Raw genomic sequence first — 54,686 nt, 5'->3', positions numbered from 1 at the left:
TCGGTCTGCACCGTGTACAGCGTCAGCTCATAGATGGTGCTGACGTTGAACGCCGACAGCGTCGGCATTTCCCCGGCATCCCGCACGATGCGCAACTGGTCGCCGATGCGGATGCGCTCCACCGCCGGTGGCAGTTGCGCAAGCTGGTCGAGGGCGCGTTTGCCGTCTTCAACGGTCTGGTCGTCTGGCGGGACGATGCGTGCGGGCGTATTGCAGGCGGCCAACGCCATCATGGCCAGGACGAGTAAGGTTCGTTTCATCAAGGGGGACTTCCTGTAGGTCATGATGCTCACCTCCAATAACCGGGGAACATGCTGATGCGCCGCTTGAGGGCGAGGGGGAGCCGACGTTCCAGATGGCCCAGCCGGTAGCCGAGCAACTTGAACGCGCTGCGCACCAGTACTTCGGGCACGCGGTGCAATGCACCGGCTGCGCGCAATGCCGCGAGCTCAGCCAGTACATAGCGTTTACCTTCACCGCCGGCATCGCCGAACGCCTGGCGGATCCACGGCTCGCGACCGTAGAACACGCCAATGTCGAAGTAGCGGTGAAACTCATCCATGAGTCGGTAATCGTGGGAGTGGTACACCCGCGCCGTGGCGGCGTAACGCACGGTGTAGCCTTCGAGCAGCAGGCGCGCGGCAACGTAGGCGTCTTCGCTGCCGATCACATCGGCGGGGAAGCCGCCGACGGCCTGCAGGGCGCTGCGTCGGTACACGCAAAACGAGTCGGAACTGAAGCAGGTTTTGATCCCGAGCGTGGGCGCGTCGGCCATGCGCTTGGTGCGGCTTTGGTCCGGGTAATTGAAGTGCCGCGACTGTGCGCCCAGCACGCCGGCGCCGGGGTGCGGCAACTGGCGCCCGTAGGCCACGCCGGTGAGCGGGTCTTGCTGCAATTCATCGAGCAGGTTGGCGAAGGTTTCGGCATCAGCGGGGATCGCGTCCTGGGTCATCACGATCAGTGCCTCACCGCTCACCTGCTCACTGGCCCAGCGGCGTGTGCCGCCGTGGTTGAAATCACGTGCGTCGATCACCTCGACCCGAGCGCCGAATTCGCGAAAGCGCGCCACGGTGTCATCGCTGGACGCGCTGTCGACCACCAGCATCTCGTCCGGTTGCAGCGTCTGCATGTGCAGCGCAGGCAGCAGTCGCGCCAGGTGACTGGACGCGTTGCGGGTCGGGATGATCAACGAGGTGCGCATGTCACTTCTTCACTTCTGCCGGTGCACGCCCATAGATGTCGTCAAAGCGCACGATGTCGTCCTCGCCCAGGTACTCGCCGCTCTGCACTTCGATCATCACCAGGTCGATGATGCCGGGGTTGGTCAGGCGGTGCTTGTGCCCGGCCGGTATGTAGGTGGATTCATTGGCATTGATCAAAAACTCACGCTCGCCATTGGTGATCTGCGCGGCGCCACTGACCACCACCCAGTGCTCGCTGCGGTGATGGTGCATCTGCAACGACAGCGAAGCCTGGGGCTTGACCACGATGCGCTTGATCTTGAAGCGGCTGCTTTCCTCCAGCACCGTGTAGGTGCCCCACGGCCGCGTAACGGTGCGGTGCAGGCTGAACGCCGGGTGGTTCTGGCGCTTGAGTTCGGCGACGATGTAGCGCACATCCTGGCTGCGGTTGGCGTCGGCGATCAGCAACGCATCGGGGGTGTCGACGATGATCAGGTCGCGCACGCCGACGGCGCCGAGGACGCGCTTGGGCGAGTCGATATAGCAGTTGTGCACGTCATGCAAAATCGCTTCGCCATTGACCTGGTTGCCATGCGCATCGCTGGGCGTGAGCTGGCGCAGCGCTTCCCAGGAGCCGATGTCGCTCCAGCCGATGTCGCAGGGCACCACGGCGACTTGCTTGGACTTCTCCATCAAGGCCACGTCGATGGAAATGTCCGGCGCGCTGCCGAATGCATCCGCATCGAGTTCGCGCTGGCGTGAGGTTTTGTTTTGCAGGCCATGGCTGTGCTCCAAAGCGGCTCTGGCAGCGGTCAGCACCTCGGGAGCATGGGCGGCGAGTTCGTCCACCAGGGTGCCGGCCTTGAAGCAGAACATGCCGGCGTTCCACAGGTGCTTGCCGCCGTCGAGGTAGGCTTGCGCGGTGGCAAGATCAGGTTTCTCGACAAAGCGTTTGACACGGTTGCCGGTGCCCAGCGTGTCACCTTTTTCGATATAGCCAAAACCGGTTTCCGGGTGATCGGGCTGGATGCCGAAGGTCACCAGGTAGCCGGCTTCAGCCAGGTCGCGGGCCTGGGTCACCGCCTCGGCAAACGCGACTTCATTGAGGATCAGATGGTCGGCGGGCATCACCAGCAGCTGTGCGCTGTCACCGAAATGCTCCTGCACATGCAAGGCCGCCACGGCGATGGCCGCTGCGGTGTTGCGCCCGAAGGGTTCGAGCAGCAGGTCCAGGGGCAGGTGGGCCTTGTTGACCCCACGGTAGTCGTCCAGGGTACGAAACAGCAGGTCGCGGTTGGTCACGGTGAGCACGCTTTCCACGCCGGGCAACTTGGCCGCGCGCTGGAAAGTCTTTTGCAACAGGCTCTGGCCGTCACGCATGCGCATGAAGGGCTTGGGCATGTTCTGCCGCGAAACCGGCCACAGCCGCGTACCCGAACCACCGGAAATGATGCAGGGAATTAATCCGTTGAGGGTGTTCATCAATAGACTTCCTTGGTGGAGAGGACGGCCGGGACCGTCATGAAGACGATGTACAAGTCAAACCACACCGACCACTTGGAGATGTACTCCAGGTCGTACTCGACACGTTTCTGGATTTTGAACAGGGTATCGGTCTCGCCCCGATAGCCGTTGATCTGCGCCCAGCCGGTGATGCCTGGCTTGACGCGATGGCGCGAACTGTACTCGCTCACCGCCACTTCGAACGGAATGCCTGCGGCTTTGGTGGCCGTGGCATGCGGGCGCGGGCCGACCATGGACATATTGCCCAGCAGCACGTTGAACAGCTGCGGCAGCTCATCGATGCTGGTTTTGCGAATGATGCGGCCCACGCGGGTGATGCGCGGGTCTTTGCGGGTGGTCTGTTGTTCGGCGGTGAAGTCGCTCTGGTCGGTGAACATCGAGCGGAACTTGAACACGCGAATTTCGTTGTCGTTGTAGCCATAGCGGTTCTGGCGAAACAGCACCGGGCCTTTGGAGTCGAGCTTGATGGCGATGGCTGTGAGCAGCATCACCGGCGACAACGCCACCAGGGCCAGGCTGGCCAGCAGTAAATCTTCACAGCGCTTGATAAAGGGCGACCAGCCGCGCAACGGTAACTGCGAGGTATTGAACATCAGGATGCCGCCCACGTCGGTGATGCGGCTGTGGCCGTAGCGCAGGGCGGCCATGTCGGGCACCAGCATCACATTCACCGACATCTGCCGCAGGCGGTTGACCAGCCCGTGAATACGCTGCTCGGCGGCCCACGGCAGGCAGATCATCACCTGGTTGACCTGCTCGGCACGGATCAGTTTTTCCAGGTCACGGGTATTGCCCAGCAAGGGCAGGTTGCTCAATTCCTTGGGAATGCGCTCGGTGCGGTCGTCAATAAAACCGATCAGGCCGGAGCGGATATCGCCATTGCGTTGCAGGTGGTCGGCCACATGCACGGCGGTGTCGGTAAAGCCCAGGATCACTGTGCGTTGCAGGTACTTGCCCTTGCGCATCAGGTTGCGATACAGGCGCAGCATCAACAGGCGTTCAGCGCAGAACAAACCGAGGCTGGCGATGTACCAGACCACCAGATTGCGCGGGGTTAATTGCGGGAAAAACTGCAGGATCTGGTACATGAACAGCAAGATGCAGAACGCCGCTGACCAGGCGACGATGCTGGTACGCAGGCGCAGGCGATTGCTGAACAGCTCTTCGGAGTAAATCCCCAGGGCCTGAAACAGAATAATGCTCAGGACTGCGAAAAACAGCAGCAGACCGAGAAAGTGGGAACGCATCTCGGAGGCCAGCGGGTCAAGGAACAACACCAGCACCAGCGGCGGCAAAATCGCAGTCAGGCCATGTACCAACTTGACGAAAACAACAAAAAATTCAACAAATCCAGCACGGGTCAGAAACAGGCTATCGACTGACGACTTTTCTCGCATAACAACATCCCTCATTGCACTCCAGACTCTCTGTTCGACTACTTCCCCCTGCTTGATAAGAGGGCAAATCGAACGACGGCTATGCTGGGTAAAACGCAACTATTTCATCCACGTGCAACCGTCCAAATGGAGGAAATTGGCAGGGGCGGTGACTAAAGGAGTGTTCCTTTTATTGGCTTAGTCAGAAAATTGACTGTGGAGCGAAGGTGGTATTCCAGACACGTTGGTAGGTGTTTTTATATGTCATGTTCTTGACCTTCCTTGTTCATGCACTCGGTCATGGGGAGTGATTTTGAGTGTAGGAACAAATATGGGAATTTTCCTGCCCGATGAGTAAACCTTTTTTGAAAGGGGCAGAAAAAGGGGACAAAGACGGCACGGCACTGCCAGCAAACAAGGCCTTGGAGGCGAATATTTTTTACAGAGGGTAGAAATGTATCCAGCACAATTTTTTGTTTGCGCAGGGTTCAACGATTAACCTGCGGGCTTTCTCTGGCGGACGGTTTGAGCATGATCGACCTGGCAACCCTCGCGGTTTTTTCCGGCGCTGTTTTGCTGTTGCTGCTGTCACCGGGGCCGAACATGGCATTTGTCATCAGCCACGGCGTGAGTTATGGCTGGCGTGGTGGCGTGGCGTCGAGCCTGGGGATCTGCGTGGCGGACGTGTTGCTGACCGCCTTGACGGCCAGCGGGGTCACCGCCTTGGCCGCCAGTTGGCCGCCGGCGTTTGATTTGATTCGTTACGCCGGAGTGATCTATCTGTTGTGGCTGGTGTTCAAGACCTTGCAAAAAAGCACCGGCCTGGACATGACCCAGGTCCGTCGCGTGCATTTGCGGCACGTGTTTGTGCAGGCCATGCTCAACAGTTTGCTCAACCCTAAGGCGTTGCTGTTTTTCATGGTGTTCCTGCCCCAATTCGTCAGGCCCGAGGCGGGCTCCATCGCCATGCAGCTGTGGGTGCTGGGCGGCGTTCTGACCCTGATCGCCGGAGTTTTTCATGCCTTGCTGGGCATTTTTGGCGGGGCGATCAGCCGAGTGTTTGCGGGCAGTCGCCACAGCGCCAGCCTACAGAAATGGGGCCTGGCGACCGTGCTGATGCTATTGGCGGCGCGGTTGGCGCTGATGTCCCGGCCAGCCTGACCCACCGCCTTCGCAGCCTCGCTAAAGCTCGACAGCTCCCACAGGGGATCGGCTGTGTTGGTCAGGTTTCGGTTCGCAGGGCCATCGCGGCAAGCGCAAATCCCGCCAGCGCAGCAGTTCAACTGTGGGAGCTGTCGAGCCCCGGCGAGGCTGCGAAGGCGGCGGCACGGGCGAAGTATAAGTTGCCTGACCCACCACCTAGCCCAGCCGCGCGGCCGCACGCGCCGCAATTTCACCGCGCACCCGACGTGATTCCGTCGTGCGCTTGTTGGCTTCCTCCAGCACATGTTTGGGCGCGGTGTCCGGGCTGCCCGCGTCAAACGGCGGTGCCGGCGCGTATTCGATCTGCAACTGCACCAGCTGTGCGGCGGCTTCGCTGTACAGCTCGGCGGCCAGTGTCAGTGCAAAGTCGATCCCCGCTGTAATCCCGCCACCGGTGAACAGGTTGCCGTCACGCACCACGCGCGCCTGGATCGGGATGGCGCCCAGTGGCGCGAGCAGGTCGTGGTAGGCCCAGTGGGTGGTGGCTTTGCGGCCGCGCAGCAAACCGGCCGCGCCGAGCACCAGTGAACCGGTGCATACCGAGGTCACGTAGCGGGCGGTCTGTGCCTGGGCTTTGAGGAAGTCGAGTGTTTGCGGGTCTTCCATCAAGGCGCCGACGCCGGAACCGCCGGGCACGCATATCACATCCAGGCGCGGGCAGTCGGCATACGTCATGGTCGGAGTGAACACCAAACCGGTGCTGGAAGTGACCGGTGCGAGGTCTTTCCACACCAGGTGCAGCTTCACATCCGGCAGCGAACCCAGCACGTCATAGGGGCCAGTAAGGTCCAGTTGCTGGATGCCGGGAAACAACAAAAAGCCGATCTGCAAGGTCATGAATCAAGCTCCGATAAAGGGGTGGACGGCTTCACTGTAGAGGCCTAGGCTTTGGCGAATACGCCATTGAACCCACAAATCACGCCAATCATGACCCGGATCATTCACGTTCTCGCTTTCGATAATGCCCAGGTGCTCGACGTGACCGGGCCGTTGCAGGTGTTCGCCTCGACCAATGACCTGGCGCGCCAGCGCGGCCTGGCGTTGCCTTACGCGGTCTCGGTGGTCGCCGCGCAAGACGCGCCGGTGATGACCTCCGCCGGCCTGGCGCTGGTGGCCGAGCCGCTGCCCGCGGCGGATACACCCTGCGACACGCTGGTGATCGCCGGCGGCTGGGGCGTGTACGGCGCCGCCGAAGACCCCGCGTTGGTGCAGTGGGTGCGCGAAAAGGCCAGGCACACACGGCGCATGACGTCGGTGTGCACCGGGGCTTTTTTGCTCGCCGCCAGCGGCCTGCTCGACGGCTGCCGTGTGGCCACCCACTGGACCCGCTGTGAAGAACTGGCGCGCAAGTTTCCCGCACTGACGGTGGAGTCCAACCCGATCTTTATCCAGCAAGGTGCGGTGTGGACCTCCGCCGGCGTCACCGCCGGCATCGACCTGTGCCTGGCCCTGGTGGAAGAAGACCTGGGCCGCGCCGTCGCCCTGGAAGTGGCGCGGCATTTGGTGGTGTTCCTTAAACGCCCGGGCGGGCAATCACAATTCAGCGCAACCTTGTCGCTGCAAAAGGGTGACAGCCGCTTTGCCGACTTGCATGCCTGGATGGCCGACAACCTCACCCTGGACCTGAGCATCGCCACCCTGGCAGCCCAGGCCGGCATGAGCGAGCGCAGTTTTGTGCGCCACTACCGCACCGAAACCGGCCAGACCCCGGCCCGCGCCGTCGACTTGATTCGCGTGGAAACGGCGCGGCGGCAGTTGGCCGACAGCACGGCATCGATCAAACGCATTGCGGTGCAATGCGGTTTTGGCTGTGAGGAAACCCTGCGGCGCAGCTTTCTGCGGGCCCTGGATGTCACGCCTCAGGCCTACCGGGAGCGCTTCTGCCAACCGGTTTGAATGAAAACGTACAGCGTTGAACCAAGGTGCTATTTTGGCGGCAGTACCCTGTGCAGCGACTTGCGCCCCTCTTCCCTCCGCCCCCGGCGTGACCTGCCCCATGAAGCCATTGCCTGCGATCAACGCCAATCCCCTGCGGGACGATTGCGCGAGCGAGCCCATTCACATTCCAGGGACCATCCAACCCCATGGGTTGTTGTTAACGCTGAGCGAACCGGCGTTGGTGGTGCTGCAAGCCAGTACTAACCTCAATGCAGCCTTGGGGCTGGGGCCTGGACCCTTGACCGGGAAGGCCTTGGCCAGCCTCGTTGGCGATGCGGCGTTGGCTGGCATTCGGTTGGCGCTGGCAGACCTGGATGCGGATGAAGATGAACTGCATCAGGTGACGCTCAATGGCGAGTTGTTTGATGCGTTATTGCACCGCCATCAAGGCCTGTTATTGCTCGAGTTGGAGCGCTCCGTGACGCCCCGGCATGCGGCCCAGATGCACGTGGCTCGAACCTTGCGCCGCCTGCAGTCGGCCAAGAGCCTCGATGAGCTCTACCAGACCTGCGTCACCGAGATTCGCGCCCTGACCGGCTATGACCGGGTCACCCTGTATCGCTTCGAGCAGGAGGGCCACGGCAAAGTCATCGGCGAATCCCTCAGCGACGGTATGCAGCCGTATCTGGGCCTGTGTTTCCCTGCCTCGGACATCCCGCCCCAAGCCCGCGAACTCTACCGGCTGAACTGGATTCGGGTGATTCCCGACGCCGAGTACCTGCCGGTGCCGATCCTGCCGGCCCTGCGCCCGGACACCGGCCAAGCCCTGGACCTCAGCTTTGCGGTGCTGCGCAGCGTCTCGCCGGTTCACTGTCGCTATCTGAAAAATATGGGCGTGCGCTCGTCGATGAGCATTTCCCTGCTCAAGGACGATCAGCTCTGGGGGCTGATTACCTGCGGTCACCGTGAACCCTTGCGCGTGCCCCATGAGTTACGCACCGCCTGTATCAGCATCGGCCAGCTGTTGTCGATGCAGATCACGTTGCTCCAGGAACAGGAGGCGCGTCGTCAGCAGCAGGAAAAAACCGGCATGATCGACAGGTTGGTCGCCGCCATGGCGGCGCAAACGTGCGATGTACTGGAGAGCCTGTTGCCGCACGCCGACACCTTGCTGAGCCTGACAGCCGCCGAGGGGCTGGCCATTCTGGTGGAGGAGCGCCTGCATCGGTTTGGCGTTTGCCCCAGCGAGGCTGACATTCGCGCGCTGTACCCGTGGATTCAGCAGCAGGGTAAAGGCGTGGTCGCCAGCCACCAATTGTCCGCCGACTTCCCGCCGGCTGCCGCCTGCCAGGCCTTGGCCAGCGGCTTATTAGCCTTGCGACTGCCCAAGCCTACGGACAACGCAGTGATGTGGTTCCGCCCTGAGGTCAAAACCACCGTGCAGTGGAGCGGCGAACCGATCAAACACGGCGAAGCGGGGGCGGCGGCGTTAAGCCCGCGCCAGTCATTTGCCCTATGGAGGCAGCAGGTGGACGGCAAGGCGCTGCAATGGTCGGCCTCGGAGTTACAGGCCGTGGAGAGCCTGCGCCGTAACGCCCTGGAGCATGACCTGGCGCGCCAGGTACAGCGCGAGCATGCGGCCGTGCGGGCGCGGGATGAACTGGTGGCGGTGGTTTCCCATGACCTGCGCAGCCCGCTGACGATCCTGCTGATGCAATGCGGCATGATGCGCAAGATGATGCCCGCCGACGACACCGAAGCCACCCTTCGCTTGAACACCGCGATTCATACCATGCAAACCGCGACCGCGCGTATGAACACGTTGCTGACGGACTTGATCGACCTTTCCCGCATTGAAGCGGGGCGCTACCAGGTCGCCTTGCAAGCGGTGGACGTGGCGCCCACGCTCGAGCAGCTCGGGTTGATGTGGCACCCGCTGGCAGCGGCCAAGGGCGTCAACCTCACGTGGCGGACCCAGCCAGGGCTGTGCGTGCAGGCCGACCCTGAGCGTCTGTTCCAAGTGTTTTCAAACCTGCTGAGTAATGCCCTGAAGTTCACTGGCCTGGGCGGGGCGATCGAGGTGATTGCTCAGGCAGCAGGCGACGATGTGCTGTTTCGCGTGTGTGACAATGGCGCCGGTATCGGCGCGGCGCAGTTGCCCTGCATCTTCGAGCGCTACTGGACGTCCCGCGAGGGCAACCCCAATGGCAGCGGCCTGGGCTTGTATATCTGCCATGGCATCGTCCAAGCCCACGGCGGCTCGCTTTGGGCAGAAAGCGTGGTGGGGCAGGGCAGTGTCTTCAGCTTCAGGATCGCGGCGGCGCTCTCACGTTCTGTCGAGTAGTTCAAACAGCGCCTCAAGGGTCTCCTGCGGCGCTTCCTGGAACACATTGTGGCCAACCCCCGGCAACACCTGGCGCCGATACACGCCGCTGAAGCACGCCACATCGTCGTCCTCGACCGGGGCCGGGCCGACGCCATCATCGGCGCCGCACAGCGAGATGCTCGGCACCGAAATCGGCGGCTGCAGCGCCAGTGCCTGCTCGATGGCTTCCAGCGCCGGGTCGCCGGGGGCGTACATGAAGCGATGGCGATAGGAGTGAATGACCACCTCGACAAAATCCGGGTTATCAAACGACGGCGCGGTCTTGGCGTAGAGGCTCGGCCCTGCGGCCCAGGTCGGCGACCACAGCGTCCACAGCAGTTCGCACAGCTCGCGGCGATTGGCGGTCAAACCGTCCACGCCACGCTGGGTGTGAAAGTAGAACTGATACCACAGGCGGTGCTCTGTGTCGGGCGCACGCGGCTTGAGTGAATGGGCGATGTCCTGAATGTTGTAGCCATCTCCCGTCACTAACCCACGTACGCGCTCGGGCCACAGCGCGGCGACGATACACGCGGCGCGGCCACCCCAGTCATAACCCGCCAACGTGGCTTGCGGGATGTGCAGGGCATCCATGAAATCCAGCAGATCCTTGGCCAACGCCGCCTGTTGGCCGGAGCGCATGACCTGCGCATTGATAAACCGCGTCGGGCCATAGCCGCGCAGGTAGGGCACCAGCACACGGTAGCCACGCTCGGCCAGCACCGGCGCGATGTCATCGTAGCCACGCGGGTCATAGGGGAAACCGTGCAGCAGGATAATCGGCGCACCGCCTTCGGGGCCGTGAGCTTCATAGGCCACGTCGAGCATGGAGGTGCGCACGTAGAGCAGTGGGGAGAGTGGGGTCATGACGGTCTTCTCGTAGCTGGCCAAAAGTGAAAAACTTTAGTCGAACGCTGTGACGGGAGATCGAACGATCGAAGTCAATGTTCTGACTTGTCTGGACACTCGCGCACCAATAATCCCAGTGCTGTCAGGTCATGCCGCTGGCCATTCCAGAATCCGGCCTCTCGCAATGTGCCTTCGGTTTTAAAACCCAGGCGTTTCAATAGCGCTAGCGAAGCAGAGTTTTGCGGATGCACCATCGCTTCTACCCGATGCAACTGCATATGCTCAAAGCCCCAATCAAGCATGGCCTGCAAGGCTTCGCGCATCAAACCTTGCCCGCGAGCAGCAGGCGCCAGTTCGCAGGACAAAGCGCAGCTGTTCCAGGCGCGGTTCCACCTGAACAGGCCACAACTGCCGATCAATGTGCCTTGGTGTTCAAGGCCCCAGCGGGTGCCTGGGTTGGGGTGAGTGCGCCACTGGCCGAAGGTGTCGATAAGGGCTTCGGCCTGGGCGAGGTCAGTCATGGGGTCGGCGCCGAACCAGCGCATGCTCGCGGCATCGGCGTGGATGGCGAACAGCGCGGGGGCGTCGGTGACTTGCAGTTCACGCAGGCGCAGGCGTGGGGTTGCGAGGGTAGGAAATCTGCTCATGGCGCCAGTGTCGCGACAACCGGATCGCGATCAACGATTTTGACTAAAGGATGCCGCTCCACCTCTACCTCCATGTTTTGCGCACAACCCAACGACGGGTCTGGCCATTGTGCCCAGCCCGCCTCAGGGTTGCCACACGGTCTTTACCCCACTGAGCTTGCGGTCCAGAAAAGTCGCCGCGCTGATCAGCGCCAAGTGGCTCAGCGCCTGGGGCGTATTGCCCAAGTGACGGGCCTGGCTGTCGAATTCTTCGGCGTACAGGCCCAGCGGGTTGGCGTAGCGCAGCAGTTGTTCGAATTCCAGGTGGGCTTTCTCCACCTGGCCGGCGCGGGCCAGGCATTCGACGTACCAGAACGAGCAGGCCGTAAAGGCGCCTTCGGTACCTTGCAGGCCGTCGATCTGGCTGTCGTCGTTGCGGTAGCGATAGACCATGCCGTCACGCACCAGGCTTTTCTGGATCGCTTCCAGGGTCGACAGCCAGCGCGGGTCGGTGGCCGCGACGAAGCGCACCAGCGGCATCAGCAGCATCGAACCATCCAGCGCGGTGCTGCCGATATGTTGCACAAAGTGCCCGCGCTCTTCGTTCCAGAAGTTGCTCCAAATATCGGCGTAGATGGCCTGGCGGGTCTGGTCCCAGCGTGCATATGGGGCCGGCAGGGAGCGTTTGGAGGCCAGGCGGATCGCGCGGTCCAGCGCCACCCAGCACATCAGCCGCGAATGCAGGAAGTGATGCTGTTCGCCGCGCATCTCCCAGATGCCCACGTCTTTCTGGTTCCAGATTTCGCAGACTTGGTCGGCCACTTCCACCGTGTGTTTCCAGCCTTCGTGGGAAATCGCCTCGCCGTATTTGTTGACCAGGTACACCGCGTCCATCAGTTCGCCGTAGATATCCAACTGGATCTGGTCGAACGCCTCATTGCCGACGCGCACCGGCTTGGCATCGCCATGCCCGCTCAAGTGGTCGAGTGTGGTTTCCGGCAACTGCTGACGCCCATCGATCCCATAGAGGATATTGATTTTGGTCGGCTGCCCGCAGCAGTCGCTGACCCGGCCTTTGAGCCAGCGCATGTAGCTGTTGGCTTCCTCGACAAAGCCCAGGCGCATAAACGCGTAGACGGTGAACGAGGCGTCGCGGATCCAGGTGTAACGGTAGTCCCAGTTGCGTTCGCCGCCGGGAGACTCGGGCAGGCCGAAGGTGGCGGCGGCGATGATCGCGCCGTGTTTGCGCGAGGTCAAAAGCTTCAAGGCCAGCGCCGAGCGGTTGACCATTTCGCGCCAGCGCCCACGGTAATTGGATTGCGCGATCCAGCCGCGCCAGAACTTCAGGGTGCGTTCCAGGTACAGGTCGGTGCAGTCGTTGGTGACGCGCGGGTCGTCGGCGCCACCGAGGACAAACTCGGCGCCTTCGTCCTGGCTCAGGCTAAAGCGTGCGACTGCTGCCTGGTCTTCGAGGTTCAGCGGATGGCTGCCGACCAGGCGCAGGCCGGGCTGGCCGTCAGCCGTAAACAGCACGCCACCGTTATCGGCCTTCGCCTGGGTCGCCGCGCGCGCATAGTCATGGCGCACGGCGCAGCGCAGGTGAAGGGTGGCTTCGCCGCTGACCACACGCACGCGGCGAATCAGCAGCGGCAGTTCGTCGACGTCTTCGCTGAGGGTCAGCAGGTCAGTGATTTCCACCACCGCTTCATCACTCAGCCAGCGGGTTTGCAGCACATTGGTGTCGGGCAGGTAGATTTGCTCGCGGCGCGCGTTGGGCAGGTCGGGAGTGAGCTGGAAAACACCGGCCTCGGGCGTGTCCAGCAGCGAGCAGAAAACCGACGGGCTGTCGAATTCCGGCCAGCAGAAAAAATCGATGCTGCCTTTATCGTTCACCAGCGCGGCGCTGCGCATATCGCCGATGATGCCGTGGGCATCGATGGCGCTTTGGGGTTCGTTCTTGAAATCAACCATTGCCACGAAACTCCGGATAAAGGCTCATGCCGCCATCAATAAACAAGGTGCTGCCCACCACGTAGTCGGAGGCATCACTGGCCAGCCAGACCACCGCATTGGCCACGTCTTCCACGTCGCCTACGCGGCCGTAGGGAATCAACTTGAGCAATTCTTTTTCAGCCGCGCCTTCCGTGGCCGCACGGTTGATTGCCGTGCGAATCGCCCCTGGCGCGATGCCATTGATGCGGATGCGCTGTTCACTGACTTCCTGGGCGAGGGTGCGCATCAGCATCTCCACGCCGCCCTTGGAGGCTGCGTAATTCACATGCCCGGCCCAGGGAATGACCTGGTGCACCGAACTCATATGGATGATTTTTCCGGCCGCCCGCGAGACGCCGTCGCGGATGCCTTGGCGGTTGAAGATCCGTACGGCGGCGCGGGCGCACAGGAACTGGCCGGTGAGGTTGACGCCGATCACGGTGTTCCAGTCATCGAGGGTCATGTCGACCAGATTGGCGTCTTTTTGCAGGCCCGAGTTGGCCACCAGAATGTCCAGGTGGCCGAAGGCCTCGAGGGTCTGGGCAAACAAACGCTCCACGTCGGCCTCTTTGGACACGTCGCCACCGATGGCAATCGCTCGCCCGCCGCCTGCGTTGATCTGAGCGGCAAGGGCTTGCGCCGGCGCCGCCTGAGAATTGTAGTTAAGCACCACGGCCGCCCCGGCCTCGGCCAACGCCTTGGCCGCACCTGCGCCGATGCCGGAGCTGGCGCCGGTGACCAGGGCCACTTGTTGCTGCAAGGAGATCTGCATTGCCCGCCCACCGTTTTATGAGAGTCCTTTGTGCTGACTGACACGCGTCGGTAGAAGTTCAGCTAGCTCAAATGGGTTTCCCCATGGTGGCGTCGCCTTTAGCGGAATAAAAAACACATTATAAATAATTAAAAGTAATTAATAATCCACTAAAAATCGTTTGACAGGTTATTGCTCTGAGGGTCTTATAGGCACTCATCAATGTGCTCCGCTGGTAGTTCAGAAGTCATCGCGGATATACCTATAAGAGATGCCTATGCACCCATTGGCCTTTATAGGGGAACTACCAGTTCAGGAGGCAGCGCCTGTCCGCGTGGGCGTGCCTAAGTTAGTGATCTTCGATTGCGACGGTGTATTAGTGCAAAGCGAAGAAATCACCCTGTCTGTATTGATTTCCCTGCTGAATGAACAAGCACGTCGTGACGCGCCAGAGGCTAAGGGGCTTGACTCAGTAGAATTCATTGAGCGCTTTCGTGGGCGCAAGATTGCCGACTGCTTACGTGAAGCAGAACAGCGCTTGAATATTTGCCTGGACAGTCAATTCGAACAAACTTTTCGTCAGCATGCACGCGTCGCTTTGACTGCGCAGTTAAAACCTACCGATGGAATCCATGAAGTGCTGGAAAGTCTGACGCTGCCTTTTTGCGTAGCCTCCAGTGCGCCCCTTAATAAAATAGAACACTGTTTACGCCTCACGGGACTGTTGTCTTATTTTGAGGGGCGCATATTCAGTTGTTACGAACTAGGCCGTTGGAAACCAGACCCTTTGGTGTTTTTAACGGCGTGCGCTGCTTATAACGTCGACCCCCTTGATGCACGGGTTATTGAAGACAGTGTTGCCGGTATTCACGCGGCGGTTGCAGCCAATATAAGTGTGTTGGGTTTTGGGCCAGTGGACCGACATTCAGTGTTGGCCGATGCCGGGGCGTTACCTTTTTCCGATATGCGCGAATTACGTACGTTACTGGCGTGATATGACTACTCAAGGAGGAGGCGCTGTGAAAATTTCAGGTTATACAGAGCGACTAAAGAGTAATGATCAACGTTCGGAGGTGTGGTGGGATTCGTCGCCGGCCGTCTATGTACCTTATAAGAAACACTTGCTTGAGAAATATCCCGCAGCCTTCAGTTCCATCGAACAGTTAATGCCCGACACGTTTGCGCAACCCGGCGGGTTCAGTAATGTAACGACAAACCCTCGTCTGGTAACGGCGGTGATTCTTGAAAAACGTGACTATTGGTTGTCGCGGTTCAATCTCGCCCAGTTGGCGCCCCAAGAGTTGCGCAGGAAGCTGTACGACGAAGTGATCGTGCAGGGCGCTTCGGATCTGAAGCAGCGCTGGGTTCAATCCGGCCAGCGTGAAGGCTGGATTTGCGCGCAAGTCGATCCTGTCGATGTGCGCTGCGCTGAACGCATGACTGCCAGGGGAGTGGCGCTGCGTCAGTTGGCTGCGAATGTGATGGTGAAGGTCCCCGCAAGCCTGGAGGGCCTTGCGACGGTTGAGCATTTAGTGGCGCAAGGCAGCTCAGTGAACATCACCTTCTGCTTCACGGTTGCGCAGTTCCAGGCAGGCATCGAGGCCATAGAACGTGCAAGGGTGACTGCACGCAGCAAGGGTGTCGACACCCGCCACTGCCAGTATGTGATCACATTCATGATCGGGCGCTTTGCCTGTCAGCCCGAGTTTGCGTTACAAGCGGCCGAGCGTGGCTTGGCGTTGAGCCCGGAGGACCTGCGCTGGGCCGAGTTGTTGGTTTATGAGCAGGTACAGGCGCTGGTCTCGGCGTCAGCCGCGCCGGTTAAAACCCTGCTTTCCAGCATAAAAGTCGATGTCGACGAGCGTGGCAACAAGCACTGCTGGCACCTGGAGAAGACCGGCTTGTTGGCGACGTGCTACACGCTGACGCCGGAAGTGGTTGAGTTTTTGGTTGAGCGCGAAAGTCGCGGTAAACCGGTGTTTCCTGCGGGGGAACCCTTGAAGCCGCCGGCTTTGACGCTCGCGAAGTTGTTGCGTATTCCGTATTTCTGCGAAGCCTACTTTCTGGACGGCATCGAGCCTTATGACTTTTGCAACCATGAGGCTTTTATCAACACCTGCAATGAGGCCAACAGTGCGCACCGGCGCCTGGCCGATTTCTGCACTCGACTCTGCCCCCCTGTGCACGCTTTCAGCCGCTCCCTCAGTACGATCATGGCGGCCGAATACGGGGTGCTGGTATGAACAAGATGGTCGGGTTGTGGGCGCACCCCCGCTCCAGGTCCACGGTGTTGGAACGCGTGTTTATCGAGCGCGGAGACTTCGAAGTCTTTCACGAGCCGTTTGCCCATATGGCATTTTCTGCCGATTCTGAAATCCCGTCGGATGAATGGGATCACAGTTTCCCCACCACTTATCAGGGAATAAAAGAGCGACTGGTAAAGACTAGGGAAACGGCCAACGTATTTCATAAAGACATGTGTTATCACTGCCTCGATGACTTGAAAGTTGACGTAGACTTTCTGGCGCAACAAGACAATATCTTTCTTGTTCGCGAGCCCGCCAGCAGCATTCTTTCGCATTATCGGGTACACCCCAACATGCCGCTGCAAGCCATTGGGCATAAAGCCTTGTACGAAATTTTTTGTGTGGTCACCAAACTTACCGGCAAAGTGCCCTATGTGATTAATGCTGATGACCTGGCGGCAGCGCCGGAACGGATGATTGGTAAGCTGTGTGACTATTTGGGTATTGAATTCCTGCCGCAAGCCATGGTGTGGAAGCGCGAGTGCCCACCCCAATGGAAAACCTGGAGAAGTTGGCACGTCGCAGCAGAAAACAGTGAATGCATTATTCCATCGAGTAAGCCTTACGCTACTAAAGAGGAACTCGACACTATACCCGCGTTAAAAGCGATGTATGACTATCACCGGGTTTTTTACGCGCGCATGAACGAGTTCTGTCAATAGGGAGCAGGGCATGAAAAAGTTGGTTATTACCGGTGCCGCCAATGGAATTGGTCGGGCAACCCTGGAACAGGCGATTGTTGAAGGTTACTTTGTCATTGCCGTGGATAAGGACGCGGACGCCCTTAACCGGCTGCAACAGACTTACGGTTCGAGTGTATTGGAGGCTCATGTTGCCGATCTTGCCAATGATGCTGTGATCAAGGGCTTTATTCCAAGCCTGTATGAGCGTCATTCCACGCTCTATGGGTTAGTTAATAATGCAGGGCTGTATCACGGCAAAAGTATTTACGCCTATTCCGATAACGAAGTGGACGAAATGCTTAACGTTAACCTCAAAGCATTACTTTATCTTTCCAAAGACTTCGCCGAACGCGAAATGAAGCACGAAGCGCCGCGCAGCATCGTCAATATCACCTCAGTGGCCGGGGAAGTGGGCAGTTGTGACGCCCTGTACGGCGCGACCAAGGCTGCCGTGATCGGCTTGACCAAGGCCAATGCCTGGAACTTCGCGCCTTTTGTGCGGGTAAACGCTGTATCGCCGGCACTGATTCACGACACCGCCATCTACGACACCATTCCTGAATATCGGCGGGCGGAGTACGCACGCCAGGAAATTCTCAAGGACCCGATCCTGCCCAGTGGTGTGGCCGAGGTCATCCTGCTGTTGGTCGGTAATGGTTTTCGGCATATGACCGGCAAGGTTATTCCGGTTGATAACGGAGCCTACCCACGATGAACCAGTCCATACCGAAGAAAAAGTTGCTGTTGGTGGGCGCCGGTAACTTGTGCCTGCAAATTCTCAAGATTCTGGCGCCCAGGAACAGGTTCGAGTTTGTCGTGCTGGGGCGCAACGAAGAAGCGACCATCAGGCTGTGCAACCTGGTGACGCTGGCGTGCGCACAACTGGAACAATATGTTGCTATCTCGCCGATGATCGCTGACTTGACGGATATCGGCAGCGTTACCCAGGTGCTCCGGGAGCACGCGCCGGACATCATCGTGAACTGCGCCTCGTTGCAGTCATGGCGAGTGATCACCGGGTTGCCCAAACGCTCGTTCGAGCAGCTTGACCAGGCACAGTTCGGTCCCTGGCTACCCATGCACCTGACATTGATGCATGACTTGATGCAAGCCGTGAAGGCCTCCGGTATCGCCACCCTGACCGTCAATGCGGCCTTTCCCGATGCCGTCAATCCGATCCTGGCCAGGGTCGGGCTGGCCCCTGATATCGGCGTGGGCAATGTCGCCAACCTGATTCCGGCCGTGCGTTTTTCCATCGCGCGGTTGCTGAAGTGCTCTCCCGCTGACGTGGAGGTGATGCTGTATGCCCAGCATTATTTCAGCCACTACGTGCCACGCGGCGGCCTGCCCCCGCGTGCCAGCTATCGCTTGTTGTATGAGGTACGCGGCCGGCGTGAGGTCGCTCGTCTGTCTAATGAGGTGATTTTTTCGACGGTGAAATCCGAGTTTCGTCGCTTGGGCGGGGTTGATGGGCAGTTTCTAACCGCGTGTTCTGCGGTCACTGTGATCGAAGGGCTGTTCTCACCGACACCGGTACTGGTGCACGCGCCAGGCCCGCTGGGGCTTCCGGGCGGCTATCCGGTCTGGCTTCAGGATGGACGCATCAAGGTGCAGTTCTCCGACGAGTGCCCCTACGACGACGCGGTGCGCCTCAACAGCATTTGCCAAAGCCATGATGGTATCGACGAAATCCATTGTGACGGCTCGGTCACCTTCAACCCCAGGTGCATGGCAATCATGCAGACGATGCTGGGGTACTCCAAGGACATCATGTCGGTTCGGCAGTCTGCGGACTGTGCTCGGGAGTTGGCGGGAAAGTACCTGTCTTTCAAAAATTCAATCGGCTAGGGGCGGTGTGCCATGAGTCAAATTCTGGGGTATGAACACGAGGAAGTAGCCCATTACTCAACGCAGTATTCGCCGGACTTTGTCGAGCGCTGGGACGCGTTGATTGATTGGGAAAAAAGAAAGGCCGGCGAACAGGGGTTCTTTGAGCAGTTGCTGAAAAGTCACGGAGTGAAATCGGTAATCGATGTATCCACGGGCAGTGGTTTTCATGCCGTGCAACTCAAGCAGGCAGGTTTCGAGGTGGTCGCTACGGACGGTAGCGGCACGATGCTGGACAAAGCCCGACAAAACTTTCTTGAGCGTCAATTGGCAATTGAATCCCACCACAAGGAGTGGCTTGAGCTCGACCCGGACGTGCTGGGCACGTTCGATGCCGTGGTGTGCCTGGGCAGTTCACTGTGCCATGTGTTTGAGGCCGGCGCCCGAATGAGCGTGCTGGGCACGTTCAGGGCCTTGCTCAAACCAGGCGGTGTGTTGATTGTTGATCAGCGTAATTTCCGTGCTATTCGCGCGGGCAAGTTCAAATCCAGCGGCAATTATTATTACTGCGGTGCCAGCGCGTCGGTCAGCCTGGGAAGGGTCGATGCACAGGTGTGCGAGTTCATTTACGACTTTGACGATAAACAACGCTACAGCCTGAAAGTGTATCCGTTATTGCCAGCGGACCTGGCCGACGAGATTCGGGCCAGCGGCTTCTCTGCCCATAAGGAATACGGTGATTTTCAGCCTGTCTTCGACGGGATGGATTGTGATTTTGTCATCCACACCGCCTGCGCCGTGTGAGGGCGTCATGATGAGCACACTCGTGCAGAATAATCCTCGCGTGTTGGACAGCGTGGTGTTGGCAGTCGTACTGACAGGGTTTGTGGCCAGCACCTACGGGTTCGGCGTTTATTTGTTCGCCAACCTGGTCGTTGATATGCGCCGAGATATCGGCTTTGACTACACCACTGTGGGCTTGATCACTGGGGGCGCACAAATAGGTTTCCTGCTGTTTTCTTCGGTCACCAGTTACATCAGCCGTTTTTTCGAAGGTTGGAAAATCAGCCTGGTGTCCACCGTGGTGACGTCTCTGGCCTTGTTGGGCTTGAGCGTCAGCGACACTATTTGGTTGTCGGGTGGGTTGTTGATATTGCTGGGAGGCTGCTCCGCTTCGGTTTACATCCCGCTGGCAGAAATCGTTACCAAGGGTTTTAGCCCAGGTAATCGCTCCCGGGTTATGGGGCTGATCTCCAGTGGCACCAGCTACGGCGTGTTTATCAACGGGTTACTGGTGTCATTTCTCACCTTGCAGGGTGGCTGGCGCTCGATCTGGCTAACGGCCGGCCTTGTGTCATTGGGCCTCTGTGTCGTGGCCTGGTTTCTGTTGCGTAACAGGGGGGCTGACCAGGCGGCTGGTTTTTCAGGTGAGCGCTCGCGGTCGCTCGACGGCCAGACGCCATGGCTGAGCCGTTCGCTGTACCTGATCTGGGGCATCGCCTTTCTCAATGGGATGGCACTGCTGCCGTTTCAGACTTATCTGGCACCTTACCTTCGCGATGAATTAGGCGTTTCGGTACAGGACGCAGGGTTTATCTGGACGACGATCGGCGCTGTGGGAATGGCGTCAGGTTTTTTGGTGGGGTGGGTTGCGGACAAAGTGGGTGCCAGGGCGGCCTTGGCCATGTGCTTTCTAAGCGCGGGCCTGGCAGCCCTGCTGGTGTTCAGTTTTAACGCTATCGCGTTGTTCTATTTGGCGGCTTTTTTGTTTGCGCTGGCGTTCTACCCCATCTTTGGGCTGGTCCCAAGCTATATCGGACAAATCGTTGCGGTCAACCGACTGACGCAGGCATTTGGCATTGCCAATGTGCTGATTGGCCTGGGTGGCGTGTGCGGTAACTTCCTGGGCGGGCTGTCCAAAGACCTGACAGGCTCGTTCTCGACAGTCTATTGGGTGGTTTCGCTGCTTCTGTTTTTGCAATGCGTGATGGTGTTCATGTTGGGCAAACAGCCTGTTTCGCTGGCGGAGGGAGAACGGCCATGAACTATTTTGCGCAAGATCCACAACAGAATTTGCATGGGTTTGCGTTCAATCACGAGCGTGTCGAACAGTCGCGAATCAAGCACAAACCCAGGGTCATTTGGATGACGGGGCTCTCGGCTTCCGGGAAGTCGACCATTGCCAATGCGCTGGATATTGCCTTGCGGGCCCAAGGCCGGTTTACCTGCATCCTTGATGGCGACTCGGTACGCAGGGGGCTGTGTCGTGACTTGGGGTTCACCGACAGCGACCGGGATGAAAACATTCGACGGGTCGCGGAGGTGGCGGGTTTGATGGTGGGGGCGGGACTTATTGTCATTGTCGCGCTGATCCGTCATCGGCCAGTCGGCATTACGCCCGCTCGATTATTGGCAACGAGCATTTTGTAGAAGTTCACGTGGACGCCCCACTGGCAATTGCTGAACAGCGAGACCCTAAAGGGTTGTATAAAAAGGCGCGGTCGGGCCTGCTCAAGAACTTTACGGGGATTGATTCGAACTACGACACTCCGTTGTTTCCTGAAGTGCATTTGCCGACTGACGCGATGTCGGTTGAACAATCGGTCGAGATTATTCTTGACTGGATGGCGCGTGCGGAGGACGCCGTTCAGCCTTTGGTCTTCTAGCCGCGGGGCGGTGACTCCGACTCCAGGAAACGAGGTATTCTCTGCCAGGGCGGGAATGCAGGTTTTTTCGGGAGTTGGAATGACACATTTCACGGGCACTGCAAAATCAATCCGACTGATCGGCGGGGCCCGGGTATTGGACTTCATCAATACCACCAATGGTCGCAGGCCGCATTCCGCACTCAAGGTTCGGGAAGAACGACTCACCAGTTTCAAGTTCTTCATGGAGTGGGCATTACACGCCTCTTTGCTCTCTGAGCAAGAGTACGCTGACTACACCCCTCTGGTGGTTGACTCGGCTATTTCCTTCCAGCCAGACCTGGACGCCATTATTGCCTTCCGAGAGCTTCTGTACGGCGTTTTCCATACGCTGTCATTACGCCAACGTGTCACCGATGAGGCATTACAGCAGATCAATCTGCACTACCGGCAGGGCACGGCGTGGCGAGTGTTGCGCGCCATCGACGGGGTGCCCGCGTGGGGCTGGCGCACCTGCACCTCTGCGCAAGAGTTGACGTCGATGCTGATAGCGCGCCTGGCCACAGACGCGACGCAACTGCTGGTATCAAGCCAGCTTCACGCATTGAGGAGCTGCAGTTGTACTGATTGCGATTGGATATTTCTCGACCTCTCCAAAAGTAAACAACGCAAATGGTGCCAGATGAGTGTGTGTGGCAGCCGAGAGAAGCTGAGCCGACTCAAACAGGCGGCCGGTCATCTTTAGTTGCAACGCAATACGGTGGGCGATGGGAAGCAATTGCTCCGCTTAATAGGAAACATTACTATTCACGCCCCGCCTTCCAGTGCTCACGCGATGATTCCTCAGCCGCCCCGCAGAACAGGCTTTTTCGAGCATTACGAAGAGTTGATCGGAACCTGGACACGCCGTCTGAGAAACCGTCAGCAGGCCGAAGACCTGGCGCACGACACCTTCGTGAAGGTGCTTGAGTCGCGTTCGAGCGACGTTGAGCAACCGCGCGCCTATCTGCATCAAACGGCGCGCAACATCGCGGTGGACGCATACCGCCGCGAAGACCGGCGAGAGGCGCTGGCGTTGGACGCCATTGATCAGCGTTCGTCCCACAGCGGCGACCCGGAGCATGTCATGCACGCGATCCAATTGGCCGACTCCATCGAGCGGGCCTTGGCCGAGTTGCCGCTTAACTGTCGCAAGATATTTATCTGGCAGAAAATCGAGGGCCTCACCCAGCAGGAAATCGCCATCCGCCTGGGCCTGTCTAAAAACATGGTGGAAAAGTATATGATCCGCACCTTGCGGCATCTGCGCGACCGCCTGGACGCCATGGCCCCATGAACTCTGCCCGTTTTGAAACAGGATCTTCCACGATGGATAGCCGTGCTCGCGACGAAGCCGCGCAATGGTTTGTACGCCTGCAAGACGCCGAGTTGAGCCCCGAAGAACAACAGCGTTTTGATGCGTGGTGTGCCGAGCAGCCTGAGCATCAATACGAATTTGAGGTGCTGCAAGGCCTGTGGAGCACCGCGGACCTCGTGCCCACGGCGCGTTTGCAGGCACTGTGTGAGGACCCGGTCGAACGCCCCAAACGTCGCGCGATGGTGCGTTACGCGGTGGCTGCCAGTGCGGTGGCCATCGCCGTAGGGCTTGGCCTGTTCAGCGGGCTTGATCATCCCAGACCCTACAGCGCTGAGTTCAGCACGCGCTTGGGCGAGCATCGCCAAGTGGCATTGCCCGACGGGTCAGTGATGGACCTGAACAGCCGCAGCGTGGTGGCGGTGCACTATGAAAAGGGCCGACGCGGCGTAGACATCAAACAGGGCGAAGCCATGTTCAGCGTCGAGCACGACACCAGCCGCCCGTTTGTCGTGGCCGCCGGTGCGGGGCAGGTCACAGTCACGGGCACGCGTTTTGATGTGCGCCGCGATGACGACCAGACCCGCGTGGTGGTCGAGGCCGGCACGGTCAAGGTGCGGGGGCGAGCGTCGGATCAGGTCGTGATGCTCACGGCAGGGCTCGGCACCCATGTCGATTCTGCCGGGCAAGTCGTTACGGCGTATGCGGTGAATGCCGATGACCTGACAGCCTGGCGCACGGGCAAGTTGGTGTTCAACAACGCCACCCTCGGCGAAGTGGCGCGGGAAGTATCGCGCTATCGCGAGCAGCCGTTGCGGGTCAACACGGCGGCGGTGAGCAATCTGCGGCTGACCAGCGTGTTCAAATCCAGCGACACGGACGCGCTGCTCAAAGCGCTGCCGCATATCCTGCCAGTGGCCGTACGCGCCTTGCCGGACGGCAGCCAGGAAATTATTTCACGCTGACATTCAGGTTTTTTTCGAGTTCTTCGTCTTCTTTTGCAACTGCAACTGGTTTGCATTAACAGCCGCACATTCTTGCGATCACAGGACTAGGTTCGACGTGAAAAAACTTGTCGTGAACAACACTAAAGTCTCCCGCTGGGCGCCCCTGGCGCTGGCGCTTGCGGTCAGTTCCGCGCTGCCTGCGGCCTATGCGGCCGACGGCATCCATATTCGCTCCCAACCGCTGGGCGCTGCGCTGAGTCAACTGGGCCAGCAGACTTCCCTGCAAGTGTTCTTCAGCCCTGACATGGTCGCGGGTAAACAAGCGCCTGCAGTGGACGGCAACCTGTCGCCCGAGCAGGCCCTGCGCCAATTGCTCCAGGGCAGCGGCCTGGATTACCGGATCGATGCCGGTTCCGTGACCCTTCGCCCACTGCACGGCGGCACGGGTGAAACCGGTTCGCCGCTGGAGCTGGGCGTCACGGATATCAAAGTGGTCGGCGACTGGCTGGGCGATGCCGATGCCCAAGTGGTGCAGAACCATCCGGGCGCACGTACCGTGATCCGCCGTGAAGCCATGGTGGAGCAGGGGGCGATGAATATCAGTGATGTGCTGCGCCGCGTCCCTGGCGTGCAGGTGCAAGAGGCCAACGGCACCGGTGGCAGCGATATTTCCCTCAACGTCGGCGTGCGTGGCCTGACCTCACGTCTGTCGCCACGCTCCACCGTATTGATTGACGGCGTACCGGCGGCGTTCGCCCCGTATGGACAGCCGCAACTGTCGATGGCGCCGATTTCTGCCGGTAACCTGGACAGCATCGACGTGGTACGCGGCGCCGGTTCCGTGCGTTATGGGCCGCAGAACGTGGGGGGCGTGATCAACTTCGTGACCCGCGCGATTCCGGAGCAAGCCTCGGGTGAAGTCGGCACCACCCTGGAAACCTCCGCCCACGGCGGCTGGAAGCACGTCGACAACGCTTTTGTCGGCGGTACCGCCGATAACGGCATGGGTGTGGCCTTGCTGTATACCGGGGTAAATGGCAACGGCTACCGCAACAGCAATAACGCCAATGACATCGACGACGTGATCCTCAAGACCCACTGGGCGCCGACCGATCAAGACGATTTCTCGCTGAACTTCCACTATTACAATGCCAATGCCGATATGCCCGGTGGCCTGACCCAGAAGCAGTTTGACGCCAACCCGTATCAATCGGTGCGCGATTGGGACAATTTCAGCGGCCGCCGCAAGGATGTGTCCTTCAAGTACATCCGCCAGATCGACGACCGTACCCAGGCCGAAGTGCTGACTTATTACATCGACAGCTTCCGTGGCAGCAACATTGCCAACCGCGACCTCAAGACCATCAGTTCCTACCCGCGCAGCTATTACACCTTCGGCATCGAGCCGCGGGTGTCCCATGTGTTCGACGCAGGGCCAAGCACCCAGGAGGTCAGCGCCGGTTATCGCTACCTCAAAGAAGGCATGCATGAACAGGCCAGCAGCCTCAATCTGGTCAACAACGTGCCGACGCCGGGCGGTCAAAATGACGGCCATGTTTACCAGGATCGCACCGGCGGTACCGTGGCCAACGCGTTTTATATCGACAACAAAATCGATATCGGCAAGTGGACCGTCACGCCGGGCATTCGCTTGGAACACATTGAAACCAATTGGCATGACCGCCCGGTGGTCGCCCTGAACGGTGTGCGCACCGTGGAAAAGAATCGCAAGATCAACAGTAACGAGCCGTTGCCGGCGTTGAGCGTGATGTACCACATTTCCGATGCCTGGAAAGTCTTTGCCAACTACGAAACCTCATTCGGCAGCCTGCAGTACGCGCAGATCGGGCAGGGCGGTCGCGTCAACCAGACGGCCGACGGCCTGAACCCGGAAAAGGCCAAGACCTACGAGATCGGCACACGCTATAACGACAGCGTCTGGGGCGGCGAAGTGACGCTGTTCTACATCGATTTCTCGGATGAGCTGCAATATGTGAGCAACGACGTGGGTTGGACCAACCTCGGCGCCACCAAGCACCAGGGTATCGAAACCTCGGCTCACTACGACCTGTCGAACCTGGACCCACGTCTGGACGGCCTGACTGCCAACGCGGGCTTCACCTACACCAAGGCTACCGCCGAGGGTGATGTGCCGTTCAAGGGCCGCGACCTGCCGCTCTACTCCCGTGAAGTGGTGACGGCGGGCCTGCGCTACGACATCAACCACTGGACCCATAACCTGGACGTCTATGCCCAGTCCGGTCAACGTGCGCCGGGTACCGGCACCACCTACATCACCCAGGGTACCGCCGACGGCCAGTACGGCGATATTCCCGGTTATGTCTCGGTCAACGTGCGCAGTGGGTATGACTTCGGTGCGCAATTGTCGAACCTGAAACTGGGTGTGGGCGTGAAGAACCTCTTCGACCAGCAGCACTACACGCGCTCCAGTGACAACAACGCCGGGTTGTACCTCGGTCAGCCGCGTACGTTCTTCGTGCAGGCCAGCGTTGGTTTCTGATCGGCCGTGTGTAAGAAAAATCGCAGCTTAAGGGCAGCGATTTTTTTTGGCTTTTTTCCATGTACTTACCGAGCTGCCTGAGCCTTGTCAGGAACTGTTTGCGCGAATTCGCCACACAGGTTGTAACCAGCGACGTTGATCGTACTGGTTGTTTTCAGACGCCGAGCCAGGGGCCAGACATGACTTCATCTTCGTTTCAATCCGGCCAGACCGAGGGCCGGTGCACCGTTAATGGCTGGCGTGGGGTTGCCTGCTCCACATCGCCAGGCGAGGAGGGCAACAGCATGGCCCTGTCAACGATGTACGCCGCCGAAACGCTGCGCATGAAAGCGTTCGTGGGGCAGCACAAATTCCAGGCGCCCGTTGCAGATGATTTTGCCCGCGGGCTGCTTGCGCCAGAGCCTGCCAACCGTCCTGACACTCACTGTTTGAGGCAACCCACTTTCCGTTGGGCCGCGCTGCTCAATAGCCTCACCGCCATATGGCGAGGGCAAACACCTGGGTGATCCAGTGTTACATGCTGTTATGGGGATTCTCCTGCCACCCGGAACTATCGCGTGGCGCTAACCACATATCCGTTGCTTGCTACCCAGAGGGTGAATCGATGATTCAGGGCCCCTGGTACTGACTTTCAGGCAAGCATGGATCTGCAAAAGGCGAGAGATGAAGCATGAAGATTGAGGGTGCATTACTGCGCGCGCAGCCAATCGGCGTGGACGGGCCAGAGGTATGTCGGGTTTCATCGCCCCGCGTTTTTCATTCGCCCGGCGATGAGCCATTTGCAACACGAGATTTGCCGTCGCAGCGGCCCATGCTGTGGCGTGGAGGCTTGTCTTCGTTGCGCCAGCAGGCCCTGCAAAATGCGCCCACGGTTCGCGCCAACACCACACCACCGGGTCCGAACTCCACCGATAGCCAACTGGCGGGCGAGTTGGCGAAACACTTTGGCGAGCTGCACGGTTTTTTAAAGGAAGGCCGTTTGACGCAGGCATCGTTGCGCCAGATCGCAGCTCAAACCTTGAGTGGAGAGTAAGGTGCGCGACCGTATGATCCTGCTGGTCAGGGAAATTCTCAACCGCCCGCTGCTGAACGACGCGATCATCGACGGTGCGGGGTACATCACCCGTGACAGCCTGAACGCAGCGGCTGCGGCGTTGCTGGGTAACAGCTCCCCCGGCGCCTTCAGCCAGGACCCTTTTCATGATCAGGGCAACGCCGAGGTCGTAAAGGCTTTGCAGGGCTATTTCAAACAATTGCGGGATATACCCAAAGATCGCACGGTATTTTTTGAAACGTTTGAATACCTGGAAATAACCCAACTCAAAACCGTGATGAGTGACCCTGACGACCTTGATTCGCAAGGCCGACCGCTGTTGGAGCCCGCGACTGGGCTACCGAAGAAAAAGTACAGTGAACACTGCGTCTACACCGCCAAGAACATCATTGAGCGCCCAGGCCTGCTGCGTTCGCTGGAACGTGCCAACAACATGCGTTTGCTGGGGCGCCCCAGGCACGAGGGCTGGCTTTGCAACAAAAGCCTGGAACGCTGGCTGGAACAATACGAAGCCCACAAAGCCAGATAAACCCTGGCTGTGTGGGTTGAGCGTTTTACACCTTGAGAATTTTACCGCTGACGGCCACCCCGGCCAGCAGCAGCGCAATCAGCACAAAGGCCGTGCTCAGGCTGCTGCCGTGGGCGATAAACCCGATAACTGCAGGCCCGGCGAGAATACCGGCATACCCCAGCGTGGTGATGGCCGGTACGGCGATATGTTCCGGCATGACCGTTTGTTTACCGACGGCGGTGTACAGCACCGGCACGATATTCGAGCAGCCGGCACCCACCAGGGCATACCCCAGCAGCGCGGTTTCCCAGGCCGGCAATAACGTGGCAAGCAACATGCCAGCAGTGGCCAGCGCGCCGCCGATGACGATCACGCGGGTGGCGCCCAGGCGGCGGACAATCGAATCACCGGTCAGGCGTCCTGCGGTCATGGTCAAGGCAAACGCCGCGTATCCCAGGCCGGCGCAGGCTTCATCAAGACCGCGTTCTGCACTGAGGAACACCGCGCTCCAATCCAGCACGGCGCCTTCGGCCAGGAACACGATGAAACACAGGCAGCCAATAAACAACACCACACCGTGTGGCACGGCAAACGCAGGGCCAGAGCTTTCGCTGCCGTAGGGCAGCAGATGAGGCCCGGCCTTTAACAACGCAAGCGCCATGATGACGATCACCACCAGGGTCGCCTGCAACGGCGACAAGCCCAGCCCCAGTAACCCGGCAACCCCCGCCGCGCCGACGATGCCGCCAAGGCTGAACAAACCGTGGAAGCCCGACATCATGGTTTTGCCGCTGGCGCGTTCAACGATGACGGCCTGCAGGTTGACGGTCGAATCCACAGTGCCCAGGCCCGCCCCAAACAGGAATAACCCGGCTATCAGCAAGGGGATCGAACTGACCGTGGCGAGCATCGGCAGTGCCAGGCAGATCATGATCGTGCCGGCCGTCAGTACCCGTCGGCAGCCGAAGCGAGAGGCGAGTGCACCCGCCATCGGCATCGCGATGATCGAACCGACGCCCAGGCACAACAGCAACAGGCCCAGCGTGCCTTCATTCAGATTGGCGCGCGCCTTGGCGTAAGGCACCAGCGGCGCCCAGGCTGCGATACCGAAGCCGGCGATGAAAAAGGCGATACGGGTCGACATTTGTTCCAACCGCCCGGGAACCACGGGCGCTGGGGTGGGGATGGCAGTCATGAAAAATCCTTGGTTTTGCGTTCAACGAACGATGTCCGGCGCGACATCCTTGCACATCAGGCCCTGTCGAGCGAGCCGGGTTCCCTTCAAGCGAGGGCCCGACACCCAGGTGCGGGTTTATTGTTACAGGAGCGGAACGTCCTCGACGGTGGCGACCACACAGAGAGGCTATCGGATTCTTCGGCGGTGGTCTGGAAGGTGCGTAATCCGCGTGAGAACGGATGAACCCCAGGTTTTTTGCGTTGGATTACCACCTTCCAGTCCACTGCCCACTGTGCAGCCTTTCTGTAATACGCTGCTGCCAAGTGTGTGAGCAACCGGAGAAATACGCCGATGAATATTCTTGTGAAGGCATCGCTATGACGCTGTTCTATGACGCGCGGGGCAATATTTACGGTGTGGTCAGCCCCGGCTATCTGCGCAGCAGAGGCATTGCAGTGCCTGAGTCCGCCAAGCTGGCTGCCAGCACTCGAAAAGAATGGACAGCCTCAGCGATTGCGTCGGAGTGTGAGTGGGGCACGTTACCGCGTGCGGGCAATGCCAAGGCGCACCGCTGCGATGGTTTGCTGGTGGGGCCGTTCCAGTCTGCGCCGCCGTTTGACGTGTTGATCCTTAATACCGATGGCACGCTCGCCGAACGCAGTGGTAACGGGTTGACGATTTTCTCCCAGGCGCTGACGGATCAAGGTTTGATGGCCCAGGGGTGTGAGTTGCACGTGCATCACGACAAGCACGATGCAGCCTCGCCGGTGGCGACCTATTCGCAGCCGGCGACCTTTGAACAGGTTGCCGGTTTCTGGTTGGCCTTGGGGCAACCGGAATTCGGGCCAGCAGCGGTAGCCGCTGCCGGTGTTGACGCAGTAACGCTGGGGCAATGTGATTTCAGCCATGTGGCTGCACTGGCGGCGATCGATCCGCAATGGGCCGTCAGCCAGTTTGTCCGCGTGGGCAATCCTCATTGTGTGACGCTCGTCGAGCATGTCCAGGCCTTGCCGGACAATCAGTCGATGCACCAGCCCGCACTGTTTGAGCCGCTACGGGCCATTGCCTTTGCGCCGCCAGGCGGACGCGGCCAACCTTGTTCGGCTGGGGTCAATCTGCAATGGGCCGTACATTCTTCAGGCAATCGGGTCATCGCAAGGGTGTTTGAGCGCGGAGAAGGACCTACCGCGTCCTCGGGTACCAGCGCCAGTGCAGTTGCCTGCGCGGCATGGCGCGCGGGTTGGGTTGACGCCGGCGAGGTGGCCGTGGTCATGCCGGGTGGCACAGTGCCGGTGCATTTACAGTGCGAGGCCGAAACGCTGCTGAGCGTCAGTCTGTTCGGGACTGCATGCGTGCAAGCCTAAAGTATTAGAAGTGGCTGATATCTTGAATACGTGTCAGCCGTTTCTTTATCGTTTAGTTGTATGGTTGGAGTTGGTGTAAGAAGTTTCTTGTTGTTGAAGGTTATTGAGTTCTACGAATTTATTATTTTGTAAAAGACGCGTCCGACCACGCTGTGCGAAACGTCTTTTTTATTTTTAAAGGGTCAAATTCCGCCTGAAGTCGCTAAGATTTATTGGGTTCAGGCGCTTTTTCCCGGCAGTTCAATCAATGCCCGATGGGGGGAGGCCTTTCAGTCAAATAATTGATGACGGGTAACTTAGGGATGGTTGAAACATCTGCCGCGCCACGTTTCAAGTTGATACTTCCAGACATAAACAATGACTTTCAGGTACTCGCTTTCAAAGGCCGAGAAGCCCTTGATCAGCCTTACTTCATTACCGTGCATTTAGTCAGCGAAAATTCCTCTCTGGATCTGGAGGCGCTGCTTCACCAGCCGGCTTACCTTGACTTTGGCGAATCCGATGCGGGGCTGCATGGGCACATCTATGCTATCGGCCGTGAGGGGCCCGGCGTTCGGCTCACTCGCTATCGTCTCACCCTGGCACCACGCCTGGCGTGCCTTGCCCATCGACACAACCAGCGGATCTTCCAACAACGCAGTGTGCCGCAGATTATTGCGGCGGTACTTGAGCACCACGGCATTCTGGCGGACGCCTATGCCTTCGAACTGGGCCCCGTGGCCTACCCACCCCGTTCGTTCTGCGTTCAGTACGCGGAAACCGACCTGCACTTTATCCAGCGGTTGTGCGAGGAGGAGGGTATTCACTACCACTTTCGCCATAGTCCGAATAATCACGTGCTGGTGTTTGGTGATGACCAGACGGTGTTTCGGCGCCTGGCTGCACAGCGATTTTGTTCGACACACGAGTTGACCAAAACAAGAGCTATCCGGCAGTTCGGCGTGCGTCTGGAGACCCGTACCCAGCTGACGGTGCGCCGTGATCATGACTTCGAGCATCCGTCGCTGCGCCTGGAAGACAAGGCCGGGCCTGCATCGACGCAGCGCCTTGAGGACTACCATTACCCGGCTGGTTTCAACGACCATGCGCGAGGTCGGCAATTGGCGCACAGGGGCCTGGAGCGGCATCGGCGCGACCGCCAGCGTGCCGTGGGCAAAAGTAATCAACCGGTGCTGGGCAGCGGCCATTTTCTTGAGCTGTGTGACCACCCGGACCCCACCTGCAACGACCTGTGGTTGCTCACGTCGGTGCATCACGAGGGGTATCAACCGCAGGTGCTGGAGGAAGCGACGCCTGTGGCGGGCACATTCCATGGCTACCGCAACCGGTTTAGTGCAACACCCTGGCGCGCCGTGCATCGGCCCCCCCTCCGACACCCGAAACCCAGCCTCAATGGCAGCCAAACCGCCATCGTGACGGGGCCAGCAGGCGAGGAGGTGCACTGCGACGCCTACGGCCGAGTGAAGGTACGTTTTCATTGGGACCGCCTCGACCCCACGGATGACAACAGCAGTTGCTGGGTACGGGTAGCATCCGGCTGGGCGGGTGATGGCTTCGGCGCCATGCTGATTCCGCGGGTGGGCATGGAGGTGCTGGTAACCTTTCTGGAAGGCGACCCGGACCAGCCGTTGATCAACGGCTGCCTGCCCAATGCGTTGCACAGGCCGGCTTACCCTTTGCCGCAACACAAGACACGCAGTGTGTTGCGCAGCTGCAGTGTTCCGGGGGGCAGGGGTGCCAACGAACTGCACCTCGAGGACCGCTACGGCGAGGAACTCATCTACCTGCGCGCCCAACGGGACCTGGAACAGCAGGTCGGCCATGACAGTCGCCTTGAGGTGGCGGGAGAGCGGCGGGAAATCATCCGCGGGTTAAGCACGGTTCACTTGGAAAGTGGCGAGCAGCGCCATATCACCGGGGACCGCACTGTCATGCTTGGCACGAACGATCGGCTGGAGGTGCAGGGAGACAGTCAGACGCATATCGGTCAGTCCATGGTTATCCAGGCCGGGCAGCAGATCGTCCTCAAGGCCGGCGCCAGCCTGGTCATCGATGCGGGCGCACAATTGAGCCTCAAGGCCGGGGGCGAGCACCTGATTATCCAGGCGGGCGGCATTTTCAGCAGCCGGCCTGTCACCGTTGGCGGCTTGCCACCCCTCACTTGGTCGGCGAACCCATTATCGGCCATGGATGCGCCGAACCTTTCGACGGCCCAAGGCGTCCTTCTGGACGAGGCCCGGCAGTTGGGCGCGGACTTCTGCCCGGTGTGCGAGGCGTGTCGTAAAGGCCAGTGCACCCTCATGCGGAGGGCTGCCTGATGCCAAGTGAGCCGGGCCGGTGGATGGCTGAACAACAGCAGGCGGGGCGCCGACTGTGCTTGATCCTTGATGGTCACCACGACGCATGTCAGCAGCTGTTGGCGGTGCGCAACCTGTCACAGTATTGCTGCCTGTACGCTGAGACCGCCCTGGCCGAGTTGGCAGTGGCGGGCCCGGTGATTCTGCTGGTGGAGCAGGCGGACGAACCCGCGCTGGTTGACCTGCTGCACCACCCCGAAGCGAACTGGGGCTGGTTGGGCAGCCTGCCCGGCGATGATCTGGCTGGTGTGGTTCGGCATTGGCGCGAACGTCTGCTGGTAGGGCGCCAGGGAGGCCAGGCCCTGTATCGCTTTCACGATAATCGCACCTTGGCACGTGCTTTGACCCATTTGCAGGGCGGGCACTGGCCAGTGTTTCTCGGCCCACTGATCAGTGTGTGCTATTGGCACCAGGGCCGTTGGTGTCAGGGTGAGAACCCAACGCCCGGTGAGTATCCGGTGCCTGTGCCTGCGCCCTGGCTGAACACGCCCAACCCTCAGGCCGAAGTGATCCTGCACGCCAATATCCTGCGTTATCTACTGACTGAACACAGCGAAAAGCTCGCCGGCTTGGTCGAGTTTCAGGACCCCAGAGTTTGGCTGGCGCAGGTTCTTGAGCAGGCTCGTGCCTGGCAATGGCGAGGCCCCCAGCAGCTCGAGTTTCTGGTGGTGCGCCGGTTGGAGGAGGCGACGCAAGGCAGCACGATGCGGTGGCAGCCGATAGCGGGCGAGGCACCAGCGGAACATTTTGAGCGGGTGTTACGGGAGTGGCAAAAGCATGAATAGGTGGGCGTGCAGCGTTTTGATAACGCTCGGTGCTGGATGGCTCTCGGGTTGTGCGCTGACACCGCCGGCTGAGCGTTTTACGCTGGAGGTGGATTTGCCGGCGCAATTTCGATTTATCGGTGCGGCCAACTACCGTCCCGCCAGGTATGAGCTCTGTACCTTGCCGCAGCGTCGAGGCAAAAGGCCTGAACGCAAGATCTTTATTGCCGATTACAAACCCGTGGCTGGACGGGTGAGCTATGAGTTCCCGCTGACTGAAACCATTGAGGGGTGCCCTTCGGTGTTGCGTAGCGTGGAGTTCACTCTTTATGCGAAGTGGGGTGAGCTTGACACTGATGTAGGGGGGAGCTTCGCGGCAATGTCTTTCGCAGATCCTATTGAGTCTGAACGCGTAGCAGCGATGCCCGAGTCGGGTGTACAGGAGTTAATTGGACAATGCATGTGGTTTTTCCGGACGGCCGGCCCCGAGCATGCGATCAGAAAACTTTTGGAATGTAACGCGTTGGACGCGAACGGGAAAAGGCAACAAACGCGCCCAGGTGGTGTAGTACAGAGAGAGCTGCTTCCTGGGAAAAAAGTAAGGCTGACGTTGAGCGTTACAGACGAGGAGGCACCCGCTTTTGAGGATACTTGGCTGGCTGTACCGGGGGGGTGGAGACGGTGCCGGGGTAAAAATTTTGAAGATCTATCCGGATACTGTGGCAGTAATACCACGGACTTTAAACCTATAACGATGCCGGATGGACGTGTCTGCGATGTTTATCCAACGTGCAATTAACAAGGAGTTGATTCATGAACCAGGCAGCATGGAAGCAACCTTTTTTCAGTAACGAGATGTCTGCTTGCCCGTTGAAAGGGCATTGGGCAAGCGTTTCTCTGGTTGACGAAACGGGCAGCGGGAAGGCTTATGGCGGGCTTGTCTACACAATCCAGGACAATACAGGGCGTCTGTACAAAGGAAGGTTGAATGGAGAGGGGTATGCCAAGCTCGAAGGGTTTTACTGTGGCCCGGTAATTCTTTCTCTGGATTCGCAGTATTCCGGCGAGGAGGAGCCGTATTCCAAATTGAGAAAGCGCAAGACTTACCCGTTACCTATCACCGAACTTCAAGCCCGCGCCGAACACACCCGATTTTCAGCGGCTGATGGCCAACGTATAGAGGGCAACCCTGCACAACGCCAGGCCGACCGATTTTATCAGGTTGAGGTGCGCGATCTGGTACGACATATTGCCCATCTGCCGCCGTTTGCCTCCAGAACCTATCACCCCCCAAGGCATGCGCTGAAAATGATGGCCGAGCTGGGGTTCGGTCCGGCGCAGCCCGCATTGTCAGGCGTCGTGTTGTTCCCCAACCTGCACACGGTGTTGGAGGTACGGCCTTTGCGGGCACTGCGCCCGATGTTGTCGACCGATGATCAGTTTTGTGCGTTGAACCTGTATCAATTGGCGTTGATGTCCACATTGAGCTACTGCAATTTTGGCCAGCAGCCTGCAAAACCTCCGGTGGAACACGTCAGTTTTCCCCTGGATCCCAGCGCAGGCAATCTGTTCGCGGAAAAACTCTCGGGGTTTCAAGAAGCCTGGAAGGTTGATCGTGATCAGTCTCAGCGTTTTTTCCCGTTGTATGAAGAGGTTCCATACTCCCAGCGGTTTGAGATTTTGCCCTTCGATCCTGAGTTGTATCCACAGAATCGGCCGGAGCTTGGAGAGAAACAGGAACATCCTGCCAGCCTGCATTTTTTTGATGATGAAGCGTCCGGTACGGATACCCAAGCGTTTATCAGTCATCACAACGAAGTAATTCTGATCGCTGTTCGAGGCACCGCCAGTGGTGCCGATGCACTACGCGACGCTAATGCCCACCAAGTGCCCTTTACCGATGGTGTTGGCAAAGCCCATGAGGGTTTTTATCTGGCCTATCGAGCGATGCGCGATTTTGTTCTGCATTACCTTGATCAATTCCACAACGGCCAGCGCATTGTGATTTGTGGCCACAGCCTTGGCGGCGCCATCGCGTTACTCCTGGCAGAGGGGTTACGCCGAGTTACTCGCGTTAAGTACAACATCCTCCTCTACACCTACGGCGCTCCCCGCGCCGCAGACTCCGAGTTCACCGAAGGCGCCACCGCCCTTATCCATCATCGCATCGTCAACCACAACGATCCGGTCCCCAGTGTCCCTGCTACGTGGATGAATACCACCGCCAAACTCTGGGTGCCGGGCGCCATCACGCTTTTTGCCGCGCCGGGGGCGGGTGGCCTGCTGTTCGCTGCCGGCCTTGTGCGTGTCGGCGGCAACCCTTACCAGCACCACGGCGAACAGCAGCACTTCATGCCTATCAAGCTGGCGGACGGCACGCACTCCTCGGTGTTATGGGCGCCCGGTTGTGAATCAATCCTCGAGGCCGGATGCAACCGGGTGCTGCAACTGCAAGGCGATATGCCCGAGCGTGCCAACCTGTTGAAACAACTGTTCCAGGCCAGCCAGCACTTCATGACCGCCAGTTACATTCCAGCCGCGTGGGCCACTCTGCGTCGCTGGCAGCAAACCGTCGACAGCCAGGGGCCTTTGATCACCGCCAGAGAGTTCGAGTTGATAGACCTGGCGCTCGACACAATGACGCAACAACTGCGCGACAAGAACCGCGAGCTCGAGCGTCGCCGCCCACCGAACCAGCGCGATTATGGGCATGCGCATAACCAGGCGCTGAACGCTGAAGTCGACCGCTTGCGCAGCAGCCGACGTCGATTGGAGTCGTTGCGCTGGCGCCGTCTGGACCGGCGTGACGTGTATGGCAGCCACGCCGACTCCACCGGTTTGCAGCCCAGCGTGAAGCGCTGGTTGCGCCACCCTGAAAACCGCAGGTTGGCGCAAATCGCCAGTATTCCTGCGCCGCTTAAGGACAGCGCCGGCCGCGTGCAGCCACTGGATATCGACTCAATTGTCTGACCCGTTGCTTACAAAAACTCCACCTGTGCCGGCCTGCGTTGCATCAGCACCTTGCCATTGCGGATCGAATACAACGGCAGGCCCTGGCTACGGATCACCTCGTAGTCACTGTCTGCCGAAAGGACCAGCAGGTTGGCCGGGCGACCGGGTTCCAGGCCGTAACGATCACCCAGGGCCATGGCCTTGGCGCTGTTGTTGGTGACCAGGTCCAGGGCGCTCTGCAGGTTGCGGTAACCCAGCATGTGGCAGATGTGCAGACCGGCTTCCAGCACGCGCAGGATGTTGCCGTTGCCCAGCGGGTACCAGGGGTCGACGATGGAGTCCTGGCCGAAGCAGACGTTCATGCCGGCCTCGAGCAGTTCATTGACGCGGGTGACGCCTCGGCGTTTCGGGAAACTGTCGAAGCGCCCCTGCAGGTGAATGCTTTCGGTAGGGCAGGAGACGAAGCTGATGCCCGAGTGCCCCAGCAGGCGAAACAGTTTGGCGCAGTAGGCATTGTCATAGGAGCCCATCGCTGTGGTATGGCTGGCGGTGACGCGCGCGCCCATACCGCGGCTGCGGGCTTCTTCGGCGAGCACTTCGAGAAAGCGCGAGTGCGGGTCATCGGTTTCGTCGCAGTGCACGTCCACCAGGCAGCCGGTGCGTTCGGCCAGGTCCATCAGGAACTTCACCGAACTCACCCCTTGGTCGCGGGTGTATTCAAAGTGCGGGATGCCACCGACTACATCAGCGCCCAGGCGAATGGCCTCCTGCATCAGCTCGCGGCCATTACGGTAAGACTCGATGCCCTCCTGCGGGAAGGCGACGATTTGCAGGTCGATCAGGTGAGTGCTTTCTTCACGCACCTCCAGCATGGCTTTGAGCGCGGTGAGGTCAGGGTCGGTGACATCAACGTGGGTGCGCACATGCTGGATGCCATGGGCGGCCAGGGCCTGGATGGTTTTCTTGGCGCGAGCCTTGGTGTCTTCCTGGGTGATGGTGGCTTTGCGCTCGCCCCAGCACTCGATGCCCTCGAACAGGGTACCGCTCATGTTCCAGCGTGGCTCACCGGCGGTCAGTGTCGCGTCGAGATGGATATGTGGCTCCACGAAGGGCGGTATCACCAGGTTGCCGGCGGCGTCGAGGTCACCGGCCATTAACGTGGGGGCCACGGTTTGTGCGGTAATGCGGGCGATCCGGCCGTGTTCCAGGTGCAGATCATGCAGGCCTTCACGGTTGCGCAGGCGGGCATTGATGATATGCATGGGCAAGTTCCTCTTGGCTTTGGATAATCAGGCAGACAGCCGCCAGGTCATCAGGGTTATCAGCCACAAGGTTACCATTCTCATGGCAGCGGTCGGGTTCATGCCTGCACGTCAGTCAACGGTGCGCGCACGCGCAGGGCTGCGGTGAGTGCGATGTAGGCCAAGGATGCGGCCACAATCCCCACCAATGGCGCCACCCACGGTGAGTGAAACGCCAGCACGGTGCCCACGGCATACGCCGCCAGCCCCGGCCAATTGTACGCCGGCAGGCGTACATCGGCCAGGCGTGGGTATTGGCCGCGATAGCGGTAGAAGAAGTCCGCCATGATGACCCCGCCAATCGGCGGGATCACGGTGCCCAGCAGAATCAGATAAGGCACCAGCAGGTCGTACATGCCAAACAGTGCCAGCAGCGTGCCGATCACTGCGCCGGCCAGGGTCACGGTTTTGCGCCGCCGGGTTCGCAGCAGGTTGCAGCCGGCCACGGCGAAATTGTAGAGGGTGTTGTCCTGGGTGCTCCAGATGTTGAGCAGCAACATGGCCATCGCCGCCATGGCGAAACCTTGCAGCAGCAATACCTCGACCACATCGGGCTGCTGATAGACGATGGCACCATAGGCACCGATCAATACCATCAAGCCATTGCCGATAAAAAAGCCGATCAGGCTGGCCAGCACCGCGACCTTGGCCGAGCGAGAAAAACGCGTCCAGTTGGTCGCCTGGGTGGCGCCGCTGACAAAGGTGCCGAATACCAGTGTGAGGGCGGTGGACACGTCCAGTTCCGCCGTCGGCACCACGGCCAGCAAGCCCTCCAGGCCGCCGACTTTGACGGTGGCGACCCACATCGACAGCAACAGCAGGATGCCCATGGCCGGCACCGCGATATAAGACAGAATCTCCAGCCCGCGATAGCCCACATAGGCGGTGGCGCAGAACAGCAGGCCAAACAGCACCATCAGTGCGAGCACCGTGCCTTGGTTCAATTCGAAATATTTGCCCAGTACCACGGCGGCGGTGGCGGTGCCCCAGGCATACCAGCCGATCTGGGTGAAGCCGAGGATCAGGTCGCTGAGTTTGCTGCCCACTTCGCCGAAGCAGAACCGCCCCATCAGGACCGAATTCAAGCCGCTCTTGAACGCGATATAGCCCAGGCCCGCGGCGTAAATACCCAGCAACAGGTTACCCAAAGCCACGACACCGAGCATGTCGGTAAAACTGAACGCCACGCCTAGCTTGCCGCCGGCGAACATGGTCGCGGTAAAGAAGGTGAAGCCCAGCAACACCATGGCGGTGGACGCAAGGCCCTTGCGCGCATGCATCGGCACTTCGCTGAGGGGGTAATCGTTACCCGGTTCTTGCTGCGTCATGGCCTTGCTCCCTGGATGACTGACAGCCGTGCTGTTGCACTGCGCGTGCCAAACCGGCAGCGCGACGTATTTGTCGCCAGGCGGCTGTGTCGAGCGCGCCCAAGAAGGCACGAAAGCAGTGCAGCGGTGAGACAAAGTGGATCAGTCGAACAGCGTCTGGGTGGTCTCGCCACGATGAAACGCAAACGCCGCTTCAAGATCGCTTTCGATGGTGCGCCCACGGGACAGCGGGGGCAGGTCGTCGAGGGTGAAAAAGCCCACTTCAGTGGTTTCAAACCCGGCCGCCGGCGCCAGTTGGTCGACCCGCTCGCACAGGAAGTACAGCTTGTAGAAGTCCCGCACATCCGGGCGATACAAGCCCTTGGCCTTGTGCGTGACGCTGTACAGCGCGCGCGCCGTGACGCTCAGCCCGGCTTCCTCGCGGATCTCCTTGACGATGTTTTCCGCCGCTGACAGGCCGATATCGGCGTAACCACCGGGCAGCGCCCAGCAACCGTCGGTCAATTCGCGCACCAGCAGAATCCGGTCGCCTTCGATCACCGCGCCGCGTACGTCAATCATCGGGGTTGAATAACGCTTGGCAAAATCCGACACCAGCCCGGTGATGCGCGCAAGCGGCACATCCGCCAGTTGCGCAAGCATGCTGTGGGCAATCTCGGCAATTTCCTCGAGGCGCTCACGCTCAAAGTCGTCGGTGCAAAAATGCAGCCCCGTGGACGCCAGTGCCTGCAAGCGTTTGGCCTGGGCCAGCCAGAGGTTTTCCATGGGATGCTCCTATAGATGTTTGATCATATAGACGCGGCGCAGGCCGTGTTCCTCGGCGCAATGGGTGTGCAGATAGCCACGGCGACTGTACAGCGCGAGGTCCTCGGTCATCACCTCATTGTGCTCCTGTCATAAAGGCTCAATCCACAGGCGCTTCGAAGATCGCCTCGATGGGCCGTTCGAACACCTTGGCGATCTTGAACGCCAGCGGCAAACTCGGGTCGTAGCGGCCGGTCTCGATGGCGTTGATGGTCTGGCGCGATACGCCCAGGCGCTGCGCCAGCTCGGCCTGGGACCAACCCAGTTCGGCGCGCAACGGGCGCAGCTGATTATTCATTGATAGCGCCTTGTGCCAATGATCGTGGCCACACACCAGACCCCGCCCATGATCGGCCATACCATAAAGGCCGACAGGCGCGGCAGGCCTGCGGTTTCCAGGAAACCGTAGCTGAAGGTGGTGAGGGCGGTGCACACAAATGCCACGGCAAGTGCTTCCAACTGAATCTTGCGGCCCAACTCATCCATGCTGTTCAGCCGGCGGATGATCGACACTGCCATCGCGATCATCGGAATAACCGGCAGCAATGCCAAGGCGATTTTCGCGGCGCCGTCAGGCATGGAGCGTACAAATGAGCTGGAAATTACCACGCAGGCAACGTACAGCAGCACAATGGCTATAAATTCTACGAGGAAGCGTTTAGGCGACATGACTCTCTCCATGAGTAAAGGGTGCTTTACACTAGGTGTTCAGGTTTGTCGTGTCAAGCATGCTTTACATTGGCGCCGGCCAGGCATAAAAAAACCACCCGCAGGTGGTTTTAAACACTCAACCGCTTACTCGCCGCGATAGATGCAACCGCTGGTGCAGGTCTCATGGATGCGAATCGCGCTGAGTTCCGGCAACAGGGGTTTGAGCTCAGTCCAGATCCACTTGGCCAGCACTTCGCTGGTCGGATTCTCCAGGCCCGGGATGTCATTGAGGTAGTTATGGTCGAGGCGCTCGTACAGCGGCTTGAAAATCGCCTTGATTTCCGAGAAATCGCGGATCCAGCCGGTATGGGGATCCAGGTCGCCGCTCAGGTGGATCGCCACCTTGAACGAATGCCCGTGCAGACGCCCGCATTTGTGGCCTTCCGGTACGTAGGGCAGGCGGTGGGCGGACTCGAAGGTAAATTCTTTGAAGATTTCCACGGTGTGACCTGTAGGGCTTGTGTTGCGTGGCTTGTGGAGTATTGCCAGTAACTGGTGTACTGATCAATGTACTGATTGGTCGTTGCTGGGCGTTGTTGAGGTCATCCATTCAGCAATTGCCGACTGGCGCCAGGCGACCGAATTGGGGCCTATTCTAACCTGTTTTGGGAATGTGCCCTCCCTGATCCGCCGATAAACTGTATTGCGGCCCAGGCCCGTGGTGTAAAGCACCTCGTCGAGGCGCAGGAAACGATCAATTTTCTCTGCTGCTGCCATGTTGATTCTCCGTGCCGCGGGCGGCGTGAGTCAATGAGCCGCGCTGGGCGGCAGAAGGTGGGTGAATTACAAGGCCATTTCGGCCTGGGTTTCTCGCTGCCAGATCGGGGCGCTGTTGTGCGATTCGATGCGGTCGGCGATGACGTTGGCGCGCTGGCCGGCAGTCGGCGGGGCGTACATGCCGAAGCGACTGATGCTGCCGCCGTTTACTGCGGCGTTTGTAGAGTCGGCGGACGCGAAGGGCAGGTGCTGGAAAATCGCAGGGTCTAGCATTCGCAGGCCATGAAGCCTACAGGCCGGGCGTCCTTGGTCGTCACATATGGCATCCATCGCGACGCCCATCCGCTTCCACCATGCTCCAGTGCCCGGTGAAGCCCATTGCCCAGAACTGCCCAGGGCGACCGTACGCCAACATCTCGCCAGTCGCTGCAACCGCTCAAGCGACTCGTGCAAGTGCCAGACAGGCACTCCGCGAAGCTCCTCTGGCCACTGCCGAACAAGGTCGTCGTTGGCCTCTTCATCGCCGTCGATGACATCCGGAATGAGCGCCCAAGTGAATCCAGGGTGTCGATGCCAGTCTTCGACCCAGCGTGTGTAGCCCTCAACGTCTACCTGACCGCCTTTTTTCCACACTGTGAATGCGCCGTTGTCGAAAACAAACGACTTGCAGACGTCGGCGACAATTCCGAGATCGTCCTTGCGCGGGAACGGCACCAGTGCGTGCCGGCCGGCCAGGAACTTAGCGGCGTCCTCGCGCTTACCGCCGACAGGCGTCCCATGGTAATGGATCATCCGCTGAGCCTCACTGTTTCAATCTCAACGCCTTGGTGCGTGGCGATGATGGTTTGATCGCCGCCGAGGGATTCAGCCAGACGGTCGGCGATCTGTTCGTGCCAACCCTTTTTGATCAGTGCTGTCACCGCCTTGATGTGTTCGACGTGAATCATGGCGGTAGCCCGCAACTCAAGGCGGTAGACGATCGTTTCGCCGTCGGACGGGCAGACGGCCGCGAAGGTGTGTCGATAAATATTCACGCGCATACCTCGCCCGCCGCTCACCGGCAGGCATGTAGGGGGATTGGGGTTAGTAGAGCGGGCCTTCGTATTCGTCGAAGCAGGGTGCACACAGCGGGCGCTGTCCGCGTATGGCATGAGGCGATTGCTTTGGCACCCAGCGCTCTTTCGGGACGAAGCGGCCGCAATCGCGACAACTGGTGTGATGGTCTGCGGCCTTTCGGTCAGCCAGCTCGGCGCGAATTTGCGCCAGAGTGATCATGGCCTCGGCCCTTTGTAGATGAAGACGTAGGCGAACCAGAGGGTGGCGATCATGGCGTCACCGCCTGCTGCTCCTGGCGCAGTGCCTGCTGCACGGCTTCGACAACCCGGCGCAGGTAGGTGAATTTGTGGTTTTCTTCTACCGCCTTGCCGTCAAGCGGGTAGTGCCATTCATCCCCGAACAGCTCAGTCAGCAGCTTGCTCTGATGCCAGCACTCATTCGAGCTCTCGATACCGCGCAATGAGTCGATGTCATGCCAAAGCTCGCGGGCCTCGTCCTTGCTCAGCTCGCCCAGCTCCCAGTCGTGTCGCCCTGTCTGTTGCCGGCGGCGCTGGACGATGCACTTCTTGGCCAGGGTATGCAGCGCGTTTCCGCTGAAGACCGTGGGGCTGATGCCGCGATCCAAGCAATTCAGGACATAGTCCCAACCGCAGTTCGTGACGAACTCGGCGACGGTACGTGGGCCCATGCCGCCCCAGTACGCATTCCAGCTGTTGTCCCAGCAGTTGATGGTGATCTTGCCCTGGGCCGTCTGGTAGTTCGGATCGGATTCGGTAGGGCAGTCGCGCCGCCCGAAGTCCTCAAGGAACACGGTTATCGGATCGAGGCGTGGTGCACCGGTGATCACCAGCTTCGTTACTGTCGATCGCTCCACCTGTAGAGGCTTGGTGACTTGGCTTTCTTCAGGCATGCCGGGTTCCTTGCCGCTATAGCGGCTGACTTTGAAGGGGGGGTGTTAATAGCTTGCGGATATAGGCAGTATTGAGGATGGCGCACCGCCATCATCAATCGAGATTACGGAATGATCACTTACTCAATACGGAAACGGAAGGATTCTGAAGAGCACCACATTTTTGAGGGGAAACTGCTTACAACAGATCCTTTGCAATGCCAAAACCAAACCGAATCAATCTGTAGAAAGGTTGCGCACAAGGATACGGACAACATCAACGAAAGCTGCCGTAGCGAAGACGTGGCTAGAACCAAGGCTGCCAAACTTGGAAGGAAAGTTTGCGGTACTTGTGTGAGCCATCTGTACGCGACTCCCGAGTAAACAGCCCTCCTTATATTTCAGGAGTACAGATGTACTCCTGTCAGGTTTTGGCTGACTCGACCTTCTTGGTCTGGCGTGCCCTGAAACGCTCGTAAGGCCCGCCGGGCATCGATGCGATCTCGTTGGCGGCCTTGATCAGCAGATCGCCCAGGGCTTTCTGGGCCTTCGGTGTAAACGCCTTGAATCGCGTGCCTGGCGGGTAGTAGGCGGCGTATGCCATCCGACTGCAAAGAGTAGAAGCTTCGTCGAGGCCGCTGCTTCGACCGTACTCTATTAGGGTTTGGCGATCCTCCTGATTTCGGTCGCCTTGGGCGACAACGCGATACGATTCGACAAGCTCGGCTCGCAAGCTGGCGATCAAGTTGTTCTGCTGCTCTATAACGCTCTCTGCGTGTGCAAGACGTTTCGGGGTCAGGTCAATCTCGCCAAGTACAGCAGACGCATCCAGCAGGGCGCGCAGTTCTTTCACAAAGCCGTGTTCCTCCTCGGTTTCGAAGTCTTTGAAGCCTTCATCCATGCCCATGCAAGCGCGGACATTCAGGCAGTGCTCAACCATGCCGAGCATCACTGAATGCGCTTCAGGGGTAATCCGCAGCACATAGTCACGCGGCACGGCGTCAATCGTTTGGTTGTGGCTCATACAGCCTCCCTCGTTACCAGATCATGGGCATTCACAACCGTCATGCCGAGGCGTTCGGCGATCAGGACTTCCAGGCGGGCACCATTTGAATGCACCCAGCTGGCAGTGTGGCCGCCGCCGCACAAATTGGTTGTCATGCGTGTAAACCGGAGAAGTTGAGTCCCGGCAGGCCGGACAAAGACCTGCTAATATAAATTCATGTTTTTGTGCATCGTGTTATTTGACCTGTTCGCATAGATTTTCCCACATAAGAAGCGTGAGGTTACGATGAGCGTTAAAAACCGAGTTGAGGATGCAAAGGTTCTATTGGACGGGGGGCGTTATGTCGGAGCCTTTGCCAATTTGCTCGTTGCGATTTCTGCATCTTCAAGAAAGGCATTTCCTAAAGGCGTGACCAAGTCTAACTTTGAAAAAGGCACCATGAGAGATGCAGAGGCTTTTAATTACTTCTTGGGTGGAAGGTTACACAAACTGCTACTAAATCCGCTCGCTCAGAGCGATTATGGTTCATCAGGAATATGTATCGAGTTCGAGGGTGAGCAACAACAAATCGAAAAAATAATATATACGCATTTTCGCTGCTCACTTATACATGAGGGTCGCCTCTTAGATAATGTTGATTTCGTTGATTCAGACTCTAATTTGGGCGGTACACCTACAGCGTCTGTTAGCCAAGGCGGGCGTTTGTTACTCGGAACTGGCTGGATTAACCTGGCTTTTCAAGCCGTCGTTTATGCGCAAATCAATGGCGATGAGTTTGGTATTGAACATCGATATATGAAGCCAAAATTCAATATTGATGAAGTGGCTTTTGCTAATCGTTTAACATTGGTATACGACATGACTCCGGGTAGGATTGAAATATTTAAAGATGCAATTATTAGGATGGCATGCACCCATATTGATAAGGCCTCATTTGATGAGGTGGCACTGTTATTCAATGGGCTTGTGAGTCGTGGTGAGATATCTTTAGGGAGTTTAAATGGACTTCAAGCAAAAGACCTGGTTGATGATCAGTATCGCCTTACTCCAAAAGGAGGAAAGGTTATTCAAGATATTGCCAGAGAATATGAGATTGTTGTCGTGTAAGGCTACGGCAATAGCCTCCTTTAATAAATCCGACGCTTCGCCTGCCTTGTGACGGTGTTGCTCCACATTTAGGTCAACAACCCGGTCTCTGAGTGGTTGGCTGTTTTGTATTTGGGCCGTCGTTCGCTGCGCCGAAAAGATATCAGGCATCCCGTCACCGATTGGGGTAGTGGAAGTCTGTGATATGGGGTATTACGGGTGACCGGCATAGAGCCGGGTCAAGGAGGAGCGCGATGTTTATCAAAGAGTGCTGTGAAGAGGTAATGCACAAGATTGACGACGGGTCCAATGCCAACGGCTTTTATAAAACGGGAGAGCGAAGCATGATCGGCAAGGATATTTCGTTCTACACCTGCGAGACATGTTCCTGCCAATGGCGCAGAACCCAGGAGACATTTTCTCCTTTTGAGACCGTCTGGACGGAAGATCGCTAGCTTAGGCTTTCTGGGCCACTGCAATTTATGACGCTGGATCAGACTGCTTCATGCTCAGCAATGAAGCGGTCCCAGGCTGCTTTATCGCCTTGGGCCACATACCATTTCAGCTCAGTGCTTTCTTCCGAGTCGGTCACTGATCCGCCGTATTGGGCGCCGGGAAAAGTGAAAAGCGCTTTGTTGCCGCACCATGGATAACCACCGGTGAACTCGGTGAAAGTGACTCCCGGGCGCTCTGCCGCGACCCGAACCTTGAACCCTTCGAATCTTGCATTGCGTGCCGCGACCTCGGTTTCATGCCCGGACTTGCAGTCCGCGGAGCAGTAGACCACACGTCCATCGAACACCAGGTTCAGTGCAATATCGGTTTCGGTGTCCTCATCCCAATAGCTGGCATCACTGTCGCACCTGGCGCCGCAATGGTGACAGCCGAACCACCAGCCCGCGTCAATGTAGGCTTTCGCCGGGATAAAGCTTTGGCCTGCATACTGGTCAGCCCAATGAGCTCGCCGGCAGGACACTGCGCCGAAGTCTGTGCCGATCTCGTCCGCACCCTGGCGTCGAGCCGCCGCGTTCGAAGTAGCGAACTGGATGTTGGATTCTTCGGGGTCGTTGGTCTCTACGGAGTAGGCCAGCACCTTACGCGATGCCGGATCGGCTTTTGGCTTGCTCATGGATTATCTCCAGTCAGGCGCCGCCCTCCGGTTTCCGGAGGTGGCTATTTGTTTGTAGTTGGGTTATTACGGGCTTTCGTGTCTAAATTACTGCAAGGAAGCGGAGGCTGTATGGCATCGGAATATTGCAACGACGAGAGCTACCTCGATTACGAGATTCGCACCAGGGTTTTTGGTCCAGTAAAGACCAATCCTCAGGACTCCAGCTGTCAGATGGCACACTACCTTGCCACTGTCACGGTGTTCCAAGATGGATCAGAAATCGAAGGAGCAAGAACAGCTCTTCAAGGTCAGTATGCGGATCAATATTTGGCCGAAAACTCAGCCTTTGCACGTGGGCGTGAAACGGTTAATCGGATATTGGCGTTATAAATCAGACGCGGTTAACGGATGCAGCGAGTAGGGTGGGTTATTCGTCGCCGTCGTCTTCGGCGTTCATCTGTAGCGATTCGGCAAAGCCCGCCTGCCGTAATTTGCGCGCCACGTTTTCGGATACAGTTAAATCGTGGCGCGGAATTTTGAAGAGGCGGGCTGACTTTGCGGCGCCCAGCGAGTGAGCATGTGTGATCAGTCGCCAGATGGTTGAGCGGTCTTTCGTCTCGCCCAGGTCGGCGGTGAGCGCTGCCAGCCGGTCGCGCATCCCTTGGCGGAAGTAGTGGCGGATGATGTCGGACGGCCCTTTGACTCTCGGCGGCGGCGGCGGCGGCAGATCCTCGGCCCGTCCATTCATCACCAGCAGTTGCACCGCCTCGCTGACTTCCTCGACCTCATGCCAGCGCATCAACTCGTCGAGCATCTGCCGGGCGCCGTATGGCACCGTGTGCCGCAATTCCTGCTCGCCCAGCTCCTGCCGCTTCTCGGCAAGCCTGGCCGTTCGTTCTTCCTGGGTCACAGCCATGGCCTACCTCTTCTATTCCGCTGGCCGGCAGTGCGAGCCAGGTTTGACGTTTGCGTTGCTGGATGCGGGCTATGCGGCGCATGAATCGACCTTCACCTGGAGCCAGGCGCCGACGGCTTCGAAGATCCGCGCGGCGTGCGCCTCATCGAGCGACATCGCTTCCGGAATGGCGATCCAGCCGGATGCCACCATCTGGCTTTGATTGGCCTCGTCGCGCAGCTTCTTGTAGCAATGCTCGATCACGTCTTCCAGGTGGTCGGAGAGGTAAACGCCATCGGGCGCCACCTCCACCGACTTGCTGTACCGGTCGCCGCGGGCGTCGATGCAAAGCGCGCTCAGGTAGATCGTCCAGCGGTGGGGGATACCGCAAACGGCCTGTCCAATCTTCCCCGGCGCGATGTTCTTCAGCGACTTGTAATTGATCATGCCCTGGCGGCCGCTGGGGTCGATGTTGACCACCGCTACGTGGTTGGCGGCCAGCAGCGACCGGCATGACCGGTCAATGCGGGCTTTGAGGTTGTGGGGTTTGCGCTTGCTCATAAAGCCTCCGCGAGTTTGCGCAGCGCTTCACGCTCGGCCCGGGTGATGGGCGGCTTGCGGCGCTTGAGGATGGTTGTCGGATCGACGAATTCCGAACGCTTCGCCGGCGCTGGATTGATCGCTGGGCTATCGCCGATGGTGAGCTTGCCGCCGGCGGCCAGGTGCCGCCGGACCTGACTGGAAAGCTCCAGCGCTTTCTCGCGCCGGAACTCGATGTCTGATCGGAGGTTGTTGATCATGCTGCCTTACTCCGCAGTTTCTCCTCATATCCGTCCACCAGCAGCTTGAACTCCCAAAGCTCCTCTTCAAGCTTGTCGATGTAGTTGTCGTCGCGCTTGAATTCCTGCCACCACAACTGTCGTCCGACCGATTCAAGGGCTGGGCAGTACATCCCGATGTGCCACCACTTGCGACCGGTGATCCACATGCACCCCTGTACCTGGTCCATGATCTCGCTGGCGTCATTGTCGATGTGGAACGACCGAAGTTTTTCAGGGGCAAGGAAGCACTTGTACTCCGAGCCGCCATCTTCGCCGATGAAGCCATCTGCACTGGCGCCAAATGCGCCGTCGTCGGTTTTGACCAGTCCGACCTGGGTGACAATCAAACCAGTTTGAGCTTCATGCTCCATGCGAGCCTGGGGCTCCAGCTCATGCCCCCGGCGCATTTGCCAGGTTTCAAAGCCACCATCCAACGGCTTGCCGCTGATTCGCTCTACAGCCAGCCGGAAGGCGTAATCCTGAGCCTTGGCGGTTGGCTCGCCCTTGTTCGGGCCTGACTTCAGTTTGGCTCGAGCATCGCCAAACATGCTGGCGGTGATAACTCCAGCTCGCTCCTGGTGCCACTCTTCCGACCCCTGCGCGCAATTCACGATGATCATTCTGGGACCTCCTCAAATTCAACTTCTTCGTCGGCTGGTGGTGGTTCGGGCTGCTGGTCTGCGACGTCCTCGCTTTCCGGCTTGGCCTCTTCGGTGGCCTTGAGCTTCACTCCGCACGCCACCACCGCAGCCTTGAACAGGTCGTAGGCTGTTGTGTCCTTGGCGTCATTGATGACAGCCACCCCGGCCTTCCAAACTTCTGTCAGTGCGTCGGGCGTGATTGCAGTTTCGGCCTGGGTAATCCAGTGAGCGGACAGGGCAGGATCATGGTGGACTTGTGCGGCCTTCTGGCTTTGCGCCTGAGCCTGCTCCTGTGGCCGCAGCTCCTCGGGTAGATCTTCTATGTCCTGCGTGAAGATGTCCGATGCCGCAGTGACGTTGAGCGTCATGGCGATCATGGCCCGTTTGCAGGCCATCTTGAGGATGGTGTTGGCCAGGTCTGCTGGTTCGGTGCGGATCTGGTCGGCCGTATTGCCGTTTTTGTAATATTTCTTCCGGCGCAGATTCTCCGGAGTGGCGTCCAATTCCGCTTTGCAGATGACACCGCGCCACTTGTACTTCTCTTCGCTGGACGAGCATTCCCCTACGCCTTCGCCGAGGGCGACGCCAGTCATCTGATGGCGACCAACACAAGTGACCCGGTAGCGCGCTACACCTGGGCCGGACAGATCTTCAATTCGGTATTCCTGCGCAACCCGGAAGGTCACACAAAGCACTTCAGCACCCGGCTTGTATAGGGTTGGTTTCTGGGTGCCTGGGATGGTGCCGTAGTGCGTTTCCCGCTTCATGATGCCCTGCATCACTTCCTGCACCAGGTTAACGCGCTGGCGAATCTCTACGGCCGAGAAGCGGTGAGCCTCGGCGGCAGTAAGGCCGGCGCTTTCGCGTGCCGGCATTTGAATGATCTCGTTCATGACGACCTCAGTAAGTGATAGCGATGGCTGGAATCTTGCGCTGAGCAATCAAGGTGACTGCCTGTTTCGCGCATTCCACGGGCATACCGCCGGCGATAAATGCATCCAGCGCAGCGCGGTTGATCTTTGCTTTGTGCGCCTTGTCCGCTTCCCGCGCGGCGGCTTGGCGGTTGATCTCGTCGGCAGCAGCATTTGCCCGGGCAATCTCTGCGAGTCTCGCTCGCTCGGCTGCTTCAGCTTGGCGGCGCTCTGAGTCAATGCGCTCTTGTTCTGCGCGCTGCTCAGCAGCGACTCGATCGGCTTCGGCCTGAGCCATCGCTTGCTTATGTCGCTGCTCGTCTTCGATCTTCTGTTGCGCGGCGCGCTGCTCCGACTCGATCTTTTCCCGCGCAGCCTGGGCGGCGGCGCGCTCCGATTGCTCAGCAGCCAGCTTCAACTCCAGCTCCCGGCGATCAGCGGCGGCTTTTGCTTCGGCTTCACGCTTGGCTGCGGCATCACGCTCTGCCTGTGCACGCTGCTCGGCTTCGCGGCGGGCACGCTCCTCTGCTTCACGGGCGATCTGGGCGTCGCGCTCGCGCTGGGCCTGCGCTTCTGTTTCGGCGCGCAGCCTGACCAGTTCCGCCTGTTCGGTTTCATATTTCTGGCGGGCGGCGAGGGTGGCGCGCAGCTTGTCCAGAACCTGATCCTTGGTGCGGGCAGCTTCAGCCTCGAACTCTTCCCAGTGCTCGCCCATCTTCACCGCCTCAACCGAGGCGATAGACTCAAGCAGTACCGCGGCGGTGACGTCCGACAGATCCAAGGCAAAATCCGCAATTGCCTGTACGGCATCGACGTGCCGATCCTTGCGAGCCTGCTCGGCGGCTTCCCAGTCAGTCAGCGGCTTGCGAACTTCCTCTTGCCAAGCGCTCAGCAGCTCACGAACTCGCTTGCGCTCGGCGTCGATCTTCTTCGGTACATCCTTCAGCTCTGCAACAAGCTCTTTGCCCAGGCTGTCGAGTTTCGTTTTTGATCCCGCCAGGCTGTAAGCAATCGAGCGATACGCGTCTTGGCCCTTTTTGGTTTTCACGTCAGGTGCCGAGGCGTTGAACTTGTCGATTTCTTCACGGACGCTCTGAAGGTATGGGTCCAGGCCGTTAGGGGCGCTGAATACTGCCAGGGCTACTTCTTTGGCTGGCAGGATCGCCAGTTGTTGTTCTGCGGACATGGGGATTCCTTGCCGCGATGCTCGCAGCGATTGAAGGTTTTGATTAGGAGGTGATCAGGCCGCCGATGGCTGGGCCCAGTAGAACGATGGTGAGGAAGGTCAGGCCAACGATGGCCGACAGAGTGCGGATGGCGCGGCGCCGGTGCCGCTGGTGGGCAGTCATGGCTTTACACCGAAGTGTTTCAGCAGGTTGAACACGCCACGCCCAGGTCGACCGCCACCGCGCGGGATGTACTTGCCGGTGCCGGGCCAGAAGTCAGCGACCTTGCCGTCATGGCTGACGATCAGGTGGGCGCCCATGTTCTTGGTTTCGAACTGAATGCCGCGTTCGGCCAAGATGACAGCGCTTTTTTCGCGGTTATCAGCCCGGCGCGCCTCGCTTTCGCCTTTCCAGCCTAGGGCCTCTGTACGTTCGATATCTCTCACTGCGCCACCTTGCACGTCCAGCGGCCCGCACACTTGCAAGGCTGCTCGATCCATTTCACGTCCACCAGAAACAAGAAACCCTGATTTCTCAGGGCCTCGGCGATTCCTTTAAATGATCCGGCGATGATGGTCATGCGGCCTCCTTGCGCTGCCTGACGATCTTCAGCAAGCGCTGGCAGTAGTGACTGAATTCGTCGAGGGTGATGAGTCCATCAGTCATCAACCTGGTGATGATCTGCTGGACCAGAATGCTGTTATCTGGCGGGCTGTCGGGATGGTTGAGGCCATCGAGAGCCACGTCGATAAGAATGTGAGGGCTCACCATCCGACCCTCCGCTCAAGCTCGTCTTGCTCTTCCTGGAGCGCCACAGCATTGGCTGCGTGTGGCTTGAGCAGGCCTACAGCAATTTCCTTCCGAGACGTCTTGGAGCCAAGCAGGTAGACGGACAGGTCAAACATCTGACCGCCGCTGCCGAAATTGCCTGCCGCAGCCAGCAGCTGCCCGAAGGCGTCGATCTTGTCCTCGCCGTCGATCTGCCGCTGATTGGCGTGATCCTGAAGGGCTCGGTAGTAGTCGGCCTGGGTCACCTCACCGCGGTCAGCCTTGTTGTAGCCCCACTCAATGCGGTACCCGAGCATCAGGCGCTCGGCATTCATGTCGATCCACTCAGCCTCAGCAGGGCTTTCGCTCACTGGGGTCGGCATGCGGTTATCAAACTCAAATTGAGCTTTTCGTTGTGCGCTCATGGCGACCTCCAGTGTTTGGGGTTAGGCGTCTGCGGCAATGTCCGCGAGGATTTGAGCTTTGCGCTTCTCGAAGCGAGCGCTCCAGGTTGGCCTGCCATCAACGCGCCAGATGGTCGCGCCGCGCTTGCGGAGCTTCCGGGCCCGAGCCGAAGAAATTCGATTCCCCCATCCCTCGGTGCGGTAAATGTCCTCCCAGTACTCGACGGTCTCGCGCTTGTCGTACTTGTAATAACGGCTGCTCGGCTTGTTCTCGGACAGCCAAGCCTCTACCAGCGACCTCGCGACAGTGGCTGCACTGAACACGTAGCAACTCTCCAGTGACTCGCGGGTGCCAATGCCGACATGAACCGTGGGGACACCAGGGTCGCCGCCGGAATCCCAGACCTGGCCTTTGCACTCGAGAGTCGAGCCGTCAGAAAGATTGATGCTGAAAGAGCGACCCGCAAACGCATCACGGGTGCCTGGCACAATCTTCATGAAGTCGAAGAAGCCACCGTGGCTCGAAACAAGCAGGTTGCCGGTGCGCTCGTATACACGGCGTGGCATTTCATCCAGCAGCAGGAACATCTGCCCCTGCTTGGTTTTGATCACATCCAAAATCTTTGGCATCTTGGGAACTCCATTCGTTGGTTCACCTGTATTCGTCAACACTCATGCCTCCCGCTGGTTGCCGATGGGCGCGGGGGAGGAGTGCTGACGTAATAGAGGTGGGGAAGGGTGCCCAGGCCCGCTACTGGCGACGGCCTGGGTTTGTTGCGTCAGCGGTGTGGCCCGTTGCCCGCTGCTGATTGCAGGGCTGGCCGGTCGTCTTCGTAGGTTGGCGGTGAGCTTCCTCCCCAGGGCTTCAATCAGCATCTGTTCGCCTTGGATCACAGGTCCCTACAACATGCACGCTGCAGCTCGTTTGCCCGGTTAGGTGGGCAGGGTGCATGAGGTCCGGCGTTCCCAGCCGAGGCTATCGGGATCGCTAATTCAAATCTTGTGGAGCTGTCCGTGACCCGCTACTGGCGTCGATCACCGGCTTGAATCAAATGTCACTCCAGCCGCGGGCCTTTCGGCTTGTTCTCCCGCTGGATAACTGTTCTTGGCGCTTTACGCTGCACGCCCGGGTCAGTTGCCAACCCTCTGAACCGTTTAGGCCGGTTCATCGCTGCCTTTGAATCTGGGCCGGTGGTGATCCGGCAAGGGGTGAAACCAAAGAGCGGCGGGCGGAGGCCCTTCGCAGTGGCTGTGTGTCGCTGCGATGGGTTAAATCTACAACCATAAGTTACAGCTTGCAAGCTTTTTGGTTGTAGATTTTTCGATTTAAAGTTGTCGATGAGTTTGGCCATGGTTGTAGGTCCGAATCGCAGGCATGAAAAAGCCCGCACTTGGCGGGCTTGACTGGCATTGTTTTCGGTTAGGTATGGCGGGGCACCCAATAAATGTGGCAATGAATCTCATGATTGTCATAAAGCTTAATCGAAACAGTTTTAGCGGATTTTTCGCTTTCAAAGGGGCCGGTGATGATTGTGTTCCCATCTACCGCCAGAACGGGTATTGCCAGGTCTTCAAGCACGCCTTCAATACGTCCTAAGTCCCCCGGATGGGCTGTTATGCGAACCGTCCAGCCTTGGAAAGCGGACTTAAGGGCCTGCTCAGTAAAGGGCGGATATTTGCCACTCACCGAATCCCTGTAGACGATCTCGCTGAAAAGCCTGGGGCCGTCGCGCATCGTGATCAGGGCTCGCTCGGCTTCTTCCTTTGTTTCAAATGGGCCGGCACCCACAGCTAGGCCAATCATAGGAACAACCGGGAGCCCGGTGCTGGCGATCGCTTCGATTGTTCGGCTCTGTTCTTCTTCGTCACGGCAGGCGGTTGATGCAACCCATCCGTTTTTCAGTTTTGGGGCGCGCGCTGGTTCAATCTCTGCCCCGCAATGCTCGCACTTCACGGCAGCTTTTCTGATTGTCTCGGCGCAGAGCGGGCAGTCGCGCAGGTCGCTAGTCTGCACGCCCGCTGAACCCACTGACACCTCGATCCAGCCCTTACGAAGATATGAGTTCGTCAGAATGCCGTTGATGCCGATCGCATACCCGAGACTGACCACGGGGGAAACGATGAGCAGCCCAGGGCCGCCAGTTAGAAAAGAGAAGCCTCCAACCAACAACAGCCAGATAAAAAAGTGACCCCACAGCTCTTTATAGGCAAGGTAGAAAGCCCCGAAAACAATAACCGCGAGCCACGACATCCCGCCAACACTTTCAGTGTTACCGTTTGCCGGATTCCTGAATTCTCGTTTCATTGGATCCCTCCCGTAATTGAGCCCGCACTTTACCATCCGTGGCGTACGGCCACCATTGGAAGGCAGGGATGGGTAGGCGCAAGAAGCCCGGCCCAGTTGAAGGCCAGCAATTCGTTTTCAGAGGGAAGTTGCGATCGCCCGGGCGAGTTGGGCGTCTGACATCAGCGGCGGTGCGGCGTTGGAGCGGTAGTATCTGGAGGCTTGCTCAAACTGCGCGCCGCGGATCTCGCCATCCGAACCAATGAACGCCAGAGCGTCGGTCTTCGCCGATTTGAAAACCTTTGGCGGCTCGGTCGTGAGGGATGTGGTCGCCCCAACCAAAATGGTTGGCGCGGAGATTGTGAGAAATATCGCGGCAGCGATAGGGTTGGCGCCATCACCTGATACGGCCTGCGTGCTGACCGATGCCAGCAGTGCGATCGCTAGAGTCTTCCATGAGTCCATTCTTCTTTGCTTCCATTGCATCAAGAGGGCGCCACAATGTAAGCGGCCAGCGAACACACCTTCAGAAATCCGGAATTAAGGGCGATGGTGTCCGCCTATTTTTAAGCGGACGCGA

63 protein-coding genes and 1 pseudogene (1 of these 64 running past the window's edge) are annotated in these 54,686 nt (G+C 59.0%); 26 read left to right on the top strand and 38 right to left on the bottom strand.

The window, feature by feature from the left end:
• The 4 genes in view from AOA59_RS31635 to AOA59_RS31620 are tightly spaced (at most 29 nt apart) and all read right to left on the bottom strand, a layout consistent with a single transcriptional unit that may run on beyond the window.
• Positions 1–260, bottom strand: the 5' end (the start) of a protein-coding gene (locus AOA59_RS31635) for a polysaccharide biosynthesis/export family protein (protein WP_099490135.1). It extends 517 nt beyond the left edge of the window; the window shows 260 of its 777 coding nt (coding positions 1–260); it begins with the start codon at positions 258–260; the stop codon falls past the left edge of the window.
• A gap of 29 nt (positions 261–289) precedes the next feature.
• On the bottom strand, positions 290–1,201 hold the full coding sequence (locus AOA59_RS31630; RefSeq protein ID WP_069786937.1) for a glycosyltransferase family 2 protein: 912 nt from the start codon (positions 1,199–1,201) through the stop codon (positions 290–292).
• Position 1,202: 1 nt separating this feature from the next.
• Positions 1,203–2,663 carry a mannose-1-phosphate guanylyltransferase/mannose-6-phosphate isomerase gene (locus tag AOA59_RS31625; RefSeq protein WP_069786938.1) on the bottom strand — a complete coding sequence of 487 codons (1,461 nt, stop codon included), beginning with the start codon at positions 2,661–2,663 and terminating at the stop codon, positions 1,203–1,205.
• On the bottom strand, positions 2,663–4,102 hold the full coding sequence (locus AOA59_RS31620; protein ID WP_065930253.1) for an undecaprenyl-phosphate glucose phosphotransferase: 1,440 nt from the start codon (positions 4,100–4,102) through the stop codon (positions 2,663–2,665). The genes AOA59_RS31625 and AOA59_RS31620 overlap by 1 nt, the downstream gene beginning before the upstream one ends.
• Positions 4,103–4,612: 510 nt before the next feature.
• On the opposite strand from AOA59_RS31620, the gene AOA59_RS31615 reads away from it, so the two are divergent.
• The gene (locus tag AOA59_RS31615; RefSeq protein ID WP_099490134.1) at positions 4,613–5,242 is read left to right on the top strand and encodes a LysE family translocator; all 630 of its coding nucleotides are present in this window, start codon (positions 4,613–4,615) and stop codon (positions 5,240–5,242) included.
• A 198-nt stretch (positions 5,243–5,440) separates the two neighbouring features.
• On the opposite strand, the gene inhA is transcribed toward AOA59_RS31615, so the two are convergent.
• Positions 5,441–6,121, bottom strand: coding sequence for an isonitrile hydratase (gene inhA / locus AOA59_RS31610; RefSeq protein ID WP_065930251.1), 681 nt, complete (start codon positions 6,119–6,121; stop codon positions 5,441–5,443).
• Positions 6,122–6,211: 90 nt separating this feature from the next.
• Here inhA and AOA59_RS31605 point away from each other — a divergent pair, with 90 nt between their 5' ends.
• Together AOA59_RS31605 and AOA59_RS31600 are read left to right on the top strand one after the other, a co-directional pair.
• A complete protein-coding gene (locus AOA59_RS31605; protein ID WP_099490133.1) occupies positions 6,212–7,180 on the top strand; it encodes a GlxA family transcriptional regulator in 969 nt (322 codons plus the stop codon).
• A gap of 100 nt (positions 7,181–7,280) precedes the next feature.
• On the top strand, positions 7,281–9,506 hold the full coding sequence (locus tag AOA59_RS31600; protein ID WP_099490132.1) for an ATP-binding protein: 2,226 nt from the start codon (positions 7,281–7,283) through the stop codon (positions 9,504–9,506).
• On the opposite strand, the gene AOA59_RS31595 is transcribed toward AOA59_RS31600, so the two are convergent.
• From AOA59_RS31595 to AOA59_RS31580, 4 genes are all read right to left on the bottom strand, one after another.
• A complete protein-coding gene (locus AOA59_RS31595) occupies positions 9,489–10,394 on the bottom strand; it encodes an alpha/beta fold hydrolase (protein WP_099490151.1) in 906 nt (301 codons plus the stop codon). The two genes, AOA59_RS31600 and AOA59_RS31595, sit on opposite strands and share 18 nt — an antisense overlap.
• A gap of 74 nt (positions 10,395–10,468) precedes the next feature.
• Complete coding sequence (locus AOA59_RS31590; RefSeq protein WP_099490131.1) at positions 10,469–11,023, bottom strand: GNAT family N-acetyltransferase; 555 nt, start codon at positions 11,021–11,023, stop codon at positions 10,469–10,471.
• 123 nt (positions 11,024–11,146) lie between these two features.
• Positions 11,147–12,973, bottom strand: a complete 1,827-nt coding sequence (locus AOA59_RS31585) for a glycoside hydrolase family 15 protein (protein ID WP_099490130.1) — start codon at positions 12,971–12,973, stop codon at positions 11,147–11,149.
• Positions 12,966–13,766, bottom strand: coding sequence for a glucose 1-dehydrogenase (locus AOA59_RS31580; protein ID WP_099490129.1), 801 nt, complete (start codon positions 13,764–13,766; stop codon positions 12,966–12,968). Before AOA59_RS31580 ends, AOA59_RS31585 begins: the two co-directional genes overlap by 8 nt.
• Positions 13,767–14,022: 256 nt before the next feature.
• Between AOA59_RS31580 and AOA59_RS31575 the strand changes: the two genes are divergently transcribed.
• The 15 genes and pseudogenes from AOA59_RS31575 (at position 14,023) to AOA59_RS31505 (ending at position 27,611) form a co-directional block, all read left to right on the top strand.
• Positions 14,023–14,739 carry an HAD family phosphatase gene (locus AOA59_RS31575; protein ID WP_065912301.1) on the top strand — a complete coding sequence of 239 codons (717 nt, stop codon included), beginning with the start codon at positions 14,023–14,025 and terminating at the stop codon, positions 14,737–14,739.
• Positions 14,740–14,911: 172 nt separating this feature from the next.
• A complete protein-coding gene (locus AOA59_RS31570) occupies positions 14,912–15,988 on the top strand; it encodes a transaldolase family protein (protein WP_371919106.1) in 1,077 nt (358 codons plus the stop codon).
• The gene (locus AOA59_RS31565; protein ID WP_099490127.1) at positions 15,985–16,713 is read left to right on the top strand and encodes a sulfotransferase family protein; all 729 of its coding nucleotides are present in this window, start codon (positions 15,985–15,987) and stop codon (positions 16,711–16,713) included. Before AOA59_RS31570 ends, AOA59_RS31565 begins: the two co-directional genes overlap by 4 nt.
• 10 nt (positions 16,714–16,723) lie before the next feature.
• Positions 16,724–17,449, top strand: coding sequence for an SDR family NAD(P)-dependent oxidoreductase (locus tag AOA59_RS31560; RefSeq protein WP_099490126.1), 726 nt, complete (start codon positions 16,724–16,726; stop codon positions 17,447–17,449).
• Positions 17,446–18,582: a hypothetical protein gene (locus AOA59_RS31555; protein WP_099490125.1), complete on the top strand. Its 1,137-nt coding sequence runs from the start codon at positions 17,446–17,448 to the stop codon at positions 18,580–18,582. The genes AOA59_RS31560 and AOA59_RS31555 overlap by 4 nt, the downstream gene beginning before the upstream one ends.
• A 12-nt stretch (positions 18,583–18,594) precedes the next feature.
• Positions 18,595–19,365: a bifunctional 2-polyprenyl-6-hydroxyphenol methylase/3-demethylubiquinol 3-O-methyltransferase UbiG gene (locus AOA59_RS31550; protein WP_099490124.1), complete on the top strand. Its 771-nt coding sequence runs from the start codon at positions 18,595–18,597 to the stop codon at positions 19,363–19,365.
• 10 nt (positions 19,366–19,375) lie between these two features.
• Positions 19,376–20,605 (top strand): nitrate/nitrite transporter, encoded by a 1,230-nt coding sequence (locus AOA59_RS31545; protein WP_099490150.1) that lies wholly within the window; start codon positions 19,376–19,378, stop codon positions 20,603–20,605.
• Positions 20,602–21,227 (top strand): annotated as a pseudogene (gene cysC / locus AOA59_RS31540) (adenylyl-sulfate kinase). Before AOA59_RS31545 ends, cysC begins: the two are co-directional and overlap by 4 nt.
• A gap of 79 nt (positions 21,228–21,306) precedes the next feature.
• Positions 21,307–21,951: an ABATE domain-containing protein gene (locus AOA59_RS31535; RefSeq protein ID WP_099490149.1), complete on the top strand. Its 645-nt coding sequence runs from the start codon at positions 21,307–21,309 to the stop codon at positions 21,949–21,951.
• 90 nt (positions 21,952–22,041) lie between these two features.
• On the top strand, positions 22,042–22,542 hold the full coding sequence (locus AOA59_RS31530) for a sigma-70 family RNA polymerase sigma factor (protein WP_069786950.1): 501 nt from the start codon (positions 22,042–22,044) through the stop codon (positions 22,540–22,542).
• A 32-nt stretch (positions 22,543–22,574) separates the two neighbouring features.
• Positions 22,575–23,525, top strand: coding sequence for a FecR family protein (locus AOA59_RS31525; protein ID WP_099490123.1), 951 nt, complete (start codon positions 22,575–22,577; stop codon positions 23,523–23,525).
• A gap of 97 nt (positions 23,526–23,622) precedes the next feature.
• A complete protein-coding gene (locus AOA59_RS31520) occupies positions 23,623–26,028 on the top strand; it encodes a TonB-dependent receptor (RefSeq protein ID WP_099490122.1) in 2,406 nt (801 codons plus the stop codon).
• A 284-nt stretch (positions 26,029–26,312) separates the two neighbouring features.
• Positions 26,313–26,534: a type III secretion effector protein gene (locus tag AOA59_RS31515; protein WP_099490121.1), complete on the top strand. Its 222-nt coding sequence runs from the start codon at positions 26,313–26,315 to the stop codon at positions 26,532–26,534.
• 164 nt (positions 26,535–26,698) lie between these two features.
• Complete coding sequence (locus AOA59_RS32220; RefSeq protein ID WP_139114034.1) at positions 26,699–27,061, top strand: hypothetical protein; 363 nt, start codon at positions 26,699–26,701, stop codon at positions 27,059–27,061.
• A 1-nt stretch (position 27,062) separates the two neighbouring features.
• Positions 27,063–27,611, top strand: a complete 549-nt coding sequence (locus AOA59_RS31505) for a type III secretion effector protein (RefSeq protein ID WP_065912320.1) — start codon at positions 27,063–27,065, stop codon at positions 27,609–27,611.
• 25 nt (positions 27,612–27,636) lie between these two features.
• On the opposite strand, the gene AOA59_RS31500 is transcribed toward AOA59_RS31505, so the two are convergent.
• The gene (locus tag AOA59_RS31500; RefSeq protein ID WP_099490120.1) at positions 27,637–28,788 is read right to left on the bottom strand and encodes an MFS transporter; all 1,152 of its coding nucleotides are present in this window, start codon (positions 28,786–28,788) and stop codon (positions 27,637–27,639) included.
• Positions 28,789–29,147: 359 nt separating this feature from the next.
• Here AOA59_RS31500 and AOA59_RS31495 point away from each other — a divergent pair, with 359 nt between their 5' ends.
• The 5 genes from AOA59_RS31495 (at position 29,148) to AOA59_RS31475 (ending at position 36,225) form a co-directional block, all read left to right on the top strand.
• Positions 29,148–30,134, top strand: coding sequence for a diaminopimelate epimerase (locus tag AOA59_RS31495; RefSeq protein ID WP_099490119.1), 987 nt, complete (start codon positions 29,148–29,150; stop codon positions 30,132–30,134).
• A 302-nt stretch (positions 30,135–30,436) separates the two neighbouring features.
• Entirely contained in the window at positions 30,437–32,452 is a 2,016-nt protein-coding gene (tssI, locus tag AOA59_RS31490; RefSeq protein WP_099490118.1) for a type VI secretion system tip protein TssI/VgrG, read from the top strand.
• Positions 32,452–33,276: a DUF4123 domain-containing protein gene (locus AOA59_RS31485; RefSeq protein ID WP_099490117.1), complete on the top strand. Its 825-nt coding sequence runs from the start codon at positions 32,452–32,454 to the stop codon at positions 33,274–33,276. Before tssI ends, AOA59_RS31485 begins: the two co-directional genes overlap by 1 nt.
• Positions 33,269–34,054 carry a hypothetical protein gene (locus tag AOA59_RS31480; RefSeq protein WP_099490116.1) on the top strand — a complete coding sequence of 262 codons (786 nt, stop codon included), beginning with the start codon at positions 33,269–33,271 and terminating at the stop codon, positions 34,052–34,054. The genes AOA59_RS31485 and AOA59_RS31480 overlap by 8 nt, the downstream gene beginning before the upstream one ends.
• A 14-nt stretch (positions 34,055–34,068) precedes the next feature.
• Positions 34,069–36,225, top strand: a complete 2,157-nt coding sequence (locus tag AOA59_RS31475; protein WP_099490115.1) for a lipase family protein — start codon at positions 34,069–34,071, stop codon at positions 36,223–36,225.
• Between the two features lie 8 nt (positions 36,226–36,233).
• Here the strand turns inward: AOA59_RS31475 and codA are convergent, their stop codons facing one another.
• From codA to AOA59_RS31410, 13 genes are all read right to left on the bottom strand, one after another.
• Entirely contained in the window at positions 36,234–37,469 is a 1,236-nt protein-coding gene (gene codA, locus AOA59_RS31470) for a cytosine deaminase (protein WP_099490114.1), read from the bottom strand.
• A gap of 98 nt (positions 37,470–37,567) precedes the next feature.
• A complete protein-coding gene (gene codB / locus AOA59_RS31465) occupies positions 37,568–38,836 on the bottom strand; it encodes a cytosine permease (RefSeq protein ID WP_099490113.1) in 1,269 nt (422 codons plus the stop codon).
• Between the two features lie 141 nt (positions 38,837–38,977).
• A complete protein-coding gene (locus tag AOA59_RS31460; protein WP_099490112.1) occupies positions 38,978–39,601 on the bottom strand; it encodes an NUDIX hydrolase in 624 nt (207 codons plus the stop codon).
• Between the two features lie 9 nt (positions 39,602–39,610).
• Entirely contained in the window at positions 39,611–39,712 is a 102-nt protein-coding gene (locus AOA59_RS31455; protein WP_099490111.1) for an acetyltransferase, read from the bottom strand.
• Between the two features lie 28 nt (positions 39,713–39,740).
• Positions 39,741–39,938, bottom strand: coding sequence for a helix-turn-helix transcriptional regulator (locus tag AOA59_RS31450; protein WP_056858770.1), 198 nt, complete (start codon positions 39,936–39,938; stop codon positions 39,741–39,743).
• Entirely contained in the window at positions 39,935–40,309 is a 375-nt protein-coding gene (locus AOA59_RS31445) for a hypothetical protein (protein ID WP_065912339.1), read from the bottom strand. Before AOA59_RS31445 ends, AOA59_RS31450 begins: the two co-directional genes overlap by 4 nt.
• Before the next feature lie 126 nt (positions 40,310–40,435).
• The gene (gene queD, locus AOA59_RS31440) at positions 40,436–40,792 is read right to left on the bottom strand and encodes a 6-carboxytetrahydropterin synthase QueD (RefSeq protein WP_099490110.1); all 357 of its coding nucleotides are present in this window, start codon (positions 40,790–40,792) and stop codon (positions 40,436–40,438) included.
• 63 nt (positions 40,793–40,855) lie between these two features.
• Complete coding sequence (locus tag AOA59_RS31435; protein WP_081609232.1) at positions 40,856–41,068, bottom strand: AlpA family transcriptional regulator; 213 nt, start codon at positions 41,066–41,068, stop codon at positions 40,856–40,858.
• 66 nt (positions 41,069–41,134) lie between these two features.
• The gene (locus tag AOA59_RS31430; RefSeq protein WP_099490109.1) at positions 41,135–41,860 is read right to left on the bottom strand and encodes a hypothetical protein; all 726 of its coding nucleotides are present in this window, start codon (positions 41,858–41,860) and stop codon (positions 41,135–41,137) included.
• Complete coding sequence (locus tag AOA59_RS31425; RefSeq protein ID WP_256593157.1) at positions 41,857–42,108, bottom strand: hypothetical protein; 252 nt, start codon at positions 42,106–42,108, stop codon at positions 41,857–41,859. Before AOA59_RS31425 ends, AOA59_RS31430 begins: the two co-directional genes overlap by 4 nt.
• Before the next feature lie 284 nt (positions 42,109–42,392).
• On the bottom strand, positions 42,393–43,034 hold the full coding sequence (locus AOA59_RS31420) for a hypothetical protein (protein WP_099490108.1): 642 nt from the start codon (positions 43,032–43,034) through the stop codon (positions 42,393–42,395).
• 403 nt (positions 43,035–43,437) lie between these two features.
• On the bottom strand, positions 43,438–44,037 hold the full coding sequence (locus AOA59_RS31415; RefSeq protein WP_099490107.1) for a hypothetical protein: 600 nt from the start codon (positions 44,035–44,037) through the stop codon (positions 43,438–43,440).
• Complete coding sequence (locus AOA59_RS31410) at positions 44,034–44,174, bottom strand: hypothetical protein (RefSeq protein WP_256593156.1); 141 nt, start codon at positions 44,172–44,174, stop codon at positions 44,034–44,036. Before AOA59_RS31410 ends, AOA59_RS31415 begins: the two co-directional genes overlap by 4 nt.
• A gap of 130 nt (positions 44,175–44,304) precedes the next feature.
• Here AOA59_RS31410 and AOA59_RS31405 point away from each other — a divergent pair, with 130 nt between their 5' ends.
• A complete protein-coding gene (locus AOA59_RS31405; protein WP_099490106.1) occupies positions 44,305–45,126 on the top strand; it encodes a hypothetical protein in 822 nt (273 codons plus the stop codon).
• A 233-nt stretch (positions 45,127–45,359) separates the two neighbouring features.
• Positions 45,360–45,560: a hypothetical protein gene (locus tag AOA59_RS31400; RefSeq protein WP_099490105.1), complete on the top strand. Its 201-nt coding sequence runs from the start codon at positions 45,360–45,362 to the stop codon at positions 45,558–45,560.
• Between the two features lie 38 nt (positions 45,561–45,598).
• Here the strand turns inward: AOA59_RS31400 and AOA59_RS31395 are convergent, their stop codons facing one another.
• Positions 45,599–46,234: a hypothetical protein gene (locus AOA59_RS31395; RefSeq protein WP_099490104.1), complete on the bottom strand. Its 636-nt coding sequence runs from the start codon at positions 46,232–46,234 to the stop codon at positions 45,599–45,601.
• Positions 46,235–46,345: 111 nt separating this feature from the next.
• Here AOA59_RS31395 and AOA59_RS31390 point away from each other — a divergent pair, with 111 nt between their 5' ends.
• On the top strand, positions 46,346–46,606 hold the full coding sequence (locus tag AOA59_RS31390) for a hypothetical protein (RefSeq protein ID WP_099490103.1): 261 nt from the start codon (positions 46,346–46,348) through the stop codon (positions 46,604–46,606).
• Between the two features lie 37 nt (positions 46,607–46,643).
• On the opposite strand, the gene AOA59_RS31385 is transcribed toward AOA59_RS31390, so the two are convergent.
• The 14 genes from AOA59_RS31385 to AOA59_RS31330 form a co-directional block, all read right to left on the bottom strand.
• The gene (locus AOA59_RS31385) at positions 46,644–47,132 is read right to left on the bottom strand and encodes a hypothetical protein (protein ID WP_099490102.1); all 489 of its coding nucleotides are present in this window, start codon (positions 47,130–47,132) and stop codon (positions 46,644–46,646) included.
• A 69-nt stretch (positions 47,133–47,201) separates the two neighbouring features.
• Positions 47,202–47,672, bottom strand: coding sequence for a hypothetical protein (locus tag AOA59_RS31380; protein ID WP_099490101.1), 471 nt, complete (start codon positions 47,670–47,672; stop codon positions 47,202–47,204).
• Entirely contained in the window at positions 47,669–47,911 is a 243-nt protein-coding gene (locus AOA59_RS31375; RefSeq protein WP_099490100.1) for a hypothetical protein, read from the bottom strand. Before AOA59_RS31375 ends, AOA59_RS31380 begins: the two co-directional genes overlap by 4 nt.
• Positions 47,908–48,552, bottom strand: a complete 645-nt coding sequence (locus AOA59_RS31370; protein ID WP_057712091.1) for a lambda exonuclease family protein — start codon at positions 48,550–48,552, stop codon at positions 47,908–47,910. Before AOA59_RS31370 ends, AOA59_RS31375 begins: the two co-directional genes overlap by 4 nt.
• Positions 48,549–49,466: a hypothetical protein gene (locus AOA59_RS31365; protein ID WP_099490099.1), complete on the bottom strand. Its 918-nt coding sequence runs from the start codon at positions 49,464–49,466 to the stop codon at positions 48,549–48,551. The genes AOA59_RS31370 and AOA59_RS31365 overlap by 4 nt, the downstream gene beginning before the upstream one ends.
• Before the next feature lie 7 nt (positions 49,467–49,473).
• Positions 49,474–50,670: a hypothetical protein gene (locus tag AOA59_RS31360; RefSeq protein WP_099490098.1), complete on the bottom strand. Its 1,197-nt coding sequence runs from the start codon at positions 50,668–50,670 to the stop codon at positions 49,474–49,476.
• A gap of 159 nt (positions 50,671–50,829) precedes the next feature.
• Entirely contained in the window at positions 50,830–51,096 is a 267-nt protein-coding gene (locus AOA59_RS31355; RefSeq protein WP_099490097.1) for a hypothetical protein, read from the bottom strand.
• The gene (locus AOA59_RS32755) at positions 51,093–51,230 is read right to left on the bottom strand and encodes a hypothetical protein (RefSeq protein WP_178076326.1); all 138 of its coding nucleotides are present in this window, start codon (positions 51,228–51,230) and stop codon (positions 51,093–51,095) included. The genes AOA59_RS31355 and AOA59_RS32755 overlap by 4 nt, the downstream gene beginning before the upstream one ends.
• Positions 51,227–51,418: a hypothetical protein gene (locus tag AOA59_RS31350; protein WP_099490147.1), complete on the bottom strand. Its 192-nt coding sequence runs from the start codon at positions 51,416–51,418 to the stop codon at positions 51,227–51,229. Before AOA59_RS31350 ends, AOA59_RS32755 begins: the two co-directional genes overlap by 4 nt.
• Positions 51,415–51,843, bottom strand: a complete 429-nt coding sequence (locus AOA59_RS31345; RefSeq protein ID WP_099490096.1) for a hypothetical protein — start codon at positions 51,841–51,843, stop codon at positions 51,415–51,417. Before AOA59_RS31345 ends, AOA59_RS31350 begins: the two co-directional genes overlap by 4 nt.
• Positions 51,844–51,864: 21 nt before the next feature.
• Positions 51,865–52,452, bottom strand: coding sequence for a hypothetical protein (locus AOA59_RS31340; protein WP_099490095.1), 588 nt, complete (start codon positions 52,450–52,452; stop codon positions 51,865–51,867).
• Between the two features lie 425 nt (positions 52,453–52,877).
• Positions 52,878–53,174, bottom strand: a complete 297-nt coding sequence (locus AOA59_RS32215; RefSeq protein ID WP_143522883.1) for a hypothetical protein — start codon at positions 53,172–53,174, stop codon at positions 52,878–52,880.
• 68 nt (positions 53,175–53,242) lie between these two features.
• The gene (locus tag AOA59_RS31335; protein WP_254854466.1) at positions 53,243–54,127 is read right to left on the bottom strand and encodes a zinc ribbon domain-containing protein; all 885 of its coding nucleotides are present in this window, start codon (positions 54,125–54,127) and stop codon (positions 53,243–53,245) included.
• Between the two features lie 117 nt (positions 54,128–54,244).
• Positions 54,245–54,571 (bottom strand): DUF2388 domain-containing protein, encoded by a 327-nt coding sequence (locus AOA59_RS31330; RefSeq protein ID WP_078825152.1) that lies wholly within the window; start codon positions 54,569–54,571, stop codon positions 54,245–54,247.
• Positions 54,572–54,686: the final 115 nt, after the last annotated feature.

It is taken from the genome of Pseudomonas sp. 2822-15 (assembly GCF_002742515.1).
Taxonomy (GTDB): Bacteria; Pseudomonadota; Gammaproteobacteria; order Pseudomonadales; family Pseudomonadaceae; genus Aquipseudomonas; species Aquipseudomonas salomonii.
This window is presented reverse-complemented; position numbering and strand designations above follow the sequence as displayed.

Coding starts and splice junctions, on each gene's coding strand:
- AOA59_RS31450 (WP_056858770.1), bottom strand. CDS start 39,938: ATGAATAATCAGCTGCGCCCGTTGCGCGCCGAACTGGGTTGGTCCCAG.
- AOA59_RS31590 (WP_099490131.1), bottom strand. CDS start 11,023: ATGAGCAGATTTCCTACCCTCGCAACCCCACGCCTGCGCCTGCGTGAA.
- AOA59_RS31365 (WP_099490099.1), bottom strand. CDS start 49,466: ATGAACGAGATCATTCAAATGCCGGCACGCGAAAGCGCCGGCCTTACT.
- AOA59_RS31535 (WP_099490149.1), top strand. CDS start 21,307: ATGACACATTTCACGGGCACTGCAAAATCAATCCGACTGATCGGCGGG.
- AOA59_RS31370 (WP_057712091.1), bottom strand. CDS start 48,552: ATGATCATCGTGAATTGCGCGCAGGGGTCGGAAGAGTGGCACCAGGAG.
- AOA59_RS31385 (WP_099490102.1), bottom strand. CDS start 47,132: ATGGCTGTGACCCAGGAAGAACGAACGGCCAGGCTTGCCGAGAAGCGG.
- AOA59_RS31425 (WP_256593157.1), bottom strand. CDS start 42,108: ATGCGCGTGAATATTTATCGACACACCTTCGCGGCCGTCTGCCCGTCC.
- AOA59_RS31405 (WP_099490106.1), top strand. CDS start 44,305: ATGAGCGTTAAAAACCGAGTTGAGGATGCAAAGGTTCTATTGGACGGG.
- AOA59_RS32755 (WP_178076326.1), bottom strand. CDS start 51,230: ATGACCATCATCGCCGGATCATTTAAAGGAATCGCCGAGGCCCTGAGA.
- AOA59_RS31430 (WP_099490109.1), bottom strand. CDS start 41,860: ATGATCCATTACCATGGGACGCCTGTCGGCGGTAAGCGCGAGGACGCC.
- AOA59_RS31495 (WP_099490119.1), top strand. CDS start 29,148: ATGACGCTGTTCTATGACGCGCGGGGCAATATTTACGGTGTGGTCAGC.
- AOA59_RS31615 (WP_099490134.1), top strand. CDS start 4,613: ATGATCGACCTGGCAACCCTCGCGGTTTTTTCCGGCGCTGTTTTGCTG.
- AOA59_RS31555 (WP_099490125.1), top strand. CDS start 17,446: ATGAACCAGTCCATACCGAAGAAAAAGTTGCTGTTGGTGGGCGCCGGT.
- AOA59_RS31455 (WP_099490111.1), bottom strand. CDS start 39,712: ATGACCGAGGACCTCGCGCTGTACAGTCGCCGTGGCTATCTGCACACC.
- AOA59_RS31585 (WP_099490130.1), bottom strand. CDS start 12,973: ATGGTTGATTTCAAGAACGAACCCCAAAGCGCCATCGATGCCCACGGC.
- AOA59_RS31630 (WP_069786937.1), bottom strand. CDS start 1,201: ATGCGCACCTCGTTGATCATCCCGACCCGCAACGCGTCCAGTCACCTG.
- AOA59_RS32220 (WP_139114034.1), top strand. CDS start 26,699: ATGAAGATTGAGGGTGCATTACTGCGCGCGCAGCCAATCGGCGTGGAC.
- AOA59_RS31530 (WP_069786950.1), top strand. CDS start 22,042: ATGATTCCTCAGCCGCCCCGCAGAACAGGCTTTTTCGAGCATTACGAA.
- AOA59_RS31475 (WP_099490115.1), top strand. CDS start 34,069: ATGAACCAGGCAGCATGGAAGCAACCTTTTTTCAGTAACGAGATGTCT.
- AOA59_RS32215 (WP_143522883.1), bottom strand. CDS start 53,174: ATGGCCAAACTCATCGACAACTTTAAATCGAAAAATCTACAACCAAAA.
- AOA59_RS31390 (WP_099490103.1), top strand. CDS start 46,346: ATGGCATCGGAATATTGCAACGACGAGAGCTACCTCGATTACGAGATT.
- codB (WP_099490113.1), bottom strand. CDS start 38,836: ATGACGCAGCAAGAACCGGGTAACGATTACCCCCTCAGCGAAGTGCCG.
- AOA59_RS31330 (WP_078825152.1), bottom strand. CDS start 54,571: ATGGACTCATGGAAGACTCTAGCGATCGCACTGCTGGCATCGGTCAGC.
- AOA59_RS31400 (WP_099490105.1), top strand. CDS start 45,360: ATGTTTATCAAAGAGTGCTGTGAAGAGGTAATGCACAAGATTGACGAC.
- AOA59_RS31595 (WP_099490151.1), bottom strand. CDS start 10,394: ATGACCCCACTCTCCCCACTGCTCTACGTGCGCACCTCCATGCTCGAC.
- AOA59_RS31360 (WP_099490098.1), bottom strand. CDS start 50,670: ATGTCCGCAGAACAACAACTGGCGATCCTGCCAGCCAAAGAAGTAGCC.
- AOA59_RS31625 (WP_069786938.1), bottom strand. CDS start 2,663: ATGAACACCCTCAACGGATTAATTCCCTGCATCATTTCCGGTGGTTCG.
- tssI (WP_099490118.1), top strand. CDS start 30,437: ATGGTTGAAACATCTGCCGCGCCACGTTTCAAGTTGATACTTCCAGAC.
- AOA59_RS31605 (WP_099490133.1), top strand. CDS start 6,212: ATGACCCGGATCATTCACGTTCTCGCTTTCGATAATGCCCAGGTGCTC.
- AOA59_RS31340 (WP_099490095.1), bottom strand. CDS start 52,452: ATGCCAAAGATTTTGGATGTGATCAAAACCAAGCAGGGGCAGATGTTC.
- AOA59_RS31420 (WP_099490108.1), bottom strand. CDS start 43,034: ATGCCTGAAGAAAGCCAAGTCACCAAGCCTCTACAGGTGGAGCGATCG.
- AOA59_RS31435 (WP_081609232.1), bottom strand. CDS start 41,068: ATGGCAGCAGCAGAGAAAATTGATCGTTTCCTGCGCCTCGACGAGGTG.
- codA (WP_099490114.1), bottom strand. CDS start 37,469: ATGCATATCATCAATGCCCGCCTGCGCAACCGTGAAGGCCTGCATGAT.
- AOA59_RS31525 (WP_099490123.1), top strand. CDS start 22,575: ATGGATAGCCGTGCTCGCGACGAAGCCGCGCAATGGTTTGTACGCCTG.
- inhA (WP_065930251.1), bottom strand. CDS start 6,121: ATGACCTTGCAGATCGGCTTTTTGTTGTTTCCCGGCATCCAGCAACTG.
- AOA59_RS31600 (WP_099490132.1), top strand. CDS start 7,281: ATGAAGCCATTGCCTGCGATCAACGCCAATCCCCTGCGGGACGATTGC.
- AOA59_RS31415 (WP_099490107.1), bottom strand. CDS start 44,037: ATGAGCCACAACCAAACGATTGACGCCGTGCCGCGTGACTATGTGCTG.
- AOA59_RS31575 (WP_065912301.1), top strand. CDS start 14,023: ATGCACCCATTGGCCTTTATAGGGGAACTACCAGTTCAGGAGGCAGCG.
- AOA59_RS31550 (WP_099490124.1), top strand. CDS start 18,595: ATGAGTCAAATTCTGGGGTATGAACACGAGGAAGTAGCCCATTACTCA.
- AOA59_RS31545 (WP_099490150.1), top strand. CDS start 19,376: ATGAGCACACTCGTGCAGAATAATCCTCGCGTGTTGGACAGCGTGGTG.
- AOA59_RS31480 (WP_099490116.1), top strand. CDS start 33,269: ATGAATAGGTGGGCGTGCAGCGTTTTGATAACGCTCGGTGCTGGATGG.
- AOA59_RS31565 (WP_099490127.1), top strand. CDS start 15,985: ATGAACAAGATGGTCGGGTTGTGGGCGCACCCCCGCTCCAGGTCCACG.
- AOA59_RS31345 (WP_099490096.1), bottom strand. CDS start 51,843: ATGAGCGCACAACGAAAAGCTCAATTTGAGTTTGATAACCGCATGCCG.
- AOA59_RS31380 (WP_099490101.1), bottom strand. CDS start 47,672: ATGAGCAAGCGCAAACCCCACAACCTCAAAGCCCGCATTGACCGGTCA.
- AOA59_RS31460 (WP_099490112.1), bottom strand. CDS start 39,601: ATGGAAAACCTCTGGCTGGCCCAGGCCAAACGCTTGCAGGCACTGGCG.
- AOA59_RS31500 (WP_099490120.1), bottom strand. CDS start 28,788: ATGACTGCCATCCCCACCCCAGCGCCCGTGGTTCCCGGGCGGTTGGAA.
- AOA59_RS31560 (WP_099490126.1), top strand. CDS start 16,724: ATGAAAAAGTTGGTTATTACCGGTGCCGCCAATGGAATTGGTCGGGCA.
- AOA59_RS31580 (WP_099490129.1), bottom strand. CDS start 13,766: ATGCAGATCTCCTTGCAGCAACAAGTGGCCCTGGTCACCGGCGCCAGC.
- AOA59_RS31410 (WP_256593156.1), bottom strand. CDS start 44,174: ATGACAACCAATTTGTGCGGCGGCGGCCACACTGCCAGCTGGGTGCAT.
- AOA59_RS31375 (WP_099490100.1), bottom strand. CDS start 47,911: ATGATCAACAACCTCCGATCAGACATCGAGTTCCGGCGCGAGAAAGCG.
- AOA59_RS31335 (WP_254854466.1), bottom strand. CDS start 54,127: ATGAAACGAGAATTCAGGAATCCGGCAAACGGTAACACTGAAAGTGTT.
- AOA59_RS31445 (WP_065912339.1), bottom strand. CDS start 40,309: ATGTCGCCTAAACGCTTCCTCGTAGAATTTATAGCCATTGTGCTGCTG.
- AOA59_RS31570 (WP_371919106.1), top strand. CDS start 14,912: ATGCCCGACACGTTTGCGCAACCCGGCGGGTTCAGTAATGTAACGACA.
- AOA59_RS31485 (WP_099490117.1), top strand. CDS start 32,452: ATGCCAAGTGAGCCGGGCCGGTGGATGGCTGAACAACAGCAGGCGGGG.
- AOA59_RS31395 (WP_099490104.1), bottom strand. CDS start 46,234: ATGAGCAAGCCAAAAGCCGATCCGGCATCGCGTAAGGTGCTGGCCTAC.
- AOA59_RS31515 (WP_099490121.1), top strand. CDS start 26,313: ATGGCCCTGTCAACGATGTACGCCGCCGAAACGCTGCGCATGAAAGCG.
- AOA59_RS31620 (WP_065930253.1), bottom strand. CDS start 4,102: ATGCGAGAAAAGTCGTCAGTCGATAGCCTGTTTCTGACCCGTGCTGGA.